General features: G+C 65.1%; 41 protein-coding genes. 16 read left to right on the top strand and 25 right to left on the bottom strand.

The features are described 5' to 3' along the window. The first annotated feature begins 47 nt into the window (after nt 1–47). The 3 genes from quiC to F3J45_RS16980 all read left to right on the top strand — a co-directional run bounded on the left by quiC (nt 48) and on the right by F3J45_RS16980 (nt 14,146). The gene (gene quiC / locus F3J45_RS16990) at nt 48–1,955 is read left to right on the top strand and encodes a 3-dehydroshikimate dehydratase QuiC (protein ID WP_167064986.1); all 1,908 of its coding nucleotides are present in this window, start codon (nt 48–50) and stop codon (nt 1,953–1,955) included. A 1,673-nt stretch (nt 1,956–3,628) separates the two neighbouring features. After that, nucleotides 3,629–5,224, top strand: coding sequence for a ShlB/FhaC/HecB family hemolysin secretion/activation protein (locus F3J45_RS16985; RefSeq protein ID WP_167064983.1), 1,596 nt, complete (start codon nt 3,629–3,631; stop codon nt 5,222–5,224). Between the two features lie 39 nt (nt 5,225–5,263). Then, the gene (locus F3J45_RS16980) at nt 5,264–14,146 is read left to right on the top strand and encodes a filamentous hemagglutinin N-terminal domain-containing protein (protein WP_167064980.1); all 8,883 of its coding nucleotides are present in this window, start codon (nt 5,264–5,266) and stop codon (nt 14,144–14,146) included. Nucleotides 14,147–14,290: 144 nt separating this feature from the next. Here the strand turns inward: F3J45_RS16980 and F3J45_RS16975 are convergent, their stop codons facing one another. Next, nucleotides 14,291–14,539 carry a CsbD family protein gene (locus F3J45_RS16975; RefSeq protein ID WP_167064978.1) on the bottom strand — a complete coding sequence of 83 codons (249 nt, stop codon included), beginning with the start codon at nt 14,537–14,539 and terminating at the stop codon, nt 14,291–14,293. A gap of 102 nt (nt 14,540–14,641) precedes the next feature. On the opposite strand from F3J45_RS16975, the gene F3J45_RS16970 reads away from it, so the two are divergent. Then, a complete protein-coding gene (locus F3J45_RS16970; RefSeq protein WP_205300561.1) occupies nt 14,642–15,226 on the top strand; it encodes a chalcone isomerase family protein in 585 nt (194 codons plus the stop codon). 12 nt (nt 15,227–15,238) lie between these two features. After that, entirely contained in the window at nt 15,239–15,760 is a 522-nt protein-coding gene (locus tag F3J45_RS16965) for a DUF3833 domain-containing protein (RefSeq protein WP_167064975.1), read from the top strand. Between the two features lie 7 nt (nt 15,761–15,767). Here the strand turns inward: F3J45_RS16965 and F3J45_RS16960 are convergent, their stop codons facing one another. The 5 genes from F3J45_RS16960 to F3J45_RS16940 all read right to left on the bottom strand — a co-directional run bounded on the left by F3J45_RS16960 (nt 15,768) and on the right by F3J45_RS16940 (nt 21,478). Next, complete coding sequence (locus F3J45_RS16960) at nt 15,768–16,994, bottom strand: MFS transporter (protein WP_167064972.1); 1,227 nt, start codon at nt 16,992–16,994, stop codon at nt 15,768–15,770. A gap of 252 nt (nt 16,995–17,246) precedes the next feature. Next, the gene (glcF, locus tag F3J45_RS16955; protein ID WP_167064969.1) at nt 17,247–18,467 is read right to left on the bottom strand and encodes a glycolate oxidase subunit GlcF; all 1,221 of its coding nucleotides are present in this window, start codon (nt 18,465–18,467) and stop codon (nt 17,247–17,249) included. 9 nt (nt 18,468–18,476) lie between these two features. Further along, complete coding sequence (gene glcE, locus F3J45_RS16950; protein WP_167064966.1) at nt 18,477–19,529, bottom strand: glycolate oxidase subunit GlcE; 1,053 nt, start codon at nt 19,527–19,529, stop codon at nt 18,477–18,479. After that, nucleotides 19,529–21,028, bottom strand: a complete 1,500-nt coding sequence (glcD, locus tag F3J45_RS16945) for a glycolate oxidase subunit GlcD (protein ID WP_167064963.1) — start codon at nt 21,026–21,028, stop codon at nt 19,529–19,531. Before glcD ends, glcE begins: the two co-directional genes overlap by 1 nt. A gap of 132 nt (nt 21,029–21,160) precedes the next feature. Continuing rightward, the gene (locus F3J45_RS16940) at nt 21,161–21,478 is read right to left on the bottom strand and encodes a DUF2388 domain-containing protein (protein WP_167064960.1); all 318 of its coding nucleotides are present in this window, start codon (nt 21,476–21,478) and stop codon (nt 21,161–21,163) included. Between the two features lie 440 nt (nt 21,479–21,918). Here F3J45_RS16940 and F3J45_RS16935 point away from each other — a divergent pair, with 440 nt between their 5' ends. The 4 genes from F3J45_RS16935 (at nt 21,919) to F3J45_RS16920 (ending at nt 25,885) form a co-directional block, all read left to right on the top strand. Beyond that, nucleotides 21,919–23,271 (top strand): MFS transporter, encoded by a 1,353-nt coding sequence (locus tag F3J45_RS16935; protein ID WP_167064957.1) that lies wholly within the window; start codon nt 21,919–21,921, stop codon nt 23,269–23,271. Between the two features lie 16 nt (nt 23,272–23,287). Beyond that, the gene (locus F3J45_RS16930; RefSeq protein ID WP_167064954.1) at nt 23,288–24,277 is read left to right on the top strand and encodes a LysR family transcriptional regulator; all 990 of its coding nucleotides are present in this window, start codon (nt 23,288–23,290) and stop codon (nt 24,275–24,277) included. Next, nucleotides 24,264–25,661, top strand: a complete 1,398-nt coding sequence (locus F3J45_RS16925; RefSeq protein ID WP_205300560.1) for an aspartate ammonia-lyase — start codon at nt 24,264–24,266, stop codon at nt 25,659–25,661. Before F3J45_RS16930 ends, F3J45_RS16925 begins: the two co-directional genes overlap by 14 nt. 62 nt (nt 25,662–25,723) lie before the next feature. Further along, nucleotides 25,724–25,885, top strand: a complete 162-nt coding sequence (locus F3J45_RS16920; protein ID WP_167064948.1) for a hypothetical protein — start codon at nt 25,724–25,726, stop codon at nt 25,883–25,885. Here F3J45_RS16920 and F3J45_RS16915 read toward each other — a convergent pair. Next, a complete protein-coding gene (locus F3J45_RS16915) occupies nt 25,852–28,464 on the bottom strand; it encodes a M60 family metallopeptidase (protein ID WP_167064945.1) in 2,613 nt (870 codons plus the stop codon). The genes F3J45_RS16920 and F3J45_RS16915 overlap by 34 nt on opposite strands. A gap of 76 nt (nt 28,465–28,540) precedes the next feature. Then, complete coding sequence (locus F3J45_RS16910) at nt 28,541–29,083, bottom strand: GNAT family N-acetyltransferase (protein WP_167064942.1); 543 nt, start codon at nt 29,081–29,083, stop codon at nt 28,541–28,543. Between the two features lie 108 nt (nt 29,084–29,191). Between F3J45_RS16910 and F3J45_RS16905 the strand changes: the two genes are divergently transcribed. Beyond that, the gene (locus F3J45_RS16905; protein WP_167064939.1) at nt 29,192–29,815 is read left to right on the top strand and encodes a glutathione S-transferase family protein; all 624 of its coding nucleotides are present in this window, start codon (nt 29,192–29,194) and stop codon (nt 29,813–29,815) included. Between the two features lie 4 nt (nt 29,816–29,819). Here F3J45_RS16905 and F3J45_RS29860 read toward each other — a convergent pair whose 3' ends face one another. The 7 genes from F3J45_RS29860 to F3J45_RS16870 form a co-directional block, all read right to left on the bottom strand. Beyond that, nucleotides 29,820–30,275, bottom strand: a complete 456-nt coding sequence (locus F3J45_RS29860; protein ID WP_205300559.1) for a hypothetical protein — start codon at nt 30,273–30,275, stop codon at nt 29,820–29,822. Between the two features lie 138 nt (nt 30,276–30,413). Then, nucleotides 30,414–31,517: a sigma-54-dependent Fis family transcriptional regulator gene (locus tag F3J45_RS16895; protein ID WP_167064936.1), complete on the bottom strand. Its 1,104-nt coding sequence runs from the start codon at nt 31,515–31,517 to the stop codon at nt 30,414–30,416. Nucleotides 31,518–31,526: 9 nt separating this feature from the next. Further along, nucleotides 31,527–32,711 carry an acyl-CoA dehydrogenase family protein gene (locus tag F3J45_RS16890; RefSeq protein WP_167064933.1) on the bottom strand — a complete coding sequence of 395 codons (1,185 nt, stop codon included), beginning with the start codon at nt 32,709–32,711 and terminating at the stop codon, nt 31,527–31,529. Between the two features lie 9 nt (nt 32,712–32,720). After that, entirely contained in the window at nt 32,721–33,281 is a 561-nt protein-coding gene (gene msuE / locus F3J45_RS16885; RefSeq protein WP_167064930.1) for an FMN reductase, read from the bottom strand. 249 nt (nt 33,282–33,530) lie between these two features. Next, complete coding sequence (locus F3J45_RS16880; protein WP_167064927.1) at nt 33,531–34,379, bottom strand: ABC transporter permease subunit; 849 nt, start codon at nt 34,377–34,379, stop codon at nt 33,531–33,533. After that, on the bottom strand, nt 34,376–35,392 hold the full coding sequence (locus tag F3J45_RS16875; protein WP_167064908.1) for an ABC transporter substrate-binding protein: 1,017 nt from the start codon (nt 35,390–35,392) through the stop codon (nt 34,376–34,378). The genes F3J45_RS16880 and F3J45_RS16875 overlap by 4 nt, the downstream gene beginning before the upstream one ends. Before the next feature lie 93 nt (nt 35,393–35,485). Next, nucleotides 35,486–37,630: a methyl-accepting chemotaxis protein gene (locus F3J45_RS16870; RefSeq protein ID WP_167064905.1), complete on the bottom strand. Its 2,145-nt coding sequence runs from the start codon at nt 37,628–37,630 to the stop codon at nt 35,486–35,488. Nucleotides 37,631–37,990: 360 nt separating this feature from the next. Here F3J45_RS16870 and F3J45_RS16865 point away from each other — a divergent pair, with 360 nt between their 5' ends. After that, the gene (locus F3J45_RS16865) at nt 37,991–39,310 is read left to right on the top strand and encodes a Na+/H+ antiporter family protein (protein WP_167064902.1); all 1,320 of its coding nucleotides are present in this window, start codon (nt 37,991–37,993) and stop codon (nt 39,308–39,310) included. A 3-nt stretch (nt 39,311–39,313) separates the two neighbouring features. Here F3J45_RS16865 and F3J45_RS16860 read toward each other — a convergent pair whose 3' ends face one another. Then, on the bottom strand, nt 39,314–40,321 hold the full coding sequence (locus F3J45_RS16860) for a FecR family protein (RefSeq protein WP_167064900.1): 1,008 nt from the start codon (nt 40,319–40,321) through the stop codon (nt 39,314–39,316). A 258-nt stretch (nt 40,322–40,579) separates the two neighbouring features. Here F3J45_RS16860 and F3J45_RS16855 point away from each other — a divergent pair, with 258 nt between their 5' ends. The 4 genes from F3J45_RS16855 (at nt 40,580) to F3J45_RS16840 (ending at nt 44,781) form a co-directional block, all read left to right on the top strand. After that, nucleotides 40,580–41,053, top strand: a complete 474-nt coding sequence (locus F3J45_RS16855; protein WP_167064897.1) for a MarR family winged helix-turn-helix transcriptional regulator — start codon at nt 40,580–40,582, stop codon at nt 41,051–41,053. 30 nt (nt 41,054–41,083) lie between these two features. Further along, nucleotides 41,084–42,277 carry an HlyD family efflux transporter periplasmic adaptor subunit gene (locus F3J45_RS16850; RefSeq protein WP_167064894.1) on the top strand — a complete coding sequence of 398 codons (1,194 nt, stop codon included), beginning with the start codon at nt 41,084–41,086 and terminating at the stop codon, nt 42,275–42,277. Next, the gene (locus tag F3J45_RS16845; protein ID WP_167064890.1) at nt 42,274–43,809 is read left to right on the top strand and encodes a DHA2 family efflux MFS transporter permease subunit; all 1,536 of its coding nucleotides are present in this window, start codon (nt 42,274–42,276) and stop codon (nt 43,807–43,809) included. Before F3J45_RS16850 ends, F3J45_RS16845 begins: the two co-directional genes overlap by 4 nt. Nucleotides 43,810–44,034: 225 nt before the next feature. Further along, nucleotides 44,035–44,781, top strand: coding sequence for an SDR family oxidoreductase (locus F3J45_RS16840; protein WP_167064887.1), 747 nt, complete (start codon nt 44,035–44,037; stop codon nt 44,779–44,781). 10 nt (nt 44,782–44,791) lie between these two features. Here F3J45_RS16840 and F3J45_RS16835 read toward each other — a convergent pair whose 3' ends face one another. From F3J45_RS16835 to F3J45_RS16810, 6 genes are all read right to left on the bottom strand, one after another. Further along, the gene (locus F3J45_RS16835) at nt 44,792–46,855 is read right to left on the bottom strand and encodes a PAS domain-containing sensor histidine kinase (protein WP_167064884.1); all 2,064 of its coding nucleotides are present in this window, start codon (nt 46,853–46,855) and stop codon (nt 44,792–44,794) included. A gap of 87 nt (nt 46,856–46,942) precedes the next feature. Beyond that, a complete protein-coding gene (locus tag F3J45_RS16830) occupies nt 46,943–49,009 on the bottom strand; it encodes a PAS domain-containing sensor histidine kinase (protein ID WP_167064881.1) in 2,067 nt (688 codons plus the stop codon). Nucleotides 49,010–49,083: 74 nt separating this feature from the next. Continuing rightward, nucleotides 49,084–51,147: a PAS domain-containing sensor histidine kinase gene (locus F3J45_RS16825; RefSeq protein WP_205300558.1), complete on the bottom strand. Its 2,064-nt coding sequence runs from the start codon at nt 51,145–51,147 to the stop codon at nt 49,084–49,086. A gap of 57 nt (nt 51,148–51,204) precedes the next feature. Further along, nucleotides 51,205–52,614, bottom strand: coding sequence for a GntR family transcriptional regulator MpaR (gene mapR, locus F3J45_RS16820; protein WP_167064878.1), 1,410 nt, complete (start codon nt 52,612–52,614; stop codon nt 51,205–51,207). A 39-nt stretch (nt 52,615–52,653) separates the two neighbouring features. Further along, entirely contained in the window at nt 52,654–54,024 is a 1,371-nt protein-coding gene (gene ccoG / locus F3J45_RS16815; protein ID WP_167064875.1) for a cytochrome c oxidase accessory protein CcoG, read from the bottom strand. A 122-nt stretch (nt 54,025–54,146) separates the two neighbouring features. Continuing rightward, the gene (locus F3J45_RS16810) at nt 54,147–54,386 is read right to left on the bottom strand and encodes a DUF3203 family protein (RefSeq protein ID WP_167064872.1); all 240 of its coding nucleotides are present in this window, start codon (nt 54,384–54,386) and stop codon (nt 54,147–54,149) included. A gap of 219 nt (nt 54,387–54,605) precedes the next feature. On the opposite strand from F3J45_RS16810, the gene F3J45_RS16805 reads away from it, so the two are divergent. Continuing rightward, nucleotides 54,606–55,124, top strand: a complete 519-nt coding sequence (locus F3J45_RS16805; protein ID WP_167064869.1) for an MgtC/SapB family protein — start codon at nt 54,606–54,608, stop codon at nt 55,122–55,124. A gap of 318 nt (nt 55,125–55,442) precedes the next feature. Here F3J45_RS16805 and F3J45_RS16800 read toward each other — a convergent pair whose 3' ends face one another. From F3J45_RS16800 to F3J45_RS16790, 3 genes are read right to left on the bottom strand one after another with little or no spacing between them, the layout of a single operon-like run. Then, nucleotides 55,443–55,628, bottom strand: coding sequence for a hypothetical protein (locus F3J45_RS16800; RefSeq protein WP_167064866.1), 186 nt, complete (start codon nt 55,626–55,628; stop codon nt 55,443–55,445). A 28-nt stretch (nt 55,629–55,656) separates the two neighbouring features. Continuing rightward, the gene (locus tag F3J45_RS16795; RefSeq protein WP_167064864.1) at nt 55,657–56,556 is read right to left on the bottom strand and encodes a hydroxymethylglutaryl-CoA lyase; all 900 of its coding nucleotides are present in this window, start codon (nt 56,554–56,556) and stop codon (nt 55,657–55,659) included. Nucleotides 56,557–56,569: 13 nt separating this feature from the next. Further along, complete coding sequence (locus tag F3J45_RS16790) at nt 56,570–56,968, bottom strand: MerR family DNA-binding transcriptional regulator (RefSeq protein ID WP_167064861.1); 399 nt, start codon at nt 56,966–56,968, stop codon at nt 56,570–56,572. Nucleotides 56,969–57,671: the final 703 nt, after the last annotated feature.

The following is a 57,671-nucleotide window of genomic DNA, read 5'->3' as shown; positions in this document are numbered from 1 at the left end:
CATTGCGGTTTCGGCCCGTCGTCCGTCCAATAACAAGGAACTTCCCCATGCAGCGTTCGATAGCCACCGTGTCCTTGAGCGGCACCCTGCCGGAAAAGCTCGAAGCCATCGCCGCCGCCGGTTTCGACGGCGTCGAGATCTTCGAGAACGACTTGCTGTACTACGCCGGTAGCCCCCGCGAAGTACGGCAGATGTGCGCCGACCTGGGCATTGCCATCACCCTGTTCCAGCCGTTCCGTGATTTCGAAGGCTGCCGCCGTGACCGCCTGCAGAAAAACCTCGACCGTGCCGAGCGCAAGTTCGACCTGATGCAAGAGCTGGGCACCGACCTGGTGCTGGTGTGCAGCAACGTCCAGGCCGATGCCCTGGGCGAAGAACAATTGTTGGTCGATGACCTGCGCCTGCTCGCCGAGCACGCCGGCAAGCGTGGCTTGCGCATCGGCTACGAAGCCCTGGCCTGGGGCCGTCACGTCAATACCTACCAGCAAGTGTGGAACCTGGTGCGCCAGGCCGACCATGCGGCCCTCGGTGTGATCCTCGACAGCTTCCACACCTTGTCGCTCAAGGGCGACCCGGCCGCGATCCGCGATATTCCCGGTGACAAGATCTTCTTCGTGCAGATGGCCGATGCGCCGATCCTGAACATGGACGTGCTGGAGTGGAGCCGCCACTTCCGCAACTTCCCGGGCCAGGGCGAAATGGACCTGGCCGGTTTCCTCGCGCCGATCCTCGCCACCGGCTACCGCGGCCCGCTGTCGCTGGAAATCTTCAACGATGGCTTCCGCGCAGCACCGCCACGGCAGAACGCCGCCGATGGCCTGCGCTCGCTGCTGTATCTTGAAGAACAAACTCGCCTGCGCCTGGCAGAAGAGGGCACCACCGTGGAGCCGGGCGTGCTGTTCACCCCACCGGCCGCCAGTGCCTACGACGGCGTTGAGTTCCTGGAGTTTGCCGTCGACGAGGCGGTTGGCGCCCGGCTGGGTAGCTGGCTCACGCGCCTGGGTTTTGCCGAAGCCGGCAAGCACCGCAGCAAGGATGTGCGTCTGCTGCGCCAGAACGACATCAATATCGTGCTGAACGCCGAGCCCTATTCCTTCGGCCACAACTTCTTCGAGGCCCATGGCCCTTCGCTGTGCGCCACCGCCCTGCGGGTGAAGGACGAGCACGCCGCGTTGCAGCGCGCCACTGATTTTCGTGGCCAGCCGTTCCGCGGCCTGGTTGGCCCCAACGAGTGTGAAGTGCCTGCCGTACGCGCACCGGATGGCAGCCTGATCTACCTGGTGGAGCAGGGCAAGGAGGGGCAATCGCTGTATGACACCGATTTCCGCCTGAACCCGGCTGCTGCGGCCAGTGGTGGCCTCAAGCGTATCGACCACATGGCCCTGGCGCTGCCGGCTGAGTCGCTGGACAGCTGGGTGCTGTTCTACAAGAGCCTGTTCGACTTCGCCGCCGATGACGAGGTGGTGCTGCCCGACCCCTATGGCCTGGTGAAAAGCCGGGCGCTGCGCAGCCAGTGCGGCAGCCTGCGCTTGCCGCTCAACATCTCCGAGAACCGCAACACCGCCATTGCCCATGCCCTGTCGAGCTACCGTGGTTCGGGCGTGCACCACATCGCCTTCGATTGCGAGGACATTTTCAGCGAGGTGGCGCGGGCCAAGGAATCGGGCGTGCCGTTGCTGGAAATTCCGTTGAACTACTACGACGATTTGGCGGCGCGGTTCGACTTCAACGACGAGTTTCTCAGTGAGTTGGCGTACTACAACGTGCTGTACGACCGTGATGCCCAAGGCGGTGAGCTGTTCCACGTGTACACCGAGCCGTTCGAGGAGCGTTTCTTCTTCGAGATCATCCAGCGCAAGGGTGGGTATGCCGGGTATGGCGCGGCGAACGTTGCCGTGCGCCTGGCGGCCATGGCCAAGCGGCGCAGTGGAGCACCGCGCAAGCCGGTGCTGTGAGGGTTGTAGGCGCATGCCTGCAGGGGTGTGGCGCATGCCTGTGGTTGTAGGCGCATGCCTGTAGGGTTGTGGCGCCTGTGAGATCGAGCGCCGCCCGCGCGGCGCTTCGCGAGCTGCGCTCGCTCCTACGTTTGTTTCGGGCCAGTTATGCCTGTGACAGGTGCGCGCGACCGCCTGGTTTGTACGGCGCGATATCGTGCCATGCGCCAAGGCGTTCGCGCGCAAATCCCCCAGGCCCCATTGGCCCGAAACAAACGTAGGAGCGAGCGCAGCTCGCGAAGCGCCGCGCGGGCGGCGCTCGATCTCGACCGCAACCCAAATCTCAAACCATGCCCCCCAGGCCCACCAAATAACCGCGACAACCCGCCTGGTGAAAAGTTTCAGTCACACTTAATTTCTTCTGATCTTCCCGATATTCGGTCACCGCAAAAGTGCAATTCTTTTGCCATCATCACAGAATGTCCGAGTGAGTACATTCCCGTGGTATGCCATATTCCCACCCCTCCCGCCTTCACACACTTCTTCACAATTGCTGGCAGCCTAATATCAAAATCTGTGAACCTCATCACTAATAACGATTTGGAATTACTGTAATAGCAACCCTGCATTCACAGAACTGAAGCAATCCATTTGCGTTCCTCTGTCCTGTATTGTCTGACAATCGAATGCCTGACATTGCCGCCACCTCTCCTCCAGGTGGTCGGACGACCCCGCCCAGGCCCGCCGGGCCGCAGCCATTGCTCCGCGCTGGGCAAGGCCATTCCATCCGCGTATCTAAGTGCTGCCTTGCCTTGGTATTACATGACTGCGCAAGATCACTCTCTCGCGGTCATTTTTATGAGTGAATGCGTTATGCGTTGCTTCAAGTTATACGCGGGGAAGATGGGCGTCACCTACCGCGATGCGCTAAAGGCGATTCATTAAGCCGAATAATTACCGTGTTGCGCGTGCCCGTAAAGATGCGAATGAATGAGTTGAAAATTAAGTTCAATAGGGTGGGTGATTTAAATGTGCTGTTGTATCGCAGTGTGTAAGTTTGCTTGTGCCTGCCGACCTATTAAACACAAATACTCATATGAATTAACCACCACGCCGGACGCGCCTCCCAATCACCCGTATGTTTCAGATTTTTGACGGCAGCGAACTGCTCCCGCGCGCCGACCATGCCGCTTAAGCCCACACCCTGCAGGGGCTCAAGGCGTTACCCGGCAAAATGCTTAGTTACCTATCGAGTCGGTGCATTAATTGTTAGTGCGCTGTAAAAATGCGTCTCTTAAAGCGCGTCAAATAAACCGCGTCAAAAAATAGTTCACAACTAGTGATTGACCGTTATTACTAACAACGCTATTAATGCGGCGCTCACCCTAGACCATGCTATTGGTCACTGCTGCGATGGACCCGCGGGGGGAGTGCTAAAGAACTTTGCGTGCAAGCCTGGTTGAGGCCGCTTGTGTGTGCCCAACAAAAAAATTGACTGGCTGAGACTTTTCGGCCGGGGCGCGCTTTCGCCCGAAGTTTTAAAAACGGTTTACCAAGGATTGTTCGGCCTCCCCAGAGCAGGCCGTGCTCGCGTGTGCCTAGTCGCAAGAGAACCAAAAATGCCGGATGTAACTCGACCCTCGAATTACCGTCCCCACACATCTTCCTCGCCCCTCACTGACAGCAAGGTTCCCATGTTCAATTCCCACGTTCCGGCGAAGGCGCTGCTGTGCGCCCTCGGTTTTGCCGTGATGACAGCCAACGCGGCCATGGCCGCCGAAACCGCGGCCGCCGCCGCCCCGGCCCAGGCCGCCCAGGCCCGGGTACAGGTCAACGCCGTCGAGTTCAGCGGTAACCGCACCTTCAGCAACGAGCAGCTCAACGCGCAGATCGCCGGCGACTTGGGTCGTCCGATGACCCTGGTCGAGATGAAAGCCCTGGCCGCCAAGGTCGAGGCCTACTACCAGGCCGCCAACTACCGCCTGGTCAAGGTCGTGGTGCCGGCCCAGGACTTCGCCAACGAACCGGCCCTGAAGCTGGTGGTGCTCGAAGGCTGGCTGGGCAACGTGCAAGTCACCGGCGCCAAGCGCTTCTCCGCCGAGCAGGTGCATGACGCACTGGCAGCCGGCGGCGTAGTCGAAGGCAAGCCGTTCACCCTGGAGCAGGTCGAGCGCGCGCTGACCCACCTCAACCGCCTGTCCGGCATCGAGGTCACCTCCACCCTGCAACCAGGGCAGCAAACCGGTTCCACCGACCTGGTGGTCGATGTGACCGAAGCGCCTCGCATCCAGGGCGCGATGGAAATCAACAACTACGGCAGCAAGGACACCGGCGAAACCCGCCTGATGCCGAGCCTGAAGTTCGCCAACCTGACCGGCCACGGCGACGAGGCCAACGTGCTCGCCCTGACCTCCCTGGGCGCCGGCGACCTGTGGTACGGCTACGTCGACTACAGCCTGCCGCTGAACGCCACCGGCACCAAGGCCCGCGCCTACTTCTCCAAGGGTAACGTCGACGTCGGCAACACCTACCGCGTGCTGGAAATCGAAGGTGAGAACCAGAGCTGGGGCCTGGGCATGGCCCAGGACTTCGTGCGTTCGGCGCGCAGCATCGTCACCGCCGAAGCCTGGCTCGAAGCCCAGGACCTGGACCAGAGCATCCTTGGCGTGCGCACGGCCGAAGACAAGGTGCGCAAGCTGCGCTTCACCGTCAGTCTGGACAACTCCGACCTGTACGGCCGCACCCTGGCCACCATGGGCCTGCACTACGGCCTGGGCGAAGCGCTGGGCGGCATGGACGACAACTCGACCATGTCCAGCCGCGCCGCCGCCAAGGCCGACAACAACTTCACCAAGGTCACCTTCGACGTGGCCCGCCTGCAACAGATCACCCCGCGCTTCCTGGTGATCCCGCGCATCGCCGGCCAGTACTCGTTCGACTCGCTGGTGTCCAGCGAGCAGTGGGGTGTGGGTGGCTTCAACTCGGTGGCCGGCCACGCGCCGTCGACCTACTCCGGCGACAACGGCTTCACCGCCAGCCTCGAAGGCCGCTACGCGCTGTTCAAGGACAGCGACCGCTACCAGGCCACCGCGCGCCTGGACCACGGCCAGGTCTGGGTGAAAGACCCGCTGGTTGGCCAGGAAAAACACCAGGACCTCTCCGGCGCCGCCATCGGCCTGCTGGCGCGGCCACTGGACTGCGTCGACCTGCGGGTGGACTTCGGCGTGCCGATCGGCACCAAGACCGAGGACAACTCCTACGTCTACGCCCAGGCCCGTTACCACTTCTGAGTCGCGGAAACGACCCCCAATTTGCACAGGTAAGTACTCATGTCCCGCAAGAAGAAAGGCACGCAGACATTCATCAAGGCGGTTTCGGTTTCCGTCATCGGCGCTACCAGCTCGGTTGCCCTCGCGGCGCCAACCGGCGGTACCGTGGTCAGTGGCGGCATCACCATCGGTTCGATGAACAACAACGAACTGGTGATCACCCAGGCCCTGCAGAAGGGCATCATCAACTGGACCGACTTCAGCATCGACACCGGTGAGCTGGTGCGCTTCGCCCAGCAGGCCGGTAACGACTCGATCACCCTGAACCGGGTGCTGGGCAGCCAGGTGTCGAACATCCAGGGCGCCCTGCAGGCCAACGGCAACATCTTCCTGATCAACCCCAACGGCATCGTCTTCGGCGCCAACTCCAGCGTCGACGTGGCCGGCCTGCTGGCCACCACCTTCGATGTCAGCGATGCAAGCTTCCTCAACGGCGGCCAGCTGGAATTCTCCCAGGTCGCCGGCAAGGACCTGGCCAGCATCGCCAACCAGGGCCAGATCACCACTGGCAGCGGCGGGTTCGTCTACCTGGTCGCGCCCAAGGTGGACAACACCGGCTTCGTCATCGCCAACGTCGGCCGGGTGACCATGGCCGCGGGTGACCGCTTCACGGTCAACCTGCAAGGCAGCAACCTGATCAACTTCAGCGTCAGCGCCGACACCCTGGCCACTGCCACCGGCAACACCGCCACCGGCGTCAGCAACAGCGGCACCGTAACGGCCCAGACCGTCTTGCTGCAGGGCAACTCCGCCAGCGGCCTGATGAGCTCGGTGGTCAACAACAGCGGCATCATCGAAGCCACCGACCTGACCATCGCCGCTGGCGATATCGTCCAGGCCGGCACCATCAAGGGCGTGGCCACCGCGGCGGCCAGCACCGCCAGCCTCACCGCCGGCAAGACCATCACCACCACCAGCACCAGCTCGACCCGCGCCAACACCCTGAACCTGGCCGTGACCGACGAAGGCGCTTCGATCGGTTCCGAGGAAGGTGCGCTGACCGTCGATGCCGACGTGCTCAACGCCAGCTCGCAAAGCGGCAACGTGCTGGTCACCGACGTCAGCGGCGGCGTCGCCCTGGGCGAAGTCAAGGCCGGCACTGCAGACGCAGGCGGCAGCGTGGTGATCACCGCGCAGAACGGCAGCATCACCTCGGCCGACAGCAGCAAGGCCAACGTCACCGGCTACTCGGCCAAGCTGGTCGCCGATGGCGCCGTGGGCAGCGACAGCACCGCGGTCAACACCAAAGTGGGCGTGCTCTCGGCCTCCACCCAGAACGGCGGCATCAACGTCAAGAACGACGGCGCGCTGATTCTCGGCGACGTCATTGCCCGCGAGCAGATCACCGTCAACGGCCTGAGCAGCAGCTCCGCCGCCGTGGACAACAGCGGTTCGATCACCCTGAGCAACGGCAGTACCGGCAGCAAGAACGTCAAGGTCCAGGCCAGCGAAGGGGTGATCCTCACCGGCACCGTGTCGGCCACCAACGGCCTGACCGTCACCTCCGACACCGGCAGCATCCTTGCCGCCCAAGCCGGCACCGCTCTGGTTGGCCGCACCGTCAACCTCAGCGCCGGTGGCGAGATCGGTGACGCCGCGCAGTCCCTGAGCACCCAGAGCAACACCGTCAACGCGGCTGCCGGCAACGGTGGCGTGTACCTGAGCGAAAGCAACGGCCTGACCGTCGGCACCGTGACCGCGGCCGGCACCGACAACAACGTCGTGCTCAACGCCACCCAGGGCAACATCACCGTCGGCAGCATCACCGCCAACGGCGGCAACGTCGGCCTCACCGCCGGCAATGGCAGCATCATTGCCGCCACTGGCTCGACCACCAACGTCACCGCCAAGGGCCTGACCGCCAGCGCCAAGTCCGGTGTCGGCACCTCGGCCAAGAAGCTGGGCACCAGCGTCGACACCCTGAGCGCCACCACCACCGCCGCCCAGGCCGGTGTCTACGCCAGCAACGACAAGGCGCTGAGCGCACTGTCGGTGACCACGCCCAACGGTGACACCAACGTCACCTTCAGCGGCGGCGCGCTGACCTACAGCCGCAACACCAACGCGCTGGCGCTGACCCGCCTGCAGGCCATGGACGTTTCGTTCAGCAACACCGCCGCCGGCCTGAAGCTCAACGGCATCAACGCAGGCGCCGACAAGAGCGTGTCGCTGACCGCTGCCGGTGACATCACCCAAGGCAGCGGCAGCGTGGTCGGCAAGGATGTGGTCATCGACGCCACGGGCAACATCGGCAGCGCCGACACCGCCCTGCAAACCCAGGCCAGCGACCTCACCCTGACCAGCCGCAACGGCATCGCCAACGTCGCCAACACCTCGGCCGACCTGGCCCTGACGGCCACCGCCAACGCCACCAATGGCGCCGTGACGGTGAACCAGAGCGGCAACCTGTCGGTTGAGTCGGTCAGTGCCAAGACCGCAGTGAAACTGACCGCAGGCGGCGCCGTGACGGCTGCCGACGACGCTTCGGGCACCGTGATTTCCGCAGGCTCTCTGAACGTCAACGCAGGCTCCATCGGCACCAGCAGCAAGGCCCTGTCGAGCAAGGTGGCAGGCGCTGTGAACCTGACCGCCAACAGCGGTGACGTGAACTTCTCCAACATCGGTGCCATCAGCCTGCTGGACGTGCTCGCCAGCAACGGCAAGATCGCCTTCCAGAACAGCGGTGACACCGTGGTTGGCCAGCTCAAGGCCAGCGGTACCATCGACTTCAAGGTGTCCGGCAACGTCACCGACGGCAACGGCAGCGCTGCCAACTTCGTCACCAGCGGCCTGACTGCAGCGGTGAAGTCGTTCGGCACCAGCGGCGACGCCCTGGAAATCCAGGTTGACGAACTGGTGATCGACGCCGCCAACGGCGGTATCTACGCCCGCCAGGCCAGCGGTAACCTGATCTCGCTCAAGCAGATCACCAGCGGCGGCAGCGGCAGCGATATCCAGATCGAAGCCGATGGCAGCATCAAGCTGGGCAACGTCGATGCCGGTGGCAACAACGTCAAGATCGCTGCCGGTGGCAGCATCGAAGACGGCCGTACCAGCACCAGCGCCGCCAACGTCGTCGCCCGCTCGCTGGACATCAGCGCACCGAACGGCATCGGCCAACAGGGCGAACTGGCCCTGGACGTAAGCTTCCTGTCCGCTGCAGGCGGCACCGGTGGCGTCACCGCCACCAACGCCGGCGCCGTGGCCGTGGACGCCAGCTCGCTGACCGGCAAGGGCGCCAGCGCGATCAACATCGTTGCCACCGCCATCACCGTGCTCGACAACAACGGCGGCACCATCACCATGGATGGCGGCTCGCTGGTGCTCAAAGCCACCTCGGGCAACATCGTCTTCCTCAACCAGAACGACACCATCTACCTGCCAGGTGGCGGTAGCATCACCCTGATCGCGACCTCCAAATCCAGCAGCGAAGTGCCGGGCTACGACGGCGTGATCATCGCCGGTAACCTGAAAACCGACGGCGGCAACATCACCCTGCAGGCGCAGTCGAACATCACCATCGGCATGCTCGATGCCGGCGCCACCGGCGACGTCACCGTGGCCTCGGCCGGCGGTGTGATCCTCGACGGCAACGGCACCGCGCAGAACATCCGTGGCAACAACGTCAGCCTCACCGCCAGCACCCCAAGCAAGTACAACGCCGAGCTGACCCGCGACACCGCCATTGCCGAATACTCGGCACGCGATGCCGAGGCCGCCGCCAAGTTGCTGCAGCTGAACATCCTCATCCAGCAGCTGAAGGACTACGAGGCCCTGGTGACCTCGGCCACCCTGCAGAACAGCCTGGCCGAGCTCAGCCAGCGCCTGGCCGAAGTGGCTGCCAACGCCCAGTCGGCAAAAGTCGACAGCATGTCGGCCACCGCCGATGCGCTGAACACCGCGCTGAACGCCGCCACCGTGGTGCGCAACGCCGCTGCCGTGATCGCCGGTGCCGCCCAGGCCGTGCCGTTCTCCGGCGACGCCGGTGCCGACGCCGCCTTCGCCGTGGTCGACCTGGTGATGTCCGCAGCCTCCCTGGCCCTGGACAGCTACGAGCGCTACAGCCTGGCGCCGCAGCAAGACCTGCTGGTGGAGCTGAACAACACCCTGGACGTGGCCAACGCGGCGATCTACACCGCTGCCACCAACCTGGCCACCACCACCGCCATCCGTGACACCACGGCCACCTCCAAGGCCGCTGCCGAGCTGGCCGTGTTCAAGGCCAACACCGCCCGCGACGCCGCCCTGCAGGTGCGCAAGCAGGCCGTGGCCGCCTACAACCTGAACCAGCAGATCGACAGCTCTGCCGAGAAGCCGCTGGGCATCACTGCCAACCGCCTGGACATCAACAACGGCGGCACCATCGACTCCAGCCTGTACCTGAACTCCACCGGCAGCCTGGGCCTGGGCGACATCACCGTTGCCACCGGCAAGCAGATCGTCGCCGAAGCCACTGGCAACGTCGGCGTGGTCGGCACCGTCTCCAGCGACACTGCCATCAGCCTCAAGGCTGGCCAGGCCATCCTGGGCCAGGGCGGCGTGCTGGTGACCCCAGATCTGAAAATGGTCGCTGGCAACGGCATCGGTGCCCTGCAGGCGGTCAACACCCAGACCGACCGCGTTGCAGCCGACGCCGGCACTGGTGGCGTGGCCATCGTCAACGCCAACGGCGGTGCACTGCTGACCATCGGCACCGAAGGTGCGGTGAAAGGCATCACCGGCGCCGGTGACATCAGCGTCACCACCGACGGTTCGCTGAAAATCGACCAGCTGGTCAAAGACAGCACCCACACCCACACCGTCAGCCTGACCGCCACCAACGGCGCGATCATCGATGGCAACACCGTCGAGCGCAACGTGCAGGGCGGCACCCTGGTGGCCAAGGCCGCAGGCGCCATCGACCTCGACAGCGAAGTCGACACGCTGAACGCCGAAGTCACCAACGCCGGCAACATCACCGTGCGTGAAGCGAACGCGGTGACTGCGCGTAACCTCAAGACCGCCAGCGGCAACATCGACCTCAAGGCCGGTGGTGCCATCGTGGTCGGCAGCGTCGATGCCGGTACTGGCACCGTCAGCCTGGAGGCCGACGGCGCGGTGGACGATGACCAGGACAACAGCACCCTGATCGTCGCCGATACCCTGAACATCCACGCAGCGGGCAGCGTCGGTGCCACCGGCAGCAACGCCAACCGCCACCTGGACACCCAGGTCAACACCGTCAATGTCACCGCCAGCGGTGAAGTCAACCTGGCCGAGGTCGACGACCTCAACGTCGGCACCCTGGAAACCGACCACGGTAACGTCACCGTGACCACCGGTGGTTCCCTGAACGTCGGCAGCATCAGCACCGACACCAGCGCCAGCGACACCGTCAGCCTGGTGGCCGGCAACCAGATCACCAACGCCAAGACCGACGGCACCAGCAACATCGATGCCGCCAACCTGTCGCTGTACGCCGGCAACGGTATCGGCAACGACAAGGCCCTGGACGTCAAGGTCGCCAAGCTGGAAGCCTACACCGACACCGGCAGCATCAAGGTCAACGACCTGGACGGTGACCTGGTCATCGGCGGCGTTACCCCGAACCTGGGCAACCGCAGCATCACTGGCCTGGACAACGCCGATGGCGACATCGAAGTCACCACGGCCGGCAACCTGACCGTCAACGAGCGCGTGCACAACTACGGCGACGGCGCAGCGCGCCTGAGCGCAGGTGGCAACGTTCAGCAGAACGCCGACATCAGCACCGACAACGGTGATATCGCGGTCAAGGCCGGTGGCGACATCGACATGTTGGCTGGCACCGCTGCCCGCTCTTCCGGCACCGGTAACGTGGCCTACAACGCGGGCGGCAACGCCAACCTGCGCACTGTCGTCACCGACACCGGCAACATCGAGCTGACGGCAGAGCAGGGCGACCTGACCCTGAACGAAGCTGTTCAGACCGAAGCGGGCAACATCAGCCTGAACGCAGGCGGCGACCTGGTGCAGAACGACCTGGTGCGCACCGCTGCAGGCGACATCGTGGCCAAGGCCACCGGCGACCTGACCACCCTGGCCGCGACCACCGTCGATGGCACCGGCAACATCGACTACAGCGCAGGCGGCAACGTCAGCCTGCAGCAGGTGACCACCGGCGCCGGCAACATCAGCCTGAACGCAGGCGGCGACCTGGTGCAGAACGCTCAGGTGCGCACCGCTGCAGGCGACATCGTGGCCAAGGCCACCGGCGACCTGACCACCCTGGCCTCGACTACCGTCGATGGCACCGGCAACATCGACTACAGCGCCGGCGGCAACGTCGACCTGCAGCAGGTGACCACCGGCGCCGGCAACATCAGCCTGAACGCAGGCGGCAACCTGGTGCAGAACGACCAGGTGCGCACCGCTGCTGGCGACATCGTGGCCAAGGCCTCCGGCGACCTGACCACCCTGGCCGCGACCACCGTCGATGGCACCGGCAACATCGACTACAGCGCCGGCGGCAACGTCAGCCTGCAGCAGGTGACCACCGAAGCGGGCAACATCAGCCTGAACGCAGGCGGCAACCTGGTGCAGAACGCCCTGGTGCAGACGGCAGCAGGTAACCTCACTGCGCACGCCAACGGCAACCTGACCACCCTGGCCGACAGCACCGTGGTCAATGCCGGCAACATCGACTACAGCGCCGGCGGCAACGTCGACCTGCAGCAGGTGAGCACCGGTACCGGCACCATCACCCTCACCGCAGGCAACAACCTGAACCAGCACGCGCTGGTGCAGGCTGGCGCTGGCAACCTGGTGGCCAAGGCAGGCAACGACCTGACCATGGACGCCGGCACCCAGGCCAGCGTCATCGGCCAAGGCGATGTGAACTACAGCGCTGGCAACAACCTGGTGATCGACCAGATCGCCACCGGCAACGGCAAGGTGACCCTCAATGCCACCGCCGGTGACATCCAGGTTCAAGGCAACGCCGCGCGCAACGTCAGCGCCCAGCAGCTGATCGCCACCGCCGGCGGCAACATCGGCACCAACGATGCACTGCGCACCGCTGTCGACAACCTCAGCGCGTCGGCCGCTAGCGGCTCGATCGTGGTCGACGAGGCCGATGCCGTCACCCTCGACAACGTCGCCGCGGCCAATGGCCTGGTGTCGGTAAACGCCGGGGACATTACCGTCAAGCAACTGCAGGGCAGCAGCATCGCCCTGGACTCCACCGGCAAGGTGGTCACCGCCAACGGCGGCCTGGTCAAGGGCTCCAGCCTGAGCGTGGCCGCGCAGACCGGCGTCAACCTGCACACCGCAGTGGACAGCGCAACGGTAAGCAACGCCAGCGGCGACGTCACCCTGGCCGAAGATGACGGCATCACCCTGAGCCGTATCACCACCAGCAATGGCAATGTCAACGTCACCGCCGCTGGCGACATCGGCGTGAACAGCGTCGCTGCCAACAACGGCAACGTCACCCTGAGCTCCACCGGTGGCGCCATCGTCACCCAGCAACCGAGCCTGCTCGCTCGCCTGCTGGCCCGTGTGGCCCAGGCCACCGGCATCAGTGCCGAGCGCATCGAGTTGAACGCGGCCAACGGCCTGGGCAATGGCGCGCAAGGTGCCCTGCAACTGCACGGCAACAGCGTGTCGGCCAGCACCACGGGCGGCGACATCAACCTGGCCCAAAGCCAGGCGGTGACCCTGGAGAACGTCAGCACTGGCAACGGCAACATCGCCGTGACCGTGGCCGACGGCAACGCCACCGTGGGCGCAGTAAGCGCTACCGGCAGCGTGGCCCTGACCACCGAGAACGGTGCACTGCTGGACGATGGCAACGGCAACACCCGCATCAAGGGCGACGCCGTGAACCTGACCGCCAGCAACGGCATGGCCGTGCAAACCCAGGCCAACAGCATCAACGCCCAGGCCACCGCCGGTAACGTCACCGTGGATGAAGCCGACGGCCTCAACCGCCTGACCGTGAACAGCGGCAACGGCGACGTTGCGGTCACCAGCACCAGCGGCAACCTCGGCGTGGACGTGGTCAATGCCAGCGGCCACACCGTCAACCTGACCGCCAGCGCCGGCGCCATCGTCGACGCCAATGGCAATGCGCAGAGCAACATCAACGCGCAGAGCGCCAACCTGGTGGCGGCCAACGGCCTTGGCCAGCGCGGCAACGCCCTGGACGTCAACGTGCAGAACCTGGCAGGCAACGGCGGCAACGGCGGTGTCAACCTCAACAGTACCTCGGCTTCGGCACTGAACCTGTCGTCGCTGAGCGTCGCCCAGGGTGACATCACCCTGGCGGCGGCTGGCGACCTGAACGTCAACGGCACGGTGAGCAACGGCGGGGCGGGCAACATCACCCTGAGCGCTGCCAACATCCAGCAGAACGCCGACATCAACACCAGCGGCCGTGGCAATGTCAGCGTCACCGGCACGGGCGACGTGGTGATGGCGCCAACCAGCACCACCCGCACCGACACCGGTACCGTCAGCTACCAGGGTGGCAAGACCATCCAGGTGGCCTCGGTGCAAACCTCCAACGCCGCCGGCGGTGGCAAGGTGGTGTTCGTCGCGCCGCAGGTGCTGGACAACATGCCGGGCGTGGCCAACGTACGTGCCTGGCAGGTGTCGGTGAAGGCCGACAACGGCAACGCCACGCTGATCAAGGCGCTGATGGGCGACGTGAACGACTCGTCGCAAGTCGACCTCGGCAGCCGCGTGATCGGTGGTAGCCTGGCCGAAAGCCGTCGCTTCATGGAAGCGCTGCTGCAGCCAGCGGTGGTTCAGGCCACCGGGCCACAGAACCTGTTTGACGTGGGCCTGCTCAATGCGAGCCAGGTTACCCCGTTCAACGGCTTCGTGGACGGTGAAGATGGCGTGATGACTTACAACAAGTAAGCCAGCATGCTGTAGATGAAAAGGCCGCCGGGTTTTGCCCGGCGGCCTTTTTTTTGCCTGAGATTGATCGCGAGCTGGCGCTCGCTCCTACGGGATTTCCGCAGGCCTTGGTAGGAGCGAGCGCAGCTCGCGATGCTTTTGCGGTCAGCGCCGCAGCAAGCGGCTGACCAGCAGCGTCAACCCGGCGGCCACCGCCAGCGACGTCAGCGGTTTTTCCCTGACGAACGCCGACACGTTATCCAGCGCATCACCGTAGCTTTTGGTGATCTGCCCCGACACCTGCCGCGCATCACCCTCAGCTTCCAGCTGCGGATCGTCCAGCCATTGGCCGGCCGCGCTCTGCGCCTTGCCCGCCACTTTCTCTGCAACGCCTTCGATTTGTTCACGCTTCATGATTGATCGAACCTTCCTTTTAGGTAGCCATGGGCTTGTCGCACAAGGTTAGGGAGCTGCACGTCTGGATAAGTTCCAAGCAAACCCTGCAGGAACCTGTACGTGAAACTATTCTTGTACAACTATTCCGTTGCCGGTAACGCGCCTGTGGCCATCAGAACCCTGTTCATCAGCCTGCTCGCGGTGGCCACGCTCCTGGCCCCGGCCCAGGCAGCACCGGCGAGCTGGCGCTCGGCACTGCCCGCCGCGCAGCTGGCGGGCAGCGGTGATTTCAGCTGGTTTGGCCTGCGCCTGTATACCGCCCGGCTGTGGCGTAGCGGGGCCACGTGGAACTGGGATACGCCCTTTGCCCTGGAGCTGAGCTACCACCGGTCGCTGTCGAGGAACACCCTGGTGCAGGCCAGCATCGATGAAATACAACGCCTGGCCAACGCCCCGCTTGCCGCCGACACCCGCGAGCGCTGGACGTCGGCCATGGCTGCAGCCTTCGTCGATGTACGCCCGGGCATGCGCATCACCGGCCTGTACCTACCGGGCCAGGGCTGCCGTTTCTATGTCGATGACCAGCTGCGCCTGGAAGTGCACGACCCGGCCTTCGCCCGGGCGTTCTTCGCCATCTGGCTGGACGCCCGCGCCCGCGATGGCCAGTTGCGCGAGCAGTTGCTCGGCGCTGCCGGGCGCGAATGAGGAGGCTGACCCATGTACAAGCCACTGCTGTTGATCGCCTGCCTGCTGTTGGGCAGTTGCAAGGTTGGCGTGGAGCACTACGCCCAGGAGCAGCCGCGCCTGGACCTGGTGGCGTTCTTCTCCCAGCCGGTGCAGGCCTGGGGCATGTTCCAGAAACGTTCGGGGGAGGTGGTCAAGCGCTTTACGGTGCGCATCGACAGCCGCCGTGAAGGTGAGCGGCTGATTCTCGACGAGCGCTTCGTGTACAGCGACGGCACCCGCCAACAGCGCATCTGGACACTCACCCCCAACGGCCCGGGCCGCTGGCGCGGAACCGCCGGCGATGTACTGGGCGAGGCCGAGGGGGAAGTGGCCGGTAACGCCTTGCGCTGGCGCTACCAGCTGGATTTGCCGGTCGATGGCCGGCACTGGGCCATGGACATGGACGACTGGATGTACCTGATGGACGAGGACACCCTGATCAACCGCACGCGCATGAGCAAGCTGGGCGTGGAAGTTGGGCAAATCACCCTGTTCTTCCGCCGCATGCCCTAGGCCGGCATCAGCCTGGCTGCACCGCCAGGCGGTTGCTGACGTTGCGCCCCAGCACCAGCACGGTGACGAAGCCACAGCCCACCAGCGCCGTGGCCAGGCTCAGCAGCACCGAGCTGCCCATCTGGTCGACGATGCGCCCGCCGAAGAACGAGCCCAGGGCAATGATTACCTGGAACATCGCCACGAACAGTGGCATGCCGCGTTCCACTTCCTTCGGTGCCACCACGAACATCCAGATGCTGGAGCAGGCCGGGAAGGCGCCGAAGGCGAAGCCCCACAAACCGATCAGCATGGCCGCGCCGGTCATGCCAGTGGCGAAGTAGGGGAACAGCGCGGTGCTGGTGGCGATCAGCAGGGCAACCAGCATCAGGGTGTGGCGCACGCTGCGGTTGGCGGCGAAACCAGCGAACAGGTTGCCGGCGACACCGGCGATGCCGTAGAGCAGCAGCAACGAACCGATGGTCGGCCCATCGAAGCCGGAGCGTTCCTTGAAGAACGGCGCAACGTAGGTGTAGGCGGCAAAGTGCGCCAGGCCAATCAGCAGCACGGCGATCAGGCCAACCCGCGCTTGCGGGTTGATGAACAGCGCCGGCAGGTCACGCATGCGGATGGCTTTGTCCGGGTCCAGCCGCGGCAGCAGGAACAGTTGTGCCAGCAGCACCGGCACGCCTACCAGGGCGGTGACCAGGAAGGTCATGCGCCAGCCCATCAGGTTGCTCAACCAGGTGCCGACCGGCACGCCGAGCACGGTGGCCAGGGTCACGCCGACCATGATGATCGACGTCGCCTGGGCCACGCCCACGCCCTTGGGCGCAAGACGGCCACTCAGGGCGATGGCGGTGGCCCAGAAGCCGCCGATGCTGATGCCCAGCAGCACGCGGCCGAGCAACAGCAGGTTGAAGTCGCTGGCATAGGCCACCACGGCGTTGGCGAGGATCATGATCAGCGTCAGGCCCACCAGCAGGTAGCGGCGGTCCATGGCGCCGATGCCCACCGACAGCAACGGCGCGGCGAGGGCGGCCATGATGCCGGGCAGGGTGACCATCAAGCCGGCGTGGCCGGCACTGATGCCCAGGTCGCTGGCGACGTCGTTGAGCACGCCGACGGGCAGAAATTCGCTGGTCACCAGGGCGAAGGCGCCCACGGCAACGGACAGGATCGCCAGCCATTGCTGGAGCAGGCTGCGTTCATTGGGGGCGGGAAGGCCGCTAGGGGCCGGGCTGGCGCTTGGCATGGTCAAGGGTTCCAAAGGGGATGGCGCCTGTAGCAGGCGAGGGGAGCGGGGAGAAATTGCAGGCGATTATAAAAGTCGCTGCCGCGAAGTCGACAGGCGGGCCGTTCGATAGTAATCATCAGCGCGATTGATAAAACCCCCGCACCCCTTGTGTAGGAGCGGGCTTGCCCCGCGAACACGGGCGAAGCCCGTGCCATGCACCGCGGTGCATGCTTCGCGGGGCAAGCCCGCTCCTACAAAAGAACCGCGAAATCAGGCATTGAGGGCCGCTTCGACAATCTCGACCCAGTGCCGCACCGGTGTGCGCCCGGCGCCGTCCAGGTGCATCTGGCAGCCGATATTGGCCGTGGCGATGAGCTGGGGCTTGCCGCTTTCCAGCGCGTTCAGGCGGTTGTCGCGCAATTGCTGCGACAGTTCAGGCTGGGTCAGCGAATAGGTGCCGGCCGAGCCGCAGCACAGGTGGCTGTCGGGCACCGGGGTCAGGGTGAAGCCCAGCCGGGCCAGCAGGCTTTCCACCTGGCCGCCGAGCTTGAGCGCGTGCTGCAGCGTACACGGGCAGTGGAAGGCCAGGCGCTGTTCGGCGCACAGGCCCAACTGTTCGAGCGGTTCGTCACGCAGCACCTCGACCAGGTCGCGCGACAACGCACTGACCCTGGCTGCCTTGGCGGCGTAAAGCGGGTCGCGCGCCAACAGGTGGCCATAGTCACGCACAAAGGCGCCACAACCGCTGGCGGTCTGCACGATGGCTTCGGCGCCAGCCTCGATGGTCGGCCACCAGGCGTCGATCGCGCGCCGGGCGCGTTCCAGGCCCTGTTCCTGGGCATTGAGGTGGTAGTCCACCGCGCCGCAACAGCCGGCTTCAGGTGCAGGCTCCACGCTGATGCCCAGGCGGTCGAGCAGGCGCGCAGTGGCGGCGTTGGTGTTGGGCGACAGCGCCGCCTGCACGCAGCCTTCGAGCAGCAGGATGCGCCGGGCATGGCGCACCGCCGGGCGCTGCCCAGGCGCTGCGATACGCGCCGGCAACTTGCCTTGCAGGCTGGCCGGCAGCAGCGGGCGCAGCATTTGCCCGGTGCGGGTCAGCGCCTTGAACAACGCAGGGTGCGGCACCACCGCGCGCAAGCCCTGGCGCAACAGGCGCTGGCCGAGCGGGCGGGGCACCTGCTGTTCGACCACGGCGCGGCCGATGTCCAGCAGGTCGTGGTACTTCACCCCGGACGGGCAGGTGGTTTCGCAGTTGCGGCATGTCAGGCAGCGGTCCAGGTGCAGCTGCGTGCTGGCGCTGACCGGTGCGCCTTCGAGCACCTGCTTGATCAGGTAGATACGCCCGCGTGGCCCGTCCAGCTCATCGCCGAGCAACTGGTAGGTGGGGCAGGTGGCGGTGCAGAAACCGCAGTGCACGCAGCTGCGCAGGATGCGTTCGGCCTCTTCGCCGCGAGCCAGGTGCTTGGCGCTTTCACTCAGGGTGGTTTGCATGGCGTGGCCCTACAGTTGCGGGTACAGGCGGCCAGGGTTGAACACCCCCTGGGGGTCGAGTTGCTGCTTGAGCGCACGGTGGTAGCGCAGCAGCGTAGCCGGCAACGGCGCGCTGCCTTCGGCCCCCGCGCCATAGCCGCTGGCGTGGCCGCCGACACTGGCCGCCAGCGCATGAATGGCCTGGGCGGGCGCATCAGACTTGAGCCAGCGCTGCGCGCCTCCCCAGTCGACCCATTGCTGCCCGGGCAGGTCGAGCTCGCCGCTGGCGCTGGGCACCGATAGCCGCCACAACGCTGCCGGCCCGCTGAAGAAGGGCAGGCGCTGTTCACGCAGGTCGCTCCAGAACCGGTTGTCGAGCACTTCGCCGCCCAGGCGCTGGCGGGCCGACTGCACCGAGCCTTCGCCGCCTTCCAGGCGCAGGTAAAGCGCTTCGCCGTCGTGGCAGGCGGCGCTGATCGGCAGCGGCTGCTGGCCCCAATCGGTCAATGCTTGCAGCGCCTGATGGCGCGCCATCGGCAAGCACAGGCTCAGGCACTGGCGTGGGCGTGGCAGCACTTTCAGCGACACCTCGGTGAGCAGCCCCAGGCAGCCGAAGCTGCCGGCCATCAACCGCGACAGGTCGTAGCCGGCGACGTTCTTCATCACCTCGCCGCCAAAGCGCAGCAGCTTGCCGTGCCCGGTGATGACCCGGGTGCCCAGCACGTAGTCGCGCACCGACCCGGCCCACGGCCGGCGCGGCCCGGACAGCCCGGCGGCGACCATGCCGCCGACGGTGGCTGCGCTGCCCAGGTGCGGTGGTTCGCAGGGCAGCATCTGCCCGGCCTCGTGCAGCGCCGCCTCGATGTCTTGCAGCGGGGTACCGGCGCGGGCGGTGAGCACCAGCTCGGTGGGGTCGTAGCTCAGGATGCCGCGATGGCTGCGGGTGTCGAGAAGCTCGCCGGCCACCGGCCCGCCGAGCAGGGCCTTGCTGTTGCCCCCCTGGATACGCAGCGGCGTGTTCTGCTGCAGTGCCTGGTTCACCTGCTCCAGCAGGGCCTGGCTCATGTCGCGGTCCATGCTCATCAGAAACGCTCCAGCTCAGCAAAGGGCAGTTGCCCGTGGTGCACGTGCAGGGCACCGAACTCGGCGCAGCGGTGCAGGGTGGGAATGTTCTTGCCGGGGTTGAGCAGGCCCTTTGGGTCGAACGCGGCCTTCACCGCGTGGAACAGGTTGATTTCATCGCTGTTGAACTGGGCGCACATCTGGTTGATCTTCTCGCGCCCCACGCCGTGTTCGCCGGTGATACTGCCGCCCACCGCCACGCACAGCTCCAGGATGCGCCCACCGATGGCCTCGGCACGCTCCAGCTCACCGGGCAGGTTGGCATCGAACAGGATCAACGGGTGCATGTTGCCGTCACCGGCATGGAACACATTGGCCACGCGCAGGCCGTATTCCTCGGACAGCGTGCTGATACCCCTGAGCACCCTGGGCAACTCGCGGCGGGGAATGGTGCCGTCCATGCAGTAATAGTCGGGGGAAATGCGCCCCACCGCCGGGAAGGCGTTCTTGCGCCCGGCCCAGAACCGCGCCCGTTCGGCTTCGTCGCAGGCCAGGCGTACCTCGCGCGCCCCGGCTTGCGCCAACACGGCGGCGACCCGTTGGCAGTCATCCTGCACATCGGCCTCCACGCCATCGAGCTCGCACAGCAGGATCGCCGCCGCGTCCACCGGGTAGCCGGCGTGGATGAAATCCTCGGCGGCGCGAATCGCCAGGTTGTCCATCATCTCCAGGCCACCGGGAATGATGCCAGCGGCGATGATCTCGGCCACCGCCCGGCCGGCGTCCTCGACGCTGTCGAAACTGGCCAGCAGCACCCGCGCGACCTGGGGCTTGGGCAGCAGCTTGACGGTCACCTCGGTGACGATGCCGAGCATGCCTTCGGAGCCGGTGAACAGCGCCAACAGGTCGAAGCCAGGGCTGTCCAGGGCGTCGCTGCCCAGGGTCATGCGCTCGCCTTCGATGGTCAGGATTTCCACCTTGAGCAGGTTGTGCACGGTCAGCCCGTACTTCAGGCAATGCACGCCGCCTGCGTTTTCGGCCACGTTGCCGCCGATCGAGCAGGCGATCTGCGAGGAAGGGTCTGGGGCGTAGTACAGGCCATAGGGCGCGGCGGCCTGGGAAATCGCCAGGTTGCGCACCCCCGGCTGTACCCGGGCGAAGCGGCCCTGCGGGTTCACTTCAAGAATGCGTTTGAAGCGCGCCATTACCAGCAGGATGCCCTTGGCCAGGGGCAGTGCACCGCCCGACAGCCCGGTGCCGGCGCCCCGGGCCACCACTGGCACGCCGCGCTGGTGGCAGAGCTTGAGCAAGGCCTGCACCTGTTCCAGGCGCTCGGGCAGCACCACCAGCAGCGGCACCGTGCGGTAGGCGGACAGCCCATCGCACTCATAGGGTTTGAGGTCTTCTGGGCGGTGGAGGATTTCAAGGTCCGGCAGCGTTTCGCGCAACGCCTGCAGCAGGGCAGGGCGGTCGACGTCGGGCAGCGTTCCATCGATGCGTTCGTCGTAAAGAATGTTCATCTAGCTCACTCGGCGGCATTGTTCTTATATTCGCCGCCCTTTCGCCAGGCACACCCGCCCCCACAGGCAGGCAAATACCTTTGTGTAGGAGCGGGCTTGCCCCGCGAAGAGGCCGGTCCTGCCGTCAACCAATCAATGCTGGGCCAGCGGGTCTTCCTGGGACAGGATGGCCTGAGCCAGTTCTTCGTCACTGGCCTGCAGGCCAGGGTGGTCCTTGCGGACCTGCTCCAGCGCCGACTCGACGTAGGCGCCACGAATCGCACCGTTGCTGGCGACGAAGGCAGACAGCTCGTCACGGGCGGGAATGATGCGTTTATCGTCTTTGAAGGTCGAATACAACGAAGCGGATACACCGGCCGAGGTGGCGACGTCGCCCGCATCGACGCGGGCCAGTGCAGCACCGGCAGGCAGCAGAAGCAGCAGCGCAGGGGCGATCAATAGGTGGCGCATGTCGTGTTCTCCAGTAGCGTGAAGCACAAGGAAATTAACCACTCAGTGCTTAAGAAAGCGCCACTGTGCGGGTAGTTCCATCGGCTGCCTTAAAGCATAGACGCTGCGCTGCGATACAACCGTCGCCCCAGCACGCAATCCCCCCGTAGGAGCGAGCGCAGCTCGCGATGGGCTGCACAGCAGCCCCGGCATTGCAAGCCGCGAAGCTGAAACCCTGGGGCCGCTGCGCGCCCCATCGCGAGCTGCGCTCGCTCCTACCGGGGTGGCGCCAGCACGAGGATGACCAACGCACCCTGCATCACCATTCCCGGCAGCTAGTATCAAGCATTCTGATACTCCATCGGCACCTGCTGTTTTGCTGATGCTTGCGCCGTAGACTCGTTCGTAACCGGCCACCCAGGCCGGCCCACAACTACTACAAGAAGCAAGTGGAGACACGAATGAGTAGCCCAGTTTCGTTCGAAGACCTCCCCCTGAGCCGCTTCCATATCCGGACGGTTTTCAGTGGCACCGGCGGTCAATTCAGTGACGGATTCGTGCTAGGGATCATTGGCATTGCGGTCAGCATGGCGGCAGGGCCGCTGCAATTGAATGCCCTGTGGATGGGCTTGCTCGGCGCGGCGTCATTGGCCGGCCTGTTCCTTGGCAGCCTGTTCGCAGGGCCATTGGCCGACCGCTACGGCCGGCGCACCATCTTTGCCTGGGACATGCTGCTGTTCGCGGTGATCTCAGCCTCGCAGTTCTTCGTAAACTCTGCCGAACAGCTGCTGGCCCTGCGCCTGTTGTTGGGCCTGGTGCTGGGGTTCGACTACGTGGTGAGCAAGTCGCTGGTCACCGAATTCGCCCCGCGCCGCTACCGCGGGCGGCTGCTCAGCGTATTGGCAGCGGCCTGGGCAGCGGGCTACGTGGCGGCCTACCTGGTGGGCTTCGCCATTCGCGACATCGGCCCCGATGCCTGGCGCCTCATGCTGGCCCTGAGCGGCTTGCCGGCGCTGCTGATCCTGCCGCTGCGCCTGGGCGTGCCGGAATCGCCGATCTGGCTGATGGCCCGTGGTCGCACGGCTGAAGCCCTGGCCATCGTGCGCAGCAAGTTCGGCCCCCACGTGACCTTGCCACCCACCCTGCCGATGACCCACAAGCGCGGCAGCCTCGGCGAGCTGATGAGCAAGCGCTGGCGGCGCAATACCTTGGTGGGGTGCGTGTTCTACACCTGCCAGGTGATCCCGTTCTTCGCCCTCGGCACCTTCTCGCCGCGGGTGCTGGAAGCGCTGAACGTGCAGGACAAGTTCGTCGGAGGCCTGGTGTACAACGTGCTGCTGATGTTCGGCGCCTTGCTCGGCCTGATGATCATCGACCGCATTTCCCGCCGCGCCTTCCTGGTCGGCACCTTCTACCTCAGCGCCGTGGGCCTCGCGGTGCTGGCTTGGGGCAGCTTCGGCGCGCTGGGGACCATCCTGGCCTTCGGCTTCTTCGCCTGCGTGTTGGCGGCGGCGGTGAACCTTGAGTTCGTCTACCCCGGCGAACTGTTCCCAACCCACCTGCGCGCCTCGGGCATTGGCCTGGCGGTGGCGGCCAGCCGCTTCGGCTCGGCGTTCGCCACCTTCCTGCTGCCACTGGCGGTGCAGCACCTGGGCGTGCACGCCGCGTTGGGTGTGTGCGTGGGTGTGCTGGTGTTCGGCGGGGTGTTCTGCCACCTGTTCGCCCCGGAAACCAGCCAGGAACAGCTGGCCGCCGTCAGCCCCGACGATAGCGCCGGGGCTGAGCCTGGCAAGCGCTCGCTCAACGCCCATTGAAACCAGGAGACTGCCCATGGCCACCCCCCGCCCCATCGACATGCACGCCGTGCAGGTGTTCATTGCCGTGGCCGAAACCGGCAGCATGTCGGGCGCGGCCAACCGCATGGGTATTTCCCAGTCCGGGGTTTCGCAACTGGTGCGCCAGCTGGAAGACGAGCTGGGCGTGGTGCTGGTCGACCGCACCACCCGGCCTTTGACGCTGACCCCGTTCGGCCTGGCGCTGCGCAACCGTGGCGCCTTGCTCAGCGAGGAACTGGCCAACCTCAAGGCCCAGGTGCTGGATGCCGGGCGCGGGGTCAAGCCCGACCTGCGCCTGGGCCTGGTGGACTCGTTCGCCGCCACCTGTGGCTCGATGCTCACCCGCCAGTTGCTTGGCCAGGTGGCGCAGCTGTCGGTGCGCACCGGGCTCAGCCCGCAGCAGGGCGAGTCGCTGCTGCGCCGTGACCTGGACCTGATCGTCACCAGCGACCCGCTGCTCGATGCCAACGACGTGATCCGCTACCGGCTGTTTTCCGAACGCTACTTCGTGATCACGCCAAACGCCCTGGGCAAGCCCCTGGCCAGCCTGGACGACGTCCGTGCCCTGGCCAATGTGCTGCCGGTGGTGCGCTTCAACCGCACCTCGCAAGTCGGCCTGCAGATCGAACGGCACCTGCGCGGCCTGGGAGTGCGGGTGCCCAACCGCCTGGAACTGGACAACGCCGACGCCCTGACCGCGATGGTCGCCGAGGGTATCGGCTGGGCCGTGACCAGCCCGATGTGTTTCCTCCAGGCCTTGCCCTGGGTGGACAACGTCACCGCTCACCTGGCCCCCGAACTGAGCCTTGAGCGCTCGCTCTACCTGGTGGCCCGGCGCAATGAATACAGCGCCTTCTTCGCCGATGCCTGCGAAGCGGCGCGTACCGTCATCCTCGACTCCTTCCTGCCACGGCTCAAGGCGCTGGGCAAAGGCGTCGAGGCTCTAGTGAATGTGGATGAGGGAGATACCCGTGAGTACTTTTGACCGCGTTGAGCAGGATTATGTAGGCGAGGTGCGCATTGCGGCCGGCAAGCTGTACGGCGTGAACAGCGTGCGTGGCTTCGACAACCTGAGTGTTTCGCCGCTTACCGTGGCCCACTACCCGGCGTTTCGCGACGCCTTCGCCCTGTGCAAGTGGGCTGCCGCCCTGGCCAACCGCGACTGTGGCGTGATTGCCGGGGCCCAGGCCGAAGCCATCGCCCTGGCCTGCCAGTCGGTGATGGCCGGTGAATGCGACGACTCGTTGATCGTCGACCTGCTGGAAGGCTCCGGCGGCACCTCGACCAACATGAACTTCAACGAGGTGATCGCCAACCGTGCCCAGCAACTGCTGGGCCACGCCGCCGGCAGTTATGAGGTAGTGCACCCCAATGACCACGTGAACATTTCCCAGTCGACCAACGATGTGTATCCGGCGGCGCTGAAAATCGCCACCTATGGCCTGCTGGGCGGTTTGATCGAGCAGGTGCGCCAACTGGCGCAGGCGTTCGACGCCAAGGCCGCACAGTTCGCCGACATCCTGCACCTGGGCCGCACCTGCCTGCAGGACGCCCAGCCCATGCGTCTGGGCCAGCTGTTCTCCGGCTACGCCTCGCTCAGCCAGCGCCTGGCGGATGAACTGGTGGCCGTGCGCGACAAGCTGCGCACGCTGCCCTTGGGCGGTACGGCGATCGGCACCGGCTTCGGTGCCCCGGCGGCCTACCGCGCAGCGGTGTACCAGCACCTGGCGCAGGTGAGTGGCGTGGACTACCTGGCCCCGGCCAACCCCTTCGATGCGATGCAGAACATGGACGTGTTCGGCCGCGTTTCGGGTGAGCTGCGCACCTGCGCGGCGGCCCTGGCGAAGGTCGCCGCCGACCTCACCAAGCTGTCCTCGGGGCCGGTGGGCGGGTTGGGCGAGTTGCAGCTGCCGGAGGCCCAGGCCGGTTCGTCGATCATGCCCGGCAAGGTCAACCCGGTGTTGCCGATGGCGATGATCCAGTTGAGCTTCGCGGTGATCGGCAATGACACGGCGGTGGCCCAGGCGGTGCAGTATGGCGAGCTTGAGATCAACCACTTCGAGCCGGTGGTGGCGTCGCGGGTATTCGACAGCATCACCTTGCTGACCCAGGGTATCCAGCGTTTCCGTGAGAAATGCGTGCAGGGCATCGAAGCGGATGCCGGGCGTAACCTTGCGCACCTGACCGGCTCGATGGCGGTGGCCACGGCGCTGGTGCCAAGCCTGGGCTATGCCAAGGTCAGCAAGCTGGCGCGCCAGTCGGTGAACGAAGGGCGCTCGTTGCTGGCGATCCTGGCCGAGTCCGGGGTGATGAGCGAGGCCGAGGCGATGGCGGCGATCGAGCAGGCGTCCTACCCGGTATTCGGCTGAGCCTGCTCCTATGGAGCAAATCGTAACTATCTGATTCAACTGGTATTTCTGTAGGAGCGGGCTTGTCCCGCGAAGCAGGCGACGCGGTGTATGGCACCGGCTGCGCCGGTGTTCGCGGGGCAAGTCGGGTCGCCGCACCGCCGCTCCTACAGGGCATGGCGGCGCGGCTGCTGTGTGCCTTCAAGGTCGATCAAGGTTTGGCAACAATCACCGTCATCGACTGAGTCACCCGCGAGTCGGCGAGGCGCAAACGTACTTCGAGGGTTTCCTTGCCATCGCGCAGGTAAGCCGTTGTGAGGTTTTCATTGATGAACCCACCGTCAGCCCCAACCGACTGAATGCCTACCCAGTTTCCTGCACTGTTAAGGGCCTCCACCGTTGCGCCTGGCGGTGACGCTTTACCGCTGGCAACCAGGCGCTCCTCTCCAACCAACTGCCCATGCAGTTCAAGCATTTGCGAAACCGTGGCGCTGTAGCGTTCGGTGAACTTGCGGTCTTTATAATCCATGCGCACCGTGAGGGTGGTCTTGCCATCGGCCAGCTGACGGTTGGAAAGCTGGTCACTTTCAAAACTGCCGTCGGGCGCGACCGTGGCGACATCTGGCCAAGAGCCGTCCTGGTTGCTTGCTTCGATGACGGCTGCAGGGGGCGTGCCGCGTCCTTTGACCCATATCTGGTTCTCAGGCGTACGAATTGCGGAAATCTCCATGACTGCCGGGCGGTCCACGACCGTAAATTCGAGTGTATCGGTTGTGCCCTTCACCCGCGCTTCAAGCTGTTGCTGGCCATCTGCTAGGTAGTACTCGTCGAGGTGATCGTTGCTGAAATACAGATGCGGGTCGACCTCGGCGATTTCGGGCCACTGACCGTCTCGGCTGTGTACCTGGATGTGAGCGCCCACAGGTGTTGCATAACCGTCGACGTGCACCTTCTTGTTGGGCAACCTGAATGCCCACAGGCCCAGCAGCCGGTCTTTGTTGCTGCCCTTGTACACCGGCACCGTGGTGGGGTCGACCTCAGGTTTGTTCAGGCCCAGCGCCTTGATCGCCGCCAGTGTCTGCTCATCGGGGCGCAGGCCCCAGCGGATGAAATAGTCTGAGAGGTCGGCGTTCGCGGCCCTGCTTGCCTCCACTTGGAACAGCTGCTTGCGTGGGCCAGGGGAGATCGGATCAGCGTACTGGCGAATGGCCTGCTCTAGTTTCGGGTAGAACGCATCACCGAATGCCCGGCGCATCTGCTCGAACATCGAACCGGTGATGTCGCTTCCGACTTTCTCCAAGTTCTCGAAATCTTGGTCCTCGTCCGCTGCCGCCAGGTAGACCAGTACCTTGTCCCAGTACGCAGGGGTTGGCCCGCCGATGGGGACGGGGAAGTCGTCACCGAACCAATGGCGAAGCGCCGCCATTGTGTAGACGTTCACCGTCACTTCCCTCAAGGCCCCAGGGTTCCAGGTCCAGATTGGCGACTGGCGCTGGTGGCCCAGTTCGTGCCACACCGCCCAGTCTCCCCGCACAAATTCGGCGTCGAAGGCAGCGGTGGCAGGGTACGGGAGCGCTGCGATGTAGTCTGATGCGAACGGGTGGGTGCCTTGTCTGGTTTCGACCACGAACGGGCGTAGGCGACTTGGTTGGTTGGGGGGCGTGCAGGCGTTGAGCCCGGCGATACCGTTCTGGGCATCGATGCCCTGTTGATAAACATCGAGCAATGCCCAGGGGTAGCTTTCGTTCGCCTGGCGCACGCTTTCAAGTGTACCGATCAGTACCACCTTGTCGCTTAACAGCTGGGCCAGCGGAATGCTCGATGCTTGCAGCATGTGCTGCCATTGCGCGTTGTTGGTCCTGCCCAATTGATAGAACGGGATAGGCTCAGCTTGTGGCCCAAGGGTCAACTCGACGGTCGACGCGGGCAAGGCATCCTTGACGAAACGCACGGAAAGCAAGCCGTTTCGAGTTGAAATGACGGTGTTCTTCCCTGGATGGAGCTTCTGCGTGATGAACGGCTGTTCCACTTCATCGTGCTTCCATGGCAACACGAGCGAGGGCGTGCCAACCACCATCTCCAGCACTGCGCCCTGAGGGTCCCCGGTCACTGTCACGTCAAGGGCAGTGTAGGCATTGAGGTAGAAGCCAAGGGGCTGCCAATCGGACCAGAGCGAGTACTGCTTCAAGCGGTCACGCTCATGGGTGGCCGAAGGCAAGGATGTGATGCTCAAGGCGCGAGGTTGAGGAAATGCATCGGGGTTGGCTTGCCGGTATTCGGGGTCACGGGGCATGCCGTCGGTGGACCATTGTTCAGCGCTTTGGGCTTGCGCTTGGCAAAGCGCGAGTGAAATTGCGCCGTGGTCGTTGAGCAGGCAACGTTGCTCGGTTGGGTATGCATTCTGCAGGCGGCCGTAACCGGGTACCAGGTCTCTGCCTGTCCAGTGGGATTCGGACCGACCGGCTTCACAAGCTGCCACCTTCGCTTGCCACCCAACGTTGAACAGGCAGCGCTGCTGGTTTCCCGGCGCTTCATAGGCATTGACCAGCATCAGCCCCAGCGGGCTGCTACGTACAGCCCATTGCGCAAGCGGGTCGTCAGCCTTGTCTGATGGGCAAGGCCCAAGGTGCAAGGTGTCGTCGGTGGGGGATGCGCGCAGGCAGGCGTTTGTATCACCCTGCTCAGTCGCAGCCAGGTTGCGCAGGGGCGCGAACGTTTCATCACCAGCGCTGGCCTTGAGCGGGCCTGCAATCAAGAGTATCAGCAGTGCCGCCGCTACCACCGGCACCCGATACCACGCTTGGTCGTTGGTATTCTGCTTCATTGCCACGTACCCCTGCTGGCCTGTGCTCCAGGGCCATTGAACGGTACGCGTGCAACGCGGACAACTGGCAGAAATATCAGGTGTGCGCGTGCCCAGGCTCGGCGGGCACGCGCCGATACAGCGGCCGCGGGGTGCTGGGGTCCTGCTCGGTGAACTGGCTGCCGGCTGCCACGAACCCCGCCCGTTCGGCCAGGCGCTGGCTGGCCAGGTTGTCGATGTCGGTGGTCAGCCACACCGGCGCCTCGACGGCATCGAGCAGGCAGGTCAGGGCTTCACGCATCAGGCCCTGGCCGCTGCTGGCCTGGTTTGCCCAATAGCCCACTTCGTACTCGCCGTTGCCTGGGCGCAGGCCGATGCAACCGACCACCTCCCCAGTGCTGGGGGCGAGTACGAAATAGCGTTTTTCCTTGGCCGGGTCGAGGAATTCCTCGGCGCTCAGTTGCAGGGTTTCGCGCACCTCGTCCAGGGTCCAGTCGGGCTTGGCCCAGGCCAGGAACGGTTGGTGCAGGGCATAGCTGTCGAGCAAGGCCTGTTGCAGTTGCTGGGCGAACGCCGGCGCAGGGCGAACCAGCAAGGTACGCGCAGTAGACAGGGTGCGGGGCAGTGTGGGGTAGGGCATTGCAGGCCTTCCTGGCGGGTTGATCGACGCATATAAGCATACTTTTGTGTAGTCTGTGTTAGCCCCTGCGTGGGTGCCCGATCATTCAAAGGAAACTGAAGGTCTACCATGCCCGACTACAAGCTGCATTGCTTCGCAGAATCCGGTAACGCCTACAAGGCGGCGCTGATGCTCGAACTGACTGGCCAGGACTGGCAGCCGGTGTTCGTCGACTTCTTCAACGGCCAAACCCGCGACCCGCAGTGGCGCGACGAGGTCAACGAGCAGGGCGAGGTGCCGGTATTGGAGCACGCCGGGCAGACCATTACCCAGTCGGCCTTGATCCTTGGCTACCTGGCCCAGCGAACCGGCCAGTTCGGCCCCCGCAGCGAAGAGGAAAAGCGCGAAGTCTGGCGCTGGATACTGTTCGACAACCACAAGTTCACCAGCTACTACGCAGCGCTGCGCTTTTTGCTGTGCCTGAAGAAAACCGGGGAGACGGAAGTGACGGGCTTCTTGCGCGAACGCGCCACCGCGGCCTATCGGATCGTCGACGCGCACCTGGCCAAGACGCCGTTCATGGTCGGTGAGCGGCTGACCATCGCTGACCTGTCGTTGGCGGGGTATGTGTTCATGCCGGAGGACACCGGGATCGTGCTTACCGAGTTCAGCCATATCGAGGCGTGGAAGCAGCGGCTGCAGGCGGTGCCGGGGTGGAAGCATCCTTATGACCTGATGCCTCGGTCTGCTTGAGCCTCTAACGGTACATGCCGTGTGTGGCCAACGGGTCATTCGGATGGCCGGTGCGCGAGCAGGCCCGGTGACGGGCTACGCTCAGCGAAGCGAAACACGCGGCAGTCGGAGGTTCATCATGCTTGGAAAATGCTTGTTGGCGCTGGCGGTTGGCGGGGTGCTGTCGGTGTCGACGGTGCTTGTGCCTGATGCGATTGGCGGATTGTCCAGCGCGTATGCGAAGGATGGTGGTGGTGGTGGTGGTGGTCACGGAGGCGGTGGTGGAGGCGGAGGTGGCCACGGTGGAGGCGGTAGTGGCGGCGGTGGTAGCGGCGGTGGTGGCGGCCACGGTGGTAGCGGTAGCGGCCACGGCGGTGAAGGTGCCGGGCATGAGGCCAACCACGAAGCGAATCACGAAGCCAATCACGCGCCAGGTGAGGCCCATGGTGTGGGGCAGGGCGCAGATGATGGGGTGAATCACGATGTCGGGGACGATCGCGGAGGTGATCGAACCTGAGTCGGTCTGTACCGGCCCTTCGCGAGCTTTGCTCGCTCCTACGGGGGATGTGCAATTCCCGTAGGAGCGAGCAAAGCTCGCGAAGGGCCGGCACAGGCAGCATCAAATGGACAGGCGCATCACCCGGCTATCCAGCGGCTGCTCATGCGCCTGGCCGCGGCGCTTGTTCACCACCAGCTCGCCAATGGCAATCAGCCGCGTGCGCGTGACATTGCGCGACAACCCCAGCAATTGCGCGGTGTGCACCTGGTTGTAATGGCAAAAATGATACGCCGAGCGCAACAGGGCGTTTTCGACCTTCTCGTACAAGTCCCCTGGCTGTTCCTCGTACAAGCGGTTGAACGCCTGCTGCAGCAGATCCTCCACCCCACCCCCCAACGGCGCTTGCTCCTGGCGTTCCAGGCGCAGGTTGGACAAGCGCAAGTCCTGCGCCTGCACCCACCCGTCGCCGCAGGTCAGCAGGCTGTGGTGAATCACGTTCTCCAGTTCGCGGATGTTGCCGGGCCAGCCGTATTCCACCAGCTTGGCCTGGGCGCTGGTGCTGAGCTCCACCGGCCCGTACCCCAGCCGCTCGCTGTAGCTGCGAATGAAATGCCGGGCCAGCGGCAGGATGTCCCCTGGCCGGTCACGCAACGGGTGCAGCTGCAACGTCACCACATTCAGCCGGTAGTACAGGTCTTCGCGAAAATGCCCGGCATTGATGGCTTTCTCCAGTTGCACGTTGGTGGCCGCCAGCACCCGCACATTGATCGGGATGCTCTTGCGCGAACCCAGGCGCACCACCTCGCGCTCCTGCAGCACACGCAGCAGCTTGACCTGGATCGGCAACGGCAAGTCGCCGATCTCGTCAAGAAACAGCGTGCCGCCATGGGCTTCTTCGAACCAGCCGGCCTTGGCCGCCAGGGCGCCGGTGAAGGCGCCTTTTTCATGGCCGAACAGCTCGGCCTCGACCAGGGACTCGGAGAACGCGCCGCAGTTCACCGCAATGAACGGGCCGTTGCGCCGGCCGCTGAGGTTGTGGATATGGCGTGCGACCAGCTCCTTGCCCGTGCCGGTTTCGCCAATGATCAGCACGCTGGCCTCGCTGGGGGCCACCTGTTGCAGGTGGGCGAGCAGTGCCTGGGACCGGGGGTCTTCGAACACCTGTGCGGTCGCCCGGATCGAGGTCGCCAGTGAGGGGGACGGGGGGAGGGTCAGCAGTTGCATGGGCGATCCTCAGGAATAGAAAGACGGGGCAGGGCGCTTGCCGCCAAGGGCCCACTCGCCGAGTTCGTGAATACGGTAATCCACCGGGTCGTGCAGGGTTTGCGTGCGCAAGTTGCGCCAGTGCCGGTCGAAACGCAGCGAGGCATGGGTGGCGCGGGCGCCGGTCACCTCGAACAGGCGGTTGCAGATGTCCAGGCCGTGGCGGGTCGCCGCAACCTTGGCCGTGCCGATGGCCAAGGCCAGCTCGCCGCGTTCCTCGGCGCCCAGCGCCTGTTCCTTGGCCCAGGCACTGTCGAGCTGGCGTGCAGCGCGTTCGATCAGCAGGCGCACGCTCTCCAGGCCCACCCAGAATTCACCGTAGTGGCGCAGCACGTAAGGGTCTTCGGCGGCGCTGGCGGCGGGTGAGCGGAACCAGGGCCGGCTTTCCTTGAGGGTGTACTGGCGCGCTTCGTCGAAGGCGCCTTCGGCGATCCCCAGGAACAGGTTGGCGAAGTGCAGCTGGGCGATCAGTGGGCGCAGGGCCGCGAACGGCGTGCTCAGGGGGCCGGGGTCGAGCAGCAGCTCACTGTGCTCGACCCGCACCCGCTCGAAGGTGGCGCTGCCACTGTCGGTCTGGCGCTGGCCGATGTTGTTCCAGTCCTTGTGCAGGGTGATGCCAGTGCGCCCGCTGGGAATCGCGGCAATAAGCAACTTGCCGCCGGCGCGTTCGTCCAGCGCCGAGGCGATGAGCATTTCCGAGTCGCTGGCGCCGGAGCAGAAGCTTTTCTTGCCGGAAAACTCGCACCAGCCGTCGAAATGCTTGACCCGGGTGCGGGTGTCCAGCGGGTTGAGGGCGTTGCCCCAGAACCACTGCTTGCGCGCGGTCTGTTCGAACCACGGCTGCCATTGGTCGGGGCGGGCGAACAGGCGCACGGTGGCCAGCATCAGGTGGTGGAAGCCGAACACGTGGGCAACGGCGCTGTCGACCCGGGCGAACTCGCGCACCACCTCGAAGGTGTCGTGCCAATTCGCCCCCTGGCCGCCAAATGCCTGGGGAATCACCAGCGACAGCAGGCCGCTGTCACGCAGCGCATCGCGCTCGGCCTTGGGCGTGCCGCCGCGTTCGTCACGCTCCACGGCAGTTTGGGCGAACTGCGCGGCCAGCTCGCGGGCCACCGCCAGGGCCGGGCGAGCCGCGTTCACAGGTGCATTCATGGCCGCTCCTCAGGCGCTTTGACGCAGGGCGTGGTGGGCGCCGAACAGGGGCACGGCGCGCTCGGCGGCCAGGCGAATACGGGCGTGCAGGGCCTCGCTGGAAACCCGGTAATCGGCCAGCTCCGCCTGGCTTGCGTAAACGCCGATCGGCAGGGTCAGGGCCTGCAGGAAGCTGAACAGCGGGCGCAGCTGGTGGTCCAGCACCAGGGCATGGCGTTCGCTGCCACCGGTGGCGGCCAACAGTACCGGGGTATCGACCAGCGCGTCCTGGCCGATCAGGTCGAACAGGTGCTTGAAGTGGCCAGGGAAACTGCCGCGGTAAACGGGGGTGGCGATCACCAGCAGGTCGGCCTTTTCCACCAGGCGCAGTTGTTGCTCCACCGTATCGGGCAGCTCGCTGCGCCACAGCGCCGCGCCCAGTGGGCGGGCGATGTCACCCAGTTCGATCAGGTGCGGTTTGATATTCAGGTGCTCGCCCAGCTCGGCGAGAATCGCTTCGGTCAGGGTCAGGGTGCGCGAAGGGCGGGTGGTGCCACCAGACAGGGCGACAACGTTCAAAGGGGTGCTCATGGGCAGGTCTCCGGTTCGGGGTGAGCGGGGGACTTTGCTTGAGCAATCGTCGTGCCGAATTGAAAATATCCATTGGATCAACAGGTTGCGCCATTCATTGGCGCGGCCGGTGTTGCCCTGTAGGCGCCGGTTGTTGATCGGCTGTTGCGCTGCAGACAGTTGGCCCGGTGTTGGCGGCTGTACAGTGAGGAGCGTTATAGCGGATCCTGGGTAGCATGGAAAAAGAATAAGAATTCATATTGTTATGCTCTATTTGTTTGTACGGCCGTAGGCCTGGCTGATGCGGTCGATCACCATGGCCAACGCGACGATGGCAAGCCCTGCCTCCACCCCCTGGCCAACGTTGAGCGTCTGGATACCGGCCAGCACATCCTCGCCCAGCCCGCGGACGCCGATCATCGAGGCCACCACCACCATCGACAGGGCCATCATCACCGACTGGTTGAGCCCGGCCATGATGCTGGGCAGTGCCAGCGGCAAGGCGACCCGCCGCAACCGCTGCCAGCGGCTGGCGCCCAGGCCGTGGGCGGCCTGGAGCAGCGACGGGTCGATCTGGCTCAGGCCCAGTTCGGTCAGGCGCACCAGCGGCGGCAGGGCGTAGATCAAGGTGGCGAACACTGCCGGCACCTTGCCCAGGCCGAACAGCATCAGCACCGGAATCAGGTAAACGAAGGCGGGCAGGGTCTGCATCACGTCCAGCACCGGCATCAGCAGGCGCCGGGCCAGCGGGCGGGTGGCCAGGAGAATGCCCAGCGGCACGCCAATCAACACGCACAGGCCGGTACTGACCAGCACCAGGGCCAGGGTCTGCAGCAGCTTGTCCCACAGCCCGAGCATGCCGATGAAGGCCAGCAGCGCCACCAGCACGGCGCTGCGCAGCAGGCGCCGGCTGGCGTGCCAGGCCAGCAGGCCGACCAATGCCAGCAACAGCCACCAGGGCATCAGGCGCAGCAGGTTCTCCAGGCCCACCAGCAATTGCAGCAACTGCTCGGAAACCGCTCGCAACTGGTCGCCGTAGCGCACGACCAGCCAGTCGACCAGGCGGTTGATGGTGTCGGCGAAAGACAGTTGCAGGGCATCGGGGAAGCCCGCGCTCACAGGCTGGCCTCGACCTTGGCCGCTACTTCGGTGGGCAGCCAGGCTTTCCACACCTCGGGGTTGGCGCGCAGGAACGCCTTGGCGGCATCGGCCGGTGGCTGGCGTTTTTCATTCATGTCGGCCAAGGCCTTGTTCAAGGTGGCGATGGGCAGGTCGACTTTCTCGAACACCGCGACCAGCTCCGGGTGGCTGTCGCGAAACGCCTTGGACACGCCAATCGACAGCTTTGCCGGCAGCGATGCGCTGCCCTGCGGGGCGGGGTTCTTGGCATCGGTCAGGGTGGCCCAGGCGGCGGCATTGAAGGCCGGTTCCTGCAGGCGTACCAGGTCGTAGCGGCCAATCAGCGGGGTGGGACTCCAGTAGTAGAACAGCACCGGTTGGCCACGGCGGATGGCCGAGCCGATTTCCGCGTCCAGGGCTGCGCCGGAGCCGCTGCGAAAGTTGTTGTACAAGGCGTCCAGGCCATAGGCCTTGAGCTTCTGGCTATTGACGGTTTCGGAGGTCCAGCCGCTCGGGCTGTTGAGGAAGCGGCCTTTTTCCGGCGCTTCGGGGTCGCGGAATATTTGCGGGTAGCGTTTCAGGTCGTCGACGCTGCGCAGGTCAGGGGCCAGCGGCTTGAGGCCCCGGGCCGGGTCGCCCTTTATCACGTAGGCGGGCACCCACCAGCCTTCCTCGGCATTTTTCACCGTGTCGCCCAGGGCGAACACCTGGCCGGCCTGCTCGGCCTTGACCCAGGCGGGGCTGCGCCCGGCCCATTCTTCGGCGATCACCTGCAGGTCGTTGCGCGCCAGCGCCACTTCCATGCTCACGGTGCTGCCGGGGAGGGTGTCGGTGGGGTAGCCGTAACCGTGCTCGACGATCAGGCGCAGGATTTCCGTGGTCAGGGCGCCGCTTTCCCAGCCGATGGCGCCGAAATGGATGGGGGTGGGTTGTTCGGCCGATGCGGCGCTGTCGGTGCTGGCCAGGCCGAAGGTGAGCATCAGGCCGGCCAGCAGCGCAGGGATTTTCTTCATGGGAGGCCTCGTCGGTTGCCTTGCCTTTAGGGTTGCGGGCAAGTGTAGACGACGAGGCTTTGGCTATTTTTCAGCAGGTTGCGGGGCCTGCGCCTACACGCGGAACTGGTCCATCAGCGCCTGCTGCTGGTTGGCCAGGCTGTTCAGCGACTGGCTGACCCGCGCCGACTCGTTGGCCTGGCCCGACAGCGATTCGGTGACATCGCGAATGGTCGCGACATTGCTGTTGATCTCCTCGGCCACCGCGCTCTGCTCCTCGGCGGCCGAGGCGATTTGCAGGTTCATGTCGGTGATCACGCTCACCGCCTGGCCGATGCGCTGCAGCGCCGTCACTGCCTGGCCTACCTGCTCGACGCCGCCCTGGGCCTGGCGGTGGCTGTGGTCCATGCTGCCCACCACGTCGCGGGTGCCGGTTTGCAGGGCTTCGATCACCTGGCGGGTTTCTTCCACCGACTCCTGGGTGCGCTGGGCCAGGTTGCGTACCTCATCGGCCACCACGGCAAAGCCACGGCCGGCTTCCCCGGCACGGGCCGCCTCGATGGCGGCGTTGAGTGCCAGCAGGTTGGTTTGCTCGGCGATCGAGCGGATCACCTCCAGCACCGAGCCGATCTTCTCGCTGTTCTGCGCCAGGCCTTCGACCTCGGCCATGGCCTGGCTCATGTTGGCGGCCAGGGCATCGATGCTGCTGGTGGTGCGGTCGATCACCGCCAGGCCTTCGCGGGTGGCCTGGTCGGCATCGCGGGCGGCCTGCGCAGCCTGGGCGGCGCTGCGGGCGACGTCCTGGGCGGTGGCGCTCATTTCGTGGGATGCGGTGGCTACCTGGTCGACCTGGCGGTACTGCTGCTCCATGCCGGCGCTGGTTTCGCTGGCGATGGCCGAGGACTGGTCGGCGGTGCCGCGCGCGGCCTGCACCGAGCGCTTCACTTCGGCGATGGTTGGTTGCAGCTTGTCGAGGAAACGGTTGAACCAGCCGGCCAGCTCGCCCAGTTCGTCGCGCTTGTGGTAGGTCAGGCGGCGGGTCAGGTCGCCTTCGCCGCTGGCGATGTCCTTGAGCATCGCCGCCACGCCAAGGATCGGCCGGGTCACGCCACGGGCCATCAACCACACCAGCAGCAGGCCGGCGATGGCCGCCGCCAAGCCCAGGCCCAGTTCCAGCAGGGTGCCGCTGGTGTTGAGTGCGTCCAGTTCCTTTTTCAACGCCTCGGCCGGCCCGGTCAGGGCGCTTTCCGGCACATCCAGCAGCACGCCCCAGGGCTGTGCATCCGGGGTCGGTTGGAACGCCGCGAGCACTTTCAGGCGCGCCTGGTCGTGGAGGATGCTCAGTTTGCCATCGGCCAACTTGCGTACCAGCTCGGCGCCCTTGGCCGGGTCAACCTGGTCGAAGCGCTGGGCCAGCTTGCTGGCGTCGGCGCTGTAACCGGCCAGCAGGCCCGCCGGGCTGAGGATGCCGACCGTGGTGCGGCCTTCGTAGAGGCTGCGGCTGGCGTCCTGGCTCAGGGCCTGCAGGCTGTTGAGGTTGATGTCGATGGACAGGGTGGCGAGGGTTTTGCCGTCGACCTTCAGCGGGAAGACGATGCTGGTCATCAGCACGCGCTGGCCGTCGATGTCATAGAAGTACGGCTCCACCACGCACACCTTGCCGCTTTGGTGCGGGCACACCCACCAGGTGTTGGCCGGCTGGCCGCTGGGGCCGATCTCGGTGTTGGCCAGGTCGTGCTCGGGCAGGGCCATGGCCGTCAGCTGGCCTGCACGGGGCTGCGACCAGTACAGGGCGAAGCGCCCGGTTTCGTTGCTGCCCAGTTCCGCCTTGCCGGCGAACAGGGCGTCCTTGCCGTCCAGGGCGTTGTTTTCGAACACCAGCGACAGGCCCAGCAAGTCGGGGTTGGCCTGCAGGGCGGCGCGTACCTGGCGGGTGAGGTCTTCGCGCAGGTCGAAGGCGTCGAGGAAGCGTTTTTGCGCCTGTTCGCGCAGGAACAGCACCTGGCGGGAGAACCCGGCGCCGTATTGATAGGCGTCCATGAACTGGCGGCGGATGTTCAGGGCCTGCACTTCACCTTGCGACTCGATACGCGCCTGCGCGGCCTGGCTGAGCATCTGCATGCTGCTGGCCTTGACCAGGTCGGAGCTGTGGTCCATGCGGTACAGCGAAAGGCCGACGAGCAGGGTGACGATGCTGGCCAGGCATAGACCAGCGAGCAGGGTGATTTTCCACTGGATGGAAAGTTGTCGCAAAGGCATGGGGGTGGATCCCTTGTTGTAGGCAGGGTTTTTCGGGGGGGCTTTGGGAGGTTTGGCTTTGGCGGTGGGTTGGCCGTGCGATCGAGCGCCGCCCGCGCGGCGCATCGCGAGCTGCGCTCGCTCCTACATCCATGTGCAGGCGTAGCGTCAGCGGCGCTCGATCGCACAACCAACACACCCCCCAAGCCGAACCCCCATCACCCCACACCCCTATCGGCCCCAATCCATTTTTCTTTATTCAAACGTTCAATTAAAAATAATTCACCGGCGAAACACGCCGAAATATGGCGTTTTTGACATCCGGTCCCCACTCCGTCACAGTGCGCGCTTTTTTGTCTGCCACCAGGGGAACCCCACACCATGAATGCAGTGATCGCCGCCGTCGGCATCATGCTCATCCTCAGCCTGTCCCGCGTGCACGTGGTCATCGCCCTGATCGTCGGTGCGCTGGTCGGTGGCCTGGTCGGAGGGCTGGGCATCGAAGGGACGCTCAAGGCATTCAATGGCGGGCTGGGCGGCGGGGCCACGGTGGCGTTGTCCTATGCCCTGCTCGGGGCGTTCGCCGTGGCCATTGCCAAGTCCGGCATGGCCCACGCCCTGGCCGACCGCGCCCTGGGCATGATCGACCGCCAGGGCCACGCCGAGGGCGGCAAGGTCAAATGGCTGTTGATCGGCCTGATGCTGGTGGTGGCGGTGTCATCGCAGAACCTGCTGCCGATCCACATCGCCTTCATTCCGCTGCTGGTGCCGCCGCTGTTGTACGTGCTGACACGCCTGCGCATCGACCGCCGGCTGATTGCCTGCGTGATCACCTTCGGCCTGATTACCCCGTACATCTTTCTGCCGGTGGGCTTTGGCAACATCTTCCTCAACCAGATTCTCCTGGCCAACGTGGCGCGGGCCGGGGTCGACGTGAGCGGGGTGAATGTCACCCAGGCCATGGCCATTCCCGCCGCTGGCATGTTCGCCGGCCTGCTGCTGGCAGTGTTCGTCAGCTACCGCAAGAAGCGCGACTACGACCTAGCGCGCATCGAACAAGTGGAGCAGGTGAGCGTGCAGTACAACCCGTTGACCCTGGCCGTGGCAGGGCTGGCGGTTGCCGCGGCGTTCTTCGTCCAGCTGTGGCTGGACTCGATGATCGTCGGCGCCATGGTGGGCTTCCTGATCTTTTCGTTGTCGGGCATCGTGCGCTGGAGAGACACCGACGACCTGTTCACCGAAGGCATGAAGATGATGGCCATGATCGGCTTCATCATGATTGCCGCTTCAGGCTTTGCCGAGGTGATGAAGGCCACCGGTGAAGTCGGCAGCCTGGTCGAGGCCGCGGCGCAGTGGATCGACCACAGCAAGGGCGTGGGTGCCTTGCTGATGCTGCTGGTGGGCTTGTTGGTGACCATGGGCATCGGTTCGTCGTTCTCGACGGTGCCGATTCTTGCAGCGATTTTCGTGCCGCTGTGCGTGCAGCTGGGCTTCGACCCGCTGGCCACGGTGTGCATCGTCGGCACCGCAGGTGCCTTGGGCGATGCCGGTTCGCCAGCGTCGGATTCGACCCTGGGGCCGACCTCGGGGCTTAACGTGGACGGCCAGCACCACCATATCTGGGACACCGTGCTGCCCACCTTCATCCACTACAACCTGCCGCTGCTGGCGTTCGGCTGGCTGGCGGCGATGACGCTGTAGGGCTCAGCCCTTGTCGGGCGGTGGCGAGATGCGGTTGAGCACGGTGCTGCCGTCCTTGCTGCGGGTCAGGTACACCGGCAGCACCTTGGGCAGGTTGTCCACCAGGCGGGCGACCTCGCGGGTGTTGTAGATGCCACTGATGCGGATGCGCCCGGTATTGGCATCGGCCAGCAGCAGCGGGGCGGCCAGGTAGCGGTTGATTACCGGCAGCGCCTGCTCAAGGCTCAGGTTATCGAGCACCAGCTTGCCGCTGCGCCAGGCCAGGCTGTTGCCGCTGTCATCGCTTTGCGCCAGTTGCGGCTCGAAGTCACCGGCCTGGTAGCTGGCCTGCATGCCAGGGCCCAGGCGATAGCCGCCGCTGTTGCCGTTGCTGCTGACCAGCACCGAGCCTTCCACCAGGGTGACCTTGACGTGGTCCTGGTACTTCCACACGTTGAACTGGGTGCCGGTGACGCGCGTCTGGCCATGGCCGGCATGCACGATGAACGGGTGGTTGCTGTCGTGGGTGACCTTGAAGAACGCCTCACCCTGCTTGAGGGTGACCTTGCGTTGGTCCTTGAAGTTGAAATAGCTCAGCTCGGTATTGAGGTTGAGCTCGACCGTGCTGCCGTCGCTCAGTTGCACGGTGCGGGTGCGGTCGCTGGCGGCGTAGTGCTCGTAGTGGTTGGGCAGCCAGCCTTGGTCCCAGCCCACCCACCCGGCCAGCGGCAGGGCCAGCAGCGCCAAGGCCGCCGCCGAGGCCAGCGGGCGCCAGTTGCGTTTGCGCAGGCGCGGGCGGGACGGGGCATTGAACTCGATCACCGTGGCCGTGCGCGGCAGCAGGTCGGCGGTTTGCCAGATTTCCAGCATGGCCTGGTATTCCCCGGCATGCCGCGGGTCGGCCGCCAGCCAGCGGGCGAATGCTTCACGTTCATGCGCGGTGCAATCGTCGGCGTGCAGGCGCATGCACCAATGCGCGGCGGCGTCGGTGATGGCATCGTCTGGGCTGGGATTGAGGCGGTCGTGGTTCATTGCGGCTCCGGGTTTTGCGCATTCTAACCCCGCAAGGGGCTCCCGAGAACCGAGGTAATGGCGAATGACTATCAGTTATCGGTGATTTTCGTCGCTTTCGCAAGGGAATTCCCGCGTTTGAGAACGCTTCGCGGCCACCCGTGTCCCACTGTAGAAGCGGGTGTTCTGGATGAAATTTTTGATAGCTGGCTAATCAAGGCTTTGACATTCACTGCCTAGGCAGTAATATTTTCATACAATTGCCCGAGCAGACCCTTGATGTCCCATTTCACCCCGGAAAACTTCCCGAGCTGCGCCATCGGCATGCTGCTGGGCCGCGCGGCGATCCTCAAGGACCGCATTCTCGATTGGCACCTTGAGCCGGAAGGTGTCACTGCCGCGCAGTTCAAGGTGCTGATCATCGTCACCCAGTACCAGGTGGATACACCGGCTGAACTGTGCCGCTACCTGGGCCTGGACAGCGGTTCGATGACCCGCATGCTCGACCGCCTTGAGCAAAAGGGCCTGATCCTGCGCAACCGCTGCGCCGATGACCGGCGCCAGGTGCGCCTGGCATTGAGTGCCGATGGCCAGCGGCTGGCCGACCGCCTGCCGGAGATTGGCGCAGCGGCCATGAACGAACTGGTCGGCGTGCTTCAGGCTGACGAGCTGAAAACCCTCGAAAGCCTGCTGGCCAAGGTGCTGCTCAGCGCCGGCGACCCCCTGGCGACGCGCCGTTTCGGCGATCGCTGAACCCTGTTACGCATTTTCCAAGGTATTCCCATGGCCACTCCCGCAGACACCTCAACTCCCTCCGCCGACGCGCCAGCGCCGGGCAAGCGCAAGGCCTTGCTGCTTGGCCTGTTGCTGCTGGTGCTGCTTGCCGGCGCTGGCGCCTGGGCCTGGTACAGCCTGATCGGGCGCTGGCACGAAAGCACCGACGACGCCTACGTCAATGGCAACGTGGTGGAAATTACCCCGCTGGTGACCGGGACCGTCACCAGCATCGGCGCCGACGACGGCGACCTGGTGCATGCTGGCCAGGTGCTGCTGCAGTTCGACCCGGCCGACAGCCAGGTGGCGCTGCAGTCCGCCGAAGCCAAGCTGGCGCGCACCGTGCGCCAGGTGCGCGGGCTGTACAGCAACGTCGACTCGCTCAAGGCGCAGTTGCAAACCCGCCAGGCCGAGCTGCAGAAGGCCCAGCAGAACTACAACCGGCGCAAGGTGCTGGCCGACAGCGGGGCGATTGCCGCCGAGGAAATCTCCCACGCCCGCGATGACCTGACCGTGGCCCAGGCCGCCGTCAACAGTGCCCGCCAGCAACTGAACACCAGTACCGCGCTGGTCGACGACACCGTGGTGTCCTCGCACCCTGAGGTCATGGCGGCCGCTGCCGACCTGCGCCAGGCCTACCTTGATCACGCCCGTACTACCCTGGTGGCGCCAGTCACCGGCTACGTGGCCAAGCGCACCGTGCAGCTCGGCCAGCGCCTGCAGCCGGGCACCGCGACCATGGCGGTGATTCCGCTGGACGAGGTGTGGATCGACGCCAACTTCAAGGAAACCCAACTGCGCAACATGCGCATCGGCCAACCGGTGGAAATCAACGCCGACCTGTACGGCAGCGAAGTGAAGTACAGCGGCACGGTCGACAGCCTGGGCGCCGGAACCGGCAGTGCCTTCGCCCTGCTGCCGGCGCAGAACGCCACCGGCAACTGGATCAAGATCGTCCAGCGCGTGCCGGTGCGCATCCACCTCAGCCCCGACCAGCTCAAGGACCACCCGCTGCGTATCGGCCTGTCCACCGTGGTCGAAGTCGACCTGCACGACCAGAGCGGCCCGACCCTGGCCCAGCAACCGCCGCAGCAGGCCAGCTACACCACCCAGGTGTACGACCGCCAGCTGGGCGATGCCGATAACCTGATCGCCCGGCTGATCCACGAAAACAGCGCCACCGGCAAGACGGCCGAGCGATGAGCAACAACGCCCCGGCCCAGTTCACGCCGCCGAGCCTGCTGCTGACCACCATCGGCCTGTCGCTGGCAACCTTCATGCAGGTGCTCGACACCACCATCGCCAACGTGGCGCTGCCGACCATTTCCGGCAACTTGGGGGTGAGTTACGAGCAGGGCACCTGGGTGATTACCTCGTTCGCGGTGAGCAACGCCATTGCCTTGCCGTTGACCGGCTGGCTGAGCCGGCGCTTTGGCGAGGTGAAGCTGTTCATCTGGGCCACGCTGCTGTTCGTGCTGGCCTCGTTCCTGTGCGGTATCGCCCAGTCGATGCCGGAACTGGTGGGCTTTCGCGTGCTGCAGGGGGTGGTGGCCGGGCCGCTGTACCCAATGACCCAGACCTTGCTGATTGCCGTGTACCCGCCGGCGAAACGGGGGATGGCCCTGGCGCTGCTGGCGATGGTCACGGTGGTGGCGCCGATTGCAGGGCCGATCCTGGGAGGCTGGATCACCGACAGCTACAGCTGGCCGTGGATCTTCTTCATCAACGTGCCGATCGGCCTGTTCGCCGCTGCCGTGGTGCGCCAGCAGATGCGCACGCGTCCGGTGGTGACCAGCCGCCAGCCCATGGACTACATCGGCCTGCTGACGTTGATCGTGGGCGTGGGCGCATTGCAGGTGGTGTTGGACAAGGGCAATGACCTGGACTGGTTCGAGTCGTCGTTCATCATCGTCGGCAGCCTGATTTCAGTGGTGTTCCTGGCGATCTTCATCATCTGGGAACTGACCGACCGCCACCCGGTGGTCAATCTGCGCCTGTTCGTGCACCGCAACTTTCGCGTCGGCACCATCGTGCTGGTCGGCGGCTATGCGGGCTTCTTCGGCATCAACCTGATCCTGCCACAGTGGCTGCAGACGCAGATGGGCTACACCGCCACCTGGGCGGGCCTGGCGGTGGCGCCGATCGGCTTGCTGCCGGTAATCATGTCGCCGTTCGTGGGCAAGTACGCGCACCGCTTCGACCTGCGCGTGCTGGCTGGGCTGGCGTTTCTGGCCATTGGCAGCAGCTGCTTCATGCGCGCCGGGTTCACCAGCGAGGTGGACTTCCAGCACATTGCCCTGGTGCAGTTGTTCATGGGAATTGGCGTGGCGCTGTTCTTCATGCCGACATTGAGCATCCTGCTGTCGGACCTGCCGCCGCACCAGATCGCCGATGGTTCGGGGCTGGCGACGTTCCTGCGCACCTTGGGCGGCAGTTTTGCTGCTTCCCTGACGACCTGGATCTGGATTCGCCGGGCGGACCAGCACCATGCTTACCTGAGCGAGCACATCAGCCAGTTCGACCCGGCCACGCGGCACACCCTGGAACAGCTGGGCGGGGCCAGTGCGCAGAACTATGCGCAGCTTGAGCAGATCGTCAACGCCCAGGCGTACATGATGTCGACGGTGGATTACTTCACCCTGATGACCTGGGTGTTCGCCGGGTTGATCCTGCTCGTGTGGCTGGCCAAACCGCCGTTCACGGCCAAGGCCGGCCCGGCGTCGTCCGGCCATTGACGACACCTCCCGCCACAATTCCCGGTAGAAGCGAGCGCAGCTCGCGATGGGGCGCGCAGCGGCCCCAGGGTTTCAGCCTCGCGGCTCATAGTGCTGGGGCTGCTTTGCAGCCCATCGCGAGCTACGCTCGCTCCTACAGGGAACTGTGCGGCGCCAGAACACCTTGCCCCACCCCATGGCAATCGCCTATCGTCGCTGCTCCCTCCCCAAACGATTGGCCGTTTCATGCACAAAGTCATCGTCATCACCGGCGCCAGCCGTGGCATCGGCGCCGCCACCGCATTGCAGGCCGCCCGCGAAGGCTACCGCATCTGCATCAACTACCACGCCGACGACCAGGCCGCCGCGCACATCCTTGAGCAGGTTCGCGCCCTGGGCGCCGAAGCGATCGCCGTGCGTGCCGATGCCAGCGTCGAAGACGAAGTCGTGCAGCTGTTTCACCGCGTCGACCAGGAACTCGGCCCGGTCACTGCGCTGGTCAATAACGCGGGGACCATCGGCCAGCAGAGCCGTGTCGAGGACATGTCCGAGTTCCGCCTGCTCAAGGTGATGAAGACCAACGTCGTCGGCCCGATGCTGTGCGCCAAGCACGCCTTGCGGCGCATGGCCCGCCGCCATGGCGGTCAGGGTGGGGCCATCGTTAACGTGTCGTCGGTTGCTGCGCGCCTGGGTTCACCCAACGAATACGTCGACTACGCCGCCTCAAAAGGCGCGCTCGACACCTTCACCCTTGGCCTGGCCAAGGAAGTGGCGGGCGAGGGCGTGCGGGTCAACGGCGTGCGGCCCGGCTACATCCATACCGGTTTCCACGCCCTCTCCGGCGACCCCGAGCGGGTGGCCAAGCTTGAGCCAGGCCTGCCCATGGGCCGCGGCGGGCGGGCAGAAGAGGTGGCCGAGGCGATCCTGTGGCTGCTGTCGGACAAGGCCTCCTACTCCACCGGCAGTTTCCTCGACCTCGGCGGCGGGCGCTGAGCGCGGGCGCTCAGGGCTGTTCGTCTTCCAGCAACTGGCGCACGCACTCGGCCAAGGCCTCAAGTTCGAAAGGCTTGGTCAGCACCCGGGTGCCCTGCAGCAACTGGCCGTCGCTCAGCGCCGCGCTGGCATCGTAGCCGGTGACGAACAGCACCTTCAGCGCTGGGTAGCGTAGCCGGCAGCGCTCGGCCAACTGGCGGCCGTTTAGGCCACCGGGCAAGCCGATGTCGCTTAGCAACAGGTCGGGGCGCGCATGCTGCTCAAGGTAAGCCAGTGCATCGGGCCCGTTGGCGAAGGCCACCACCTGGTAGCCCAGTTCCTCCAGCACCTCGCCCACCACCAGGCGCAAGCCGGCCTGGTCCTCCACCAGCAGGATGCGTTGCCCGGCCCGGGCGCTGCGTTCCAGTGCCGGGTAGCTGGCGGGAGCGGCCGGGGCAGCGGGCTGCTGGTGATGGCGCGGCAGGTACAGCTCTACCCGAGTGCCTTGGCCGGGGGCTGACAGCAGCCGCACGTGCCCGCCCGACTGGCGCACGAACCCGTAGGTCATCGACAGCCCCAGGCCCGTACCCTGGCCCATCGGCTTGGTCGAGAAGAACGGGTCGAAGGCGCGCGTCATCACCTCTTCGCTCATGCCGCAGCCGTTGTCCTTGACCACCAGGCACACATAGTCGCCGGCCGGCAGTTGCAGCGTTCGCGCCTGTTCGCTGCCCAGTACCGCGTTGTAGCCCTGGATATCGATCACGCCCCCCTCAGGCTGGGCATCACGGGCATTGATGCACAGGTTGAGCAGCGCGCTTTCCAGTTGCGGCGGGTCGATGAAGGTGGGCCACAGCGGCGTGGGGAAGTGGCTGTGCAGGGTGATCGACTGGCCGATGGTGCTGCGCAGCAACTCCTCCATGCCCTGCACTAGCTCGGCCACCTGGGTGGGCTGGGGTTGCAGGGTTTGCTGGCGAGAGAATGAAAGCAACCGGTGCACCAGCGACGAGGCACGCTGCGCCGAGCTGCTGGACAGGTCGAGCAGCGATTCGAGGCCCTCGTAGCGCTGTTGCAGCAGGCGCTGGCGCATCAGCTGCTGGGCGTTGAGGATGCTGCCGAGCAGGTTGTTGAAATCATGGGCGATGCCGCCACTGAGCAGGCCCACCGCTTCCATTTTCTGCGCCTGGCGCAACGCCTGCTCGGCGGTGGCCAGGCGCTCTTGCTCGCGCACCCGCTCGCTGATGTCGTAGGCGAACAGGTAGGCGCCCAGCGGTGTGCCGTCGTGGTCGAGCAGGGTATTGAAGCGCAGTTCGTAGTGGCGATTGCCAAAGGCGCCGATCTCGGTGAAGTGCTCGCCAGCCAGGGCTCGCCGCCACAGGGGCAGGACCTGTTGGCAGTCCTTGGGGAAATCGTCGAGCAGCAAGGGCAGGCTGTCGCCTACTTCCGGTGTTCTGCCGTACAGGGCGTGGAAGTCGTCCTTGGCCTGGCGGTTGATCGCCAGCCAGCGCATCTGCGGGTCGAGTGCATGCACGTTGACCACGCTGTGCTCGACCATTTCGGCGAACAAGCGCCGTTCGGCCAGGGCGGTGCTCACGCGCTGCTCAAGTTCGGTATTGAGTTGCTGCAGTGCTCGCTCGGCGTTGCGCCGCTCGGTCACGTCCTTGAACAGCACCGCCACCTGGCGGCGCTGCGCCGGCTCGATGCGGAAGGTGGTGATCTCCAGGATATGGCCGGTGGCGACCAGTTCCTGCTCGAACTGCAACGGCTCGCCGGTGCGCAGCACACTGCCGTAGCGCGCCACCCAGTCATCCGCCTCATCGGGCACCATCTCGCGCAGCTTCTGGCCGACCACATCGGGAATCCCGGCGTGCTTGGCGTAGGCCGCATTGGCCAGCACGTGCACGTAGTCGCTGAGCGGGCCGTGGGGGCCATCGAAGAATTCGATGATGCAAAACCCTTCGTCCATGGTATCGAACAGAAAACGGTACACATCGTTACCCAGCGCGTGCTGGTGGGCCAGCGTCGTCTCGAGTTCGCCCACGCGCTGTTGCAGCGCGGCGATCTGTTGGTGCAGACGAGGCAGTTCGCGGTGAGGCATTGGGCTATCCGGCTTGAGGCAGTGAGCAACTTTAGCGTGAGCGTCCCGGCCACGGCCAGCGCGATAGCCTGGCCTGGGCCGCGTTCATCAGGGTTGCAGCATCTGCGCCACCCGGTCGGTCAGTGCCGACAGTTCGAATGGCTTGGTCAGTAGGGTGGCATTGCCCAGCGGTTGGCCGCCGCTCAAGGCGGCGCGCTCGTCGTAGCCGGTGACGAACAACACCTTCAGCCCTGGAAACAGGGCCTGGCTGCGCTCGGCAACCTGCACGCCGGTAAGCCCATCGGGCAGGCCGATATCGCTGATCAGCAGGTCTGGGGGCGCGTTTTTGGCGAGAAAGGCAAGTGCCGCCGGGCCAGACTCGAATGCCTCCACCCGGTGCCCCTGGTCTTCGAGGGCTTCGCACATCACCAGGCGCAACGAGGCCTGGTCCTCGACCAGCACGATGTGGCGCGTGCCTGTGTGGGTGCTGACCGGCTTGGTCGCAGGCTTGGGTGGCGCAGGCGGCATGGCGGGCGCCAGGTGGCGCGGCAGGAACAGCTCGACGTGGGTGCCCTCGCCGGGGCTGGAGGTGATGCGCAGCTGGCCACCGGACTGGCAGACAAAACCGTAGACCATCGACAGCCCAAGGCCGGTGCCTTGGCCGATGGGCTTGGTGGTGAAGAAGGGGTCCAGCGCACGGGCCAGCACCTCGGGGGGCATGCCCTGGCCATCGTCCTTGACGCCCAGGCGGATGTAATCACCCGGCGGCAGGCACAGGGCCTGGGCCTGTTCGGTGTCCAGGTTGACGTTGTTGCCATGCACCGTGAGCGTGCCGCCGTCGGGCATCGCATCGCGCGCATTGATGCACAGGTTGAGTATGGCGCTTTCCAATTGCGGCGGGTCGATGAAGGTGGGCCACAACCATTCGGTAAATTCGGTGTGCAAGGCAATCGCCGGGCCGATGCTGCCACGCACCAGCGCTTCCATGCTGCGCAGCAGCGAGCAGACCTCGGTGGGGTAGGGTTGCAACGCTTGCTGGCGTGAGTAGGCCAGCAGGCGCTGTACCACTGAAGAGGCGCGCAGGGCCGAGCCGTTTGCCACTTCCAGCAACTGTGGGAGTTGCTCGAGCCGGCCCTGTTGCAAGCGTTGCTGCATGAGCTCCTGGGCGCCGAGTATGCCCCCGAGCAGGTTGTTGAAGTCGTGGGCAACGCCGCCGCTGAGCTGCCCCACGGCTTCCATTTTCTGCGATTGGCGCAGGGCTTGCTCGGCAATGTGCAGGCGTTCCTCGGCGGCCACCCGGTCGCTGATGTCGTAGGCGAACAGGTAGGCACCGGCCATGCTGCCATCGCTGGCGCGGAAACTGTTGAAGCGCAGTTCGTAATGACGCTTGCCGGCGCCTTCACCGAACACGTCGCTGATGATGAATTGCTCGCCAGCCAGGGCGCGTTCCCACAACGGCATGATCAAGTCGCGGTCGCGGGGGTTGGACACCATCAGCGCGGGCATGTAGTCGCCAATGGCGGGGGTGATGCCGTACAGGTGGCAGAAGTCCAGCTTGGCCTGGCGGTTGATCGCCAGCCAATGGAAGCCGCTGTCGATCATGTGCACGTTGGCAGCGCTGTGATCGACCAGTTCGGCAAACCAGCGGCGCTCGGTCATGGCCTGGCTGACCCGCTGTTCCAGGGCCAGGTTGGTGCGCTGCAGTTCGCGCTCGTTGTCGCGCCGGGCGGTGACATCCTTGAACAGCACGGCCACCTGGCGCCGCTGTGCAGGCTCTATGCGAAAGCTGGTCACCGACAGCACGTGGCCGGTGGCGACCAGCTCCTGCTCGAATTGCAGCGGCTGGCCGGTGCGCAGCACTTCGGCATAGCGGCTGACCCAGGCATCGGCCTCCTCGGGCACCACCTCGCGCACCTTCTGCCCTATCAAGCGGGCAATGCCGGTGTGTTTGCTGCAGGCCGCGTTGACCAGCACATGCACATAGTCGCTGAGTGGGCCTTGCGGGCCGTCGAGAAATTCGATGATGCAGCAGCCTTGGTCCATGGTGTCGAACAGAAACTGGTAAACACTGGGGTCGTGCTCCTGGTTGCACGCCAGGCGCAGTTTCAATTGCGCATTGATGTGCTGCAGGTCATCGATCTGCTGCTGCAAGGCAACCAGCTCGCAAGAAGGCATGTTGACGTCCAACGGTTAGGCGAATGATCCAGGCGCAACCGGCGCTGGGCTTGTGATGTACCGAAGGTCGGGGGCTAGGGCAGGTTCTTCTCCAGTAGCAGTTCGATGCGCTGTTTCAGTGTAGCCAGCTCGAAAGGCTTGAACAGGATGTCGTCCAGGCTCGACGAAGCGGCCCGGGCCATGGCTGAGGCAGGGCTGTAGCCGCTGATGAACAGCGTTGGCAAACCGCTGAACAGCCGCCGGAACTCGGCCGCCACCTGGTGGCCATCGAGGCGCCCAGGCAGGCCGATGTCGGTGATCAGCAGGTCGGGCTGCAGCCCCGTGTGCAGCGCCGCGAGCGCCTGGTGGCCATCGGCGAAGTCGTGTACTTCATGGCCGCAATCTTCCAGCACGTCGCAGATGATCTGGCGCAGTACGTCCTGGTCTTCCACCAGCACCGTGCGCAGGTTCGCCATGGGCCTTGGCTTGGCACTGGCTTGGGCTGGGCATGGCAGCTGCGCAGGCGCGTCAGCGCTGTGCCTGGGCAGGTACAGGTCGACCTCGGTGCCTTTGCCGCAGGTACTGTTGATGTGCAACTGCCCGCCTGACTGGCGCATGAACCCGTACACCATCGAAAGCCCCAGGCCAGAGCCCTGGCCCAGTGCCTTGGTGGAAAAGAACGGGTCCACGGCGCGCTGGGCGATTTCGCGGGTCATGCCGACACCGTTGTCGCGCACCTGGATATGCAGGTAGTCGCCCGGCTCCATGTCCAGGCTGCGCGCAAGCTCTGGGTTGATGGTGAGGTTGCTGCTGGCGATGCGCAGCAGGCCGCCCGAGGGCATGGCGTCACGGGCATTGAGGCTGAGGTTGAGCAAGGCGCTTTCCAGCTGCGGCGGGTCGACCAGGATCAGCCACTGGCCCGGCAGGGTTTCGTTGACGAACTCGATGCTGCTGTCGATCGAGCTGTTGATCAGGTCGCGCATGCCGGACACCAGCGGGTGCACATCGACGGCCTGGGGCTTCAGGGTTTGCTGGCGCGAGAAGGCCAGCAGCCGCTGCACCAGCGAGGCTGCGCGCTGGGCGCTGTGGCGGGCGACACCGATCAGGCGCGCGGTTTCCTCGTGGCGCTGCTGGTCCTGGCGTTGTTCGGCCATCTCCAGTGCCGCCATGATGCTGCCCAGCAGGTTGTTGAAGTCGTGGGCGATACCGCCGGTCAACTGGCCGACCGCTTCCATCTTTTGCGACTGGCGCAGGGCTTGCTCGGTTTCGCGCAGGCGCTCCTGTTCCCTGACCCGTTCGGTGATGTCGTAGGCGAACAGGTAACCGCCCTGGATGCACTGCTGGGCGTCGCGCAACGGGTTGTAGAGGATTTCGTAGTGGCGCACTTCGTTGTCTGGGCCGAAGGCCAGGGTTTCGGTGAAGGCCTCGCCGGCCAGCAAGCGTGGCCACACCGGTTCCAGCCGGCTCATGAGGTCGGGATAGCGGGCCAGGAATTGCGGAATGAAGTCGCCCACCTGGGGCGCGAACCCACGCAGGCGCTTGAAGGTTTCCTGGGCCGTGCGGTTGATGGCCAGCAGGCGCAGGCTACGGTCGGCGGCGAATACATTGGCCAGGCTATGGTCGACCAGCTCACCCAGCAGCTTGCTGTTGGCCTGGGCTTGGTCAACCCGTTGGCTCAGTTCCTCGTTGCGCTCCAGCAGGCGGTCGCGTTCGGGTTGCCCTTGCCGCAGGGCAGTGAAGTGGATGGCAATGCGGTTGAGCTGCGCCGGCTCCAACCGATGTACCGACAGGTTGAGCTGGCGGTTGGTCGCCTGCAGGCATTTCTCGAAGCTGACCGAGCGCCCCGTGCGCGCCACCTCGGCGAAATACGCCAGCCAGCCGTCCACTTCGTCGGGAATCACCTCGCGTGCCGTCTGGCCCATTTTCTTCGGGTGGGCGGTGTGGTGCAGGCAGGCGCCGTTGGTCAACAGATAGCGGTAATCGTGAAATTGACCCTGGGCATTCTTGATCAGTTCGACCACGCAGAAGCCTTCCTCCATGCGCGCCGACAGCAGCTCGAAGCAGGTGGCCTTCAAGCGCTGTTCCTCTAGCTGCTCCTGGAGTTCGGCTATCCGTTGGCGCAGGCTGAGCTCATGGGCGGATGGGGCATCTGATGGCATGAGGATGGCTCGGGTCTAACTCGAAATAACTATAGAAAGCCACCCGGGGAACTGCCATCAGAAGGAGCGAACAATTTTGCCGAGGATTTCCATGGCGTTATCGGCGCCGGCATGCCAGGGCGTGCCGTAGTTCAGGCGTAGGCAGTTGCCGAAGCGACGGGTGGGCGAGAAGATCGGCCCGGGGGCGATGCTGATGCCTTGGGCCAGGGCCATGTGGAACAGTTTCAGGGTATCCATCTGCTCGGGCAGCTCCAGCCACAGGAAATAGCCACCACTGGGCTGGCTGACCCGGGTCTGTGCGGGAAAATGCCGGGCGATGGCGGCGAGCATGTTGGCCTGCTGGCCTTCCAGGGCATAGCGCAGCTTGCGCAGGTGGCGGTCATAGCCACCGTGTTGCAGGTAGTCGGCGATGGCCGCCTGGGCGGGCATCGAGGCGCACAGCGAAGTCATCAGCTTGAGCCGTTCTATTTTCTGCGCGAAGCGCCCGGCGGCCACCCAGCCGATGCGGTAGCCGGGGGCCAGGCTTTTGGCGAAGGAGCCGCAGTGCATCACCAGGCCCTGGGTATCGAAGGCCTTGGCCGGCTTGGGCGCTTGCTGTGCGTAGTACAGCTCGGCGTAGACATCGTCTTCGATCAGCGGCACCTGGTGGCGGCGCAGCAACTCGACCAGTGCCTGCTTTTTCGCCTCGGGCATACTTGCGCCCACTGGGTTCTGGAAGTTGGTCATGCACCACACAGCCTTGACCGGGTGCTTGTCCAGGGTTTGCGCGAGTACCGCCAGGTCCATGCCTTCACGTGGGTGTACCGGGATTTCCACCGCCTTGAGCTTGAGCCGTTCCAGCACCTGCAGGCAGGCATAGAAGGCCGGCGCCTCGATGGCCACCAGGTCGCCGGGTTCGGTCACGGCCTGCAGGCACAGGTTCAGGGCTTCCAGCGCACCATTGGTGATCAGCAGCTCCTCCATCGGCAGCATCAGCCCGCCCACCATGTAGCGCAGGGCAATTTGCCGGCGCAGCTGGGGGTTGCCCGGCGACAGGTCGGTGACCACCATGCGCGGGTCCATGGCCCGGCTGGCGCTGGCCAGCGAGCGCGAAAGGCGCTGCAGGGGGAACAGTTCGGGGCTGGGGAAGGCCGAGCCGAACGGCACGGTGTTCGGGTCCTTCATCGAGTCGAGGATGGAAAACACCAGGGCACTGACATCCACCTCGGTCGATTCGCTCAGGGGCGCCAGCGTCTGCGGCTCGCTGAACGGGCGTGGCGCGTGGGCATTGACGAAGTAGCCCGAGCGCGGCCGGGCGCGGATCAGGCCGCGGCGCTCCAGCAGGTAATACGCCTGGAACACCGTGGACGGGCTTACCCCGTGGGTTTGGCTGGCATAGCGCACCGAAGGCACGCGCTGGCCAGGGCCGAGCACCCCGGAGCGAATCAGTTCGGCAATGTCGTCGGCAAAGCGTTCGTAGCGTTTCATGGGGGCTCGGCAGGCAAGGTGATCGGGCAGTGTAAGGGATCAGCGCTGGGTCGGCGCCACGAAGCGGCTGCGCGCCACGCTGTGGATCGCCGGCTGGTCGCGGTCCTGAATCTCGAAGGCCAGTTCGCGCGAAGCGTTGCTGGCACGTTCGGCGAGCATCGCCACCGATACCGGCCACTCGGCCATTTCGCCGGCGGCGATTACCCGCTCGGTATCGCCCTGCAGGGCGAAGCCCTCGGCATCGAGCAGGCGCAGGCGGTAGCGCTGGGTGGCATTGGTCTTGTTGATGACCTTGAGCAGGTAGATGTTCTCGATCTGGCCCTGGGCGTTTTCGCGGAACAGGCCCCGGTCCTTGAGCACGTCCAGCGACACCATGGGGCGCAGTTGCAGGGCCAGCGCCAGTGCCACGCCCATTACCAGCAGCGCGATGGCATAGCCGACCAGGCGCGGGCGCAGCCAGTGCTGGGCGCCACCCTGCAGGCTGTGCTCGGACTTGTAGCCGATCAGGCCGCGGGCATAGCCCATCTTGTCCATCACGTTGTCGCAGGCGTCGATGCAGGCGGCGCAGCCGATGCAGGCCATTTGCAGGCCATCGCGGATGTCGATGCCGGTCGGGCACACCTGCACGCACAGGCTGCAGTCCACGCAGTCGCCCAGGCCCTGGGCGCGCGGGTCGCTGCCTTTGCGGCGGGCACCGCGCGCCTCGCCACGGCGAGGGTCGTAGGCCACGGCCAGGGTGTGCTGGTCGAACATCACGCTCTGGAAGCGCGCATAGGGGCACATGTGCAGGCATACCGCCTCGCGCAACAGGCCTGCATTGATATAGGTCGCAGCAGTGAAGAACAGCACCCAGAACAGCGCCACGCCACCGAGTTGCAGGCTGAGCAGTTCCTGCGCCAGGGGCCGGATGGGGGTGAAGTAACCGACGAAGGTCAACCCGGTGGCCAGGCCGATCAGCAGCCACAGGCCATGCTTGAGCGTGCGCCGGGCCAGCTTGTTCAGGTTCCAGGGGCCGCTGGCGAGCTTGATGCGCTGGTTGCGGTCACCTTCGGTGACCTTTTCGCACCACATGAACAGCCAGGTCCAGGTGCTTTGCGGGCAGCTGTAGCCGCACCACACCCTGCCTGCGTAGACGGTAATGGCGAACAGGCCAAAGGCGCAGATGATCAGCAGCGCCGACAGCAGGATGAAGTCCTGCGGCCAGAAGGTGGCGGCGAAGATGTGGAACTTGCTGTTGGCCAGGTCCCATAGCACGGCCTGGCGGCCATTCCAGTCGAGCCAGGCGGTGCCGAAGAACAGTGCGAACAAGGCGCCGGCGAAGGTGATGCGCAGCGAACGGTACAGGCCGGTGAAGCTGCGGGTGTGAATGCCGGGGGTGGCAATCTGAAGGGCATGGATTCTGTCGGTCATGGTGTCGGTGCTCTGCTGGCCTCGATCAGGCAGCTGCACTATGGCCTGCGTGCTGTTTTCAGCACAGGCTCAGGTTTGCTGATAAAAACCGTATCAGATTACCGCCGACAGCCCTGCAGGCCTCAGATCACCGAGCCCGGCGTGCTGGCCTTCAGGTGCCTGCGGCTATCCACCGCACCGATCACGGTCAGGGCATCGGCCTCTGCTTCGGTGATCGGGAAGCGCTCGCCGGCCAGAATGGCCACGGACATGCGCAGGTGTTCGTCGGTGACGATCTCGACTTCCCGGCCATTGCCCTCGATGCGCAAGGTATCGCCGATAAGGGTGCAGTGGCCGGTGGATTCTTCGACTTCGATGGGCATGGTGGTGTCCTCCGTGGGGTTAATGGTTGTGACCACGGGGGCGAGAAGGTTGCTGCATCGGGGGCACTCTGCGGGGTGTGCAGGGGTCAATGGTTTAGGTGGCTGTGCTGGCCTCTTCGCGGGGCAAGCCCGCTCCTGCAGGGGCATGAACTGCAGGAGCGGGCTTGCCCCGCGAAGAGGCCGGCACAGGCTAAAACACGCCTCCAAGGAAACCACGCGATGGACGTCATCTGGCAAGCCATCCAGGCCGAGTTCGCCGACATCACCGACACCCGCGAGGTCGTGCAGATTCTCGTGCGCCTGGTGATGGCCGCCGTGCTTGGGGCGGTGCTCGGCTTCGAGCGCGAGCACAAGGGTAAATCCGCCGGTGTGCGCACGCATATGCTGGTGTCGCTGGGCGCCGCGCTGTTCGTGTTGGCCCCAAGCATGGCCGGCGCCGATGAGCAGGCGCTGAGCCGGGTGATCCAAGGGATCGTCGCCGGTATCGGTTTTCTCGGTGCAGGCACCATCCTCAAGGGCAATGGCCAGGACACCAGCCATGTCAAAGGCCTGACCACGGCGGCGGGGTTATGGATGACCGCGGCCATCGGCACGGCGGCAGGCATGGGGCGTGAGGCCACTGCGCTGATCAGCACGGTGCTGGCGTTGTTGGTGTTGGGTACGATGCCGCTGCTGGTGGACAGGGTAGAGGGGCAGAGCGAGGAGAAGCGCAAGGAGGAGGAGGGCAGGAAGCACTGAGGGGAGCCGAAGCTCCCCCCAAAGCGTTGTTGCCTGCTCTTTTTTTATTATTGAGGCCGGCCTTTTGTTGTTTTTGTAGGCTTGCCTTGATGTCACGTGCGACCCCCATTCGGGGTCAAGAGCAAACGTATTTTTTTGAGCGCTGACCTGCTTTCACCCTGTGGGTCCGAACCTGACTGCCGCTACCTTGAGGTAGTTTTATTGTTCTGTGCCAGATCGCGGGGCGAACCCCTGAAAAGCTTGTCGACTCCAAAAAAATCTGCTTGCTACGCCTCTGCCGTGTTGTTCTTGTTATGTCAGAGCCGTTACATGTTGTTTTTATTGGGTGTCACGTTTTTCTTGTTGTTGTACCAAAGATATAGCAGGTGCCGTGCCAACTTTTGAAAATCCTTTAAAATCAAGTGCTTGAGCGAAATCGACAAAACCCATGGGCCTGAAATTCTGTCGATTTGTTTCCCTGTTACCCGATTTTTTCTCGGGATGTGTGGGGGCGGTAACACTCACCCACACTCATGTGACACCCGAATGAAATTCAGTGTGCGCTGCGCGCACGTGCCACCCGCGAGCCATTGGCCCGCCCCAGCACGCTGCTGATGCGTTGCCCGGCGGCGATTAGCCGATCAAGGTCGATACCGGTCTCGATACCCAGCCCCTGCAGCAGGTACAGCACGTCCTCGGTGGCAATGTTGCCGGTAGCGCCCTTGGCGTAGGGGCAGCCGCCCAGCCCTGCCACCGAGCTGTCGAACACGCTGATGCCTTCAAGCAGGCTGGCATACACATTGGCCAGGGCCTGGCCATAGGTGTCGTGGAAGTGCCCGGCCAGCTGCTGGCGCGGCACCACGGCCGCTACCACCTCGAACAGCCGGCGGGTGTTGCCGGTGGTGCCGGTGCCGATGGTGTCGCCCAGCGACACCTCATAGCAGCCCATTTCATGCAGGGCCTTGGCCACCGGTGCTACCTGCTCGGCGCGCACCTCGCCCTCGTAGGGGCAGCCCAGCACGCAGGACACATAGCCGCGCACACGCACGCCGTGGCTACGGGCGGCCTGCAGAATGGGCTCGAAGCGCTGCAGGCTTTCGCTGATCGAGCAGTTGATGTTGCGCTGGGAGAACGCCTCGGAGGCCGCCGCGAACACCGCCACTTCCTTCACCCCGGCGGCCACGGCGTCTTCGAAGCCGCGCAGGTTGGGGGCCAGCGCGGCATAGGTAACACCTTCGCGCTGACGGATGCCGGCGAACACCTCGGCCGAGCCTGCCATTTGCGGTACCCATTTGGGCGAAACGAAGCTGCCGACTTCGATGTAGCCAAGCCCGGCGTCGGTCAGGTCGTCGACCAGGCGCACTTTGTCGGCAACGCTGATGGGCTGGGCTTCGTTCTGCAGGCCGTCGCGGGGGCCGACTTCGACCAGGCGAACGTGGGTGGGCATGGGCATGGTGGGGATCCTGTCAGCGGTTGTCTTTGTTGTTCAGGGTGGCGGCCAGGGCCTGTTCGCAGCGTTCCTGGGCGGTGTCCAGTTCCAGTTGCATCTGGTGAATGTCGAGCATTTGCTGTTCCAGCTGGGCGCGGCGCTCGGCGATTTTCGCCAGCATGCTGTTGAGCTGCTTGAGGTTGCCGCTGGTGGGGTCGTACAGCTCGATCAGTTCGCGGCACTCGGCCAGGGAGAAACCGATGCGCTTGCCCCGCAGGATAAGCTTGAGGCTAACCTTGTCGCGGGCCGAATAGATGCGCTCCAGGCCACGGCGCTCTGGGCTCAGCAGGCCTTGTTCCTCGTAGAAGCGGATGGCGCGGGTGGTGATGTCCAGCTCGCGGGAGAGGTCGGAGATGCTGTAGGTCTGGCTGCTCATGCGTGGGCTCGGGGTGGTGGATGGGGGTATCCTGAAGCCAGGTTGACGTATACGTCAAGCAGGCATATGACCAAGGCCCTGCGAGAGATCACCCAACCCGGTGGGCTGGGCTGTCATGCACCCGCAGTTCAATCCCCGGTAGGAGCGAGAGCAGCTCGCGATGGGCTGCAACGCAGCCCCAGCACGATGATGCCGTGAAGCTGAAACCCTGGGGCCGCTGCGCGCCCCATCGCGAACTACGCTCGCTCCTACCGAGGCGGCGGCCGCCTGGAGATGGGGGCCTGATCAGCAGGCCATGGCTGCGCTTCCGCGCAGGGACCATTGCCGGCACCCGCACCGCAGTTCAATCCCCTGTAGGAGCGAGCGCAGCTCGCGATGGGCTGCAAAGCAGCCCCAGCACGATGAGTCGTGAAGCTGAAACCCTGGGGCCACTGCGCGCCCCATCGCGAGCTACGCTCGCTCCTACCGAGGCGGCGGCGGCCTGGAGATGGGGGCCTGATCATCAGGCCATGGCTGCGCTTCCGCGCAGGGACCATTGCCGGCACCCGCACCGCAAATCCCCTGTAGGAGCGAGCGTGAACTGGCCTAATGATTTTGGACACCTTCATCGGGCGCTATGATGGCGCCCAATTGGAGGCAAAATCAGTGCGTAAATCTTACTCAAGAGAATACAAAGTCCAAGCCGCTGAAATGGTGCTGGACG

This window comes from Pantoea sp. Ap-967 (genome assembly GCF_011752565.1).
Lineage (GTDB): Bacteria > Pseudomonadota > Gammaproteobacteria > Pseudomonadales > Pseudomonadaceae > Aquipseudomonas.
This window is presented reverse-complemented; position numbering and strand designations above follow the sequence as displayed.

Coding starts and splice junctions, on each gene's coding strand:
- glcE (WP_167064966.1), bottom strand. CDS start 19,529: ATGAGCATGGACCGCGACATGAGCCAGGCCCTGCTGGAGCAGGTGAAC.
- msuE (WP_167064930.1), bottom strand. CDS start 33,281: ATGAGCACCCCTTTGAACGTTGTCGCCCTGTCTGGTGGCACCACCCGC.
- F3J45_RS16890 (WP_167064933.1), bottom strand. CDS start 32,711: ATGAATGCACCTGTGAACGCGGCTCGCCCGGCCCTGGCGGTGGCCCGC.
- F3J45_RS16895 (WP_167064936.1), bottom strand. CDS start 31,517: ATGCAACTGCTGACCCTCCCCCCGTCCCCCTCACTGGCGACCTCGATC.
- mapR (WP_167064878.1), bottom strand. CDS start 52,614: ATGAAACGCTACGAACGCTTTGCCGACGACATTGCCGAACTGATTCGC.
- ccoG (WP_167064875.1), bottom strand. CDS start 54,024: ATGACCGACAGAATCCATGCCCTTCAGATTGCCACCCCCGGCATTCAC.
- F3J45_RS16845 (WP_167064890.1), top strand. CDS start 42,274: ATGAGCAACAACGCCCCGGCCCAGTTCACGCCGCCGAGCCTGCTGCTG.
- F3J45_RS16965 (WP_167064975.1), top strand. CDS start 15,239: ATGTACAAGCCACTGCTGTTGATCGCCTGCCTGCTGTTGGGCAGTTGC.
- F3J45_RS16910 (WP_167064942.1), bottom strand. CDS start 29,083: ATGCCCTACCCCACACTGCCCCGCACCCTGTCTACTGCGCGTACCTTG.
- F3J45_RS16840 (WP_167064887.1), top strand. CDS start 44,035: ATGCACAAAGTCATCGTCATCACCGGCGCCAGCCGTGGCATCGGCGCC.
- quiC (WP_167064986.1), top strand. CDS start 48: ATGCAGCGTTCGATAGCCACCGTGTCCTTGAGCGGCACCCTGCCGGAA.
- F3J45_RS16935 (WP_167064957.1), top strand. CDS start 21,919: ATGAGTAGCCCAGTTTCGTTCGAAGACCTCCCCCTGAGCCGCTTCCAT.
- F3J45_RS16975 (WP_167064978.1), bottom strand. CDS start 14,539: ATGAAGCGTGAACAAATCGAAGGCGTTGCAGAGAAAGTGGCGGGCAAG.
- F3J45_RS16855 (WP_167064897.1), top strand. CDS start 40,580: ATGTCCCATTTCACCCCGGAAAACTTCCCGAGCTGCGCCATCGGCATG.
- F3J45_RS16805 (WP_167064869.1), top strand. CDS start 54,606: ATGGACGTCATCTGGCAAGCCATCCAGGCCGAGTTCGCCGACATCACC.
- F3J45_RS16850 (WP_167064894.1), top strand. CDS start 41,084: ATGGCCACTCCCGCAGACACCTCAACTCCCTCCGCCGACGCGCCAGCG.
- glcD (WP_167064963.1), bottom strand. CDS start 21,028: ATGAACATTCTTTACGACGAACGCATCGATGGAACGCTGCCCGACGTC.
- F3J45_RS16985 (WP_167064983.1), top strand. CDS start 3,629: ATGTTCAATTCCCACGTTCCGGCGAAGGCGCTGCTGTGCGCCCTCGGT.
- F3J45_RS16980 (WP_167064980.1), top strand. CDS start 5,264: ATGTCCCGCAAGAAGAAAGGCACGCAGACATTCATCAAGGCGGTTTCG.
- F3J45_RS16875 (WP_167064908.1), bottom strand. CDS start 35,392: ATGAAGAAAATCCCTGCGCTGCTGGCCGGCCTGATGCTCACCTTCGGC.
- F3J45_RS16915 (WP_167064945.1), bottom strand. CDS start 28,464: ATGAAGCAGAATACCAACGACCAAGCGTGGTATCGGGTGCCGGTGGTA.
- F3J45_RS16930 (WP_167064954.1), top strand. CDS start 23,288: ATGGCCACCCCCCGCCCCATCGACATGCACGCCGTGCAGGTGTTCATT.
- F3J45_RS16905 (WP_167064939.1), top strand. CDS start 29,192: ATGCCCGACTACAAGCTGCATTGCTTCGCAGAATCCGGTAACGCCTAC.
- F3J45_RS16860 (WP_167064900.1), bottom strand. CDS start 40,321: ATGAACCACGACCGCCTCAATCCCAGCCCAGACGATGCCATCACCGAC.
- F3J45_RS16825 (WP_205300558.1), bottom strand. CDS start 51,147: ATGCCATCAGATGCCCCATCCGCCCATGAGCTCAGCCTGCGCCAACGG.
- F3J45_RS16810 (WP_167064872.1), bottom strand. CDS start 54,386: ATGCCCATCGAAGTCGAAGAATCCACCGGCCACTGCACCCTTATCGGC.
- F3J45_RS16870 (WP_167064905.1), bottom strand. CDS start 37,630: ATGCCTTTGCGACAACTTTCCATCCAGTGGAAAATCACCCTGCTCGCT.
- F3J45_RS16790 (WP_167064861.1), bottom strand. CDS start 56,968: ATGAGCAGCCAGACCTACAGCATCTCCGACCTCTCCCGCGAGCTGGAC.
- F3J45_RS16940 (WP_167064960.1), bottom strand. CDS start 21,478: ATGCGCCACCTATTGATCGCCCCTGCGCTGCTGCTTCTGCTGCCTGCC.
- F3J45_RS16835 (WP_167064884.1), bottom strand. CDS start 46,855: ATGCCTCACCGCGAACTGCCTCGTCTGCACCAACAGATCGCCGCGCTG.
- glcF (WP_167064969.1), bottom strand. CDS start 18,467: ATGCAAACCACCCTGAGTGAAAGCGCCAAGCACCTGGCTCGCGGCGAA.
- F3J45_RS16865 (WP_167064902.1), top strand. CDS start 37,991: ATGAATGCAGTGATCGCCGCCGTCGGCATCATGCTCATCCTCAGCCTG.
- F3J45_RS16795 (WP_167064864.1), bottom strand. CDS start 56,556: ATGCCCATGCCCACCCACGTTCGCCTGGTCGAAGTCGGCCCCCGCGAC.
- F3J45_RS16830 (WP_167064881.1), bottom strand. CDS start 49,009: ATGCCTTCTTGCGAGCTGGTTGCCTTGCAGCAGCAGATCGATGACCTG.
- F3J45_RS16960 (WP_167064972.1), bottom strand. CDS start 16,994: ATGCCAAGCGCCAGCCCGGCCCCTAGCGGCCTTCCCGCCCCCAATGAA.